The 55,598-nt window shown below is 57.3% G+C and carries 56 protein-coding genes, 1 tRNA gene and 1 pseudogene (1 of these 58 running past the window's edge); 29 read left to right on the top strand and 29 right to left on the bottom strand.

What is annotated here, in order from left to right; translation table 11 throughout:
• The 8 genes from ACIOYV_RS27600 to ACIOYV_RS27565 form a co-directional block, all read left to right on the top strand.
• Nucleotides 1–135 carry the 3' portion of an ABC transporter permease gene (locus ACIOYV_RS27600; protein WP_054054364.1) on the top strand. Its footprint begins 561 nt before the window's first position, so the window shows 135 of its 696 coding nt (coding positions 562–696); its start codon lies beyond the left edge, outside the window; it ends in the stop codon at nt 133–135.
• On the top strand, nt 132–821 hold the full coding sequence (locus tag ACIOYV_RS27595) for an ABC transporter permease (RefSeq protein WP_054054362.1): 690 nt from the start codon (nt 132–134) through the stop codon (nt 819–821). The genes ACIOYV_RS27600 and ACIOYV_RS27595 overlap by 4 nt, the downstream gene beginning before the upstream one ends.
• The gene (locus tag ACIOYV_RS27590) at nt 802–2,034 is read left to right on the top strand and encodes a methyltransferase (RefSeq protein WP_401328826.1); all 1,233 of its coding nucleotides are present in this window, start codon (nt 802–804) and stop codon (nt 2,032–2,034) included. The genes ACIOYV_RS27595 and ACIOYV_RS27590 overlap by 20 nt, the downstream gene beginning before the upstream one ends.
• Nucleotides 2,035–2,344: 310 nt before the next feature.
• Nucleotides 2,345–3,169, top strand: a complete 825-nt coding sequence (locus tag ACIOYV_RS27585; RefSeq protein WP_401328823.1) for an FkbM family methyltransferase — start codon at nt 2,345–2,347, stop codon at nt 3,167–3,169.
• 78 nt (nt 3,170–3,247) lie between these two features.
• Nucleotides 3,248–3,323, top strand: a tRNA-Thr gene (locus tag ACIOYV_RS27580).
• 164 nt (nt 3,324–3,487) lie between these two features.
• On the top strand, nt 3,488–4,816 hold the full coding sequence (locus tag ACIOYV_RS27575) for a tyrosine-type recombinase/integrase (RefSeq protein ID WP_401328821.1): 1,329 nt from the start codon (nt 3,488–3,490) through the stop codon (nt 4,814–4,816).
• A gap of 904 nt (nt 4,817–5,720) precedes the next feature.
• Nucleotides 5,721–6,701, top strand: a complete 981-nt coding sequence (locus ACIOYV_RS27570; RefSeq protein ID WP_401328818.1) for an integrase domain-containing protein — start codon at nt 5,721–5,723, stop codon at nt 6,699–6,701.
• The gene (locus ACIOYV_RS27565; RefSeq protein WP_401328815.1) at nt 6,698–6,973 is read left to right on the top strand and encodes a hypothetical protein; all 276 of its coding nucleotides are present in this window, start codon (nt 6,698–6,700) and stop codon (nt 6,971–6,973) included. Before ACIOYV_RS27570 ends, ACIOYV_RS27565 begins: the two co-directional genes overlap by 4 nt.
• Nucleotides 6,974–7,294: 321 nt before the next feature.
• Here the strand turns inward: ACIOYV_RS27565 and ACIOYV_RS27560 are convergent, their stop codons facing one another.
• The 3 genes from ACIOYV_RS27560 to ACIOYV_RS27550 form a co-directional block, all read right to left on the bottom strand.
• A complete protein-coding gene (locus ACIOYV_RS27560) occupies nt 7,295–7,810 on the bottom strand; it encodes a hypothetical protein (RefSeq protein ID WP_401328812.1) in 516 nt (171 codons plus the stop codon).
• Between the two features lie 49 nt (nt 7,811–7,859).
• A complete protein-coding gene (locus ACIOYV_RS27555; RefSeq protein WP_095155734.1) occupies nt 7,860–8,351 on the bottom strand; it encodes a helix-turn-helix domain-containing protein in 492 nt (163 codons plus the stop codon).
• Nucleotides 8,352–8,762: 411 nt separating this feature from the next.
• Nucleotides 8,763–8,951, bottom strand: coding sequence for a hypothetical protein (locus ACIOYV_RS27550; protein ID WP_401328809.1), 189 nt, complete (start codon nt 8,949–8,951; stop codon nt 8,763–8,765).
• An 882-nt stretch (nt 8,952–9,833) separates the two neighbouring features.
• Between ACIOYV_RS27550 and ACIOYV_RS27545 the strand changes: the two genes are divergently transcribed.
• Nucleotides 9,834–11,207, top strand: coding sequence for a HEPN domain-containing protein (locus ACIOYV_RS27545; RefSeq protein ID WP_401328807.1), 1,374 nt, complete (start codon nt 9,834–9,836; stop codon nt 11,205–11,207).
• Nucleotides 11,208–11,435: 228 nt separating this feature from the next.
• Here the strand turns inward: ACIOYV_RS27545 and ACIOYV_RS27540 are convergent, their stop codons facing one another.
• From ACIOYV_RS27540 to ACIOYV_RS27515, 6 genes are all read right to left on the bottom strand, one after another.
• Nucleotides 11,436–12,365 (bottom strand): ImmA/IrrE family metallo-endopeptidase, encoded by a 930-nt coding sequence (locus ACIOYV_RS27540; protein ID WP_401328804.1) that lies wholly within the window; start codon nt 12,363–12,365, stop codon nt 11,436–11,438.
• Nucleotides 12,365–12,676 carry a hypothetical protein gene (locus tag ACIOYV_RS27535; RefSeq protein ID WP_401328801.1) on the bottom strand — a complete coding sequence of 104 codons (312 nt, stop codon included), beginning with the start codon at nt 12,674–12,676 and terminating at the stop codon, nt 12,365–12,367. The genes ACIOYV_RS27540 and ACIOYV_RS27535 overlap by 1 nt, the downstream gene beginning before the upstream one ends.
• 9 nt (nt 12,677–12,685) lie before the next feature.
• A complete protein-coding gene (locus ACIOYV_RS27530; protein WP_401328798.1) occupies nt 12,686–12,922 on the bottom strand; it encodes a colicin E3/pyocin S6 family cytotoxin in 237 nt (78 codons plus the stop codon).
• A gap of 1,550 nt (nt 12,923–14,472) precedes the next feature.
• Nucleotides 14,473–15,183 (bottom strand): SDR family NAD(P)-dependent oxidoreductase, encoded by a 711-nt coding sequence (locus ACIOYV_RS27525; protein ID WP_054054354.1) that lies wholly within the window; start codon nt 15,181–15,183, stop codon nt 14,473–14,475.
• 43 nt (nt 15,184–15,226) lie between these two features.
• Nucleotides 15,227–15,883 carry a DsbA family oxidoreductase gene (locus ACIOYV_RS27520; protein ID WP_401328794.1) on the bottom strand — a complete coding sequence of 219 codons (657 nt, stop codon included), beginning with the start codon at nt 15,881–15,883 and terminating at the stop codon, nt 15,227–15,229.
• A complete protein-coding gene (locus tag ACIOYV_RS27515) occupies nt 15,880–16,101 on the bottom strand; it encodes a 4-oxalocrotonate tautomerase family protein (protein ID WP_401328792.1) in 222 nt (73 codons plus the stop codon). Before ACIOYV_RS27515 ends, ACIOYV_RS27520 begins: the two co-directional genes overlap by 4 nt.
• Before the next feature lie 225 nt (nt 16,102–16,326).
• Here ACIOYV_RS27515 and ACIOYV_RS27510 point away from each other — a divergent pair, with 225 nt between their 5' ends.
• Nucleotides 16,327–16,563 carry a transcriptional regulator gene (locus ACIOYV_RS27510; protein ID WP_401328789.1) on the top strand — a complete coding sequence of 79 codons (237 nt, stop codon included), beginning with the start codon at nt 16,327–16,329 and terminating at the stop codon, nt 16,561–16,563.
• Between the two features lie 219 nt (nt 16,564–16,782).
• Here the strand turns inward: ACIOYV_RS27510 and ACIOYV_RS27505 are convergent, their stop codons facing one another.
• Complete coding sequence (locus ACIOYV_RS27505; RefSeq protein ID WP_401328787.1) at nt 16,783–17,460, bottom strand: RES family NAD+ phosphorylase; 678 nt, start codon at nt 17,458–17,460, stop codon at nt 16,783–16,785.
• Nucleotides 17,460–17,870 carry an MbcA/ParS/Xre antitoxin family protein gene (locus ACIOYV_RS27500; RefSeq protein WP_149659072.1) on the bottom strand — a complete coding sequence of 137 codons (411 nt, stop codon included), beginning with the start codon at nt 17,868–17,870 and terminating at the stop codon, nt 17,460–17,462. The genes ACIOYV_RS27505 and ACIOYV_RS27500 overlap by 1 nt, the downstream gene beginning before the upstream one ends.
• 320 nt (nt 17,871–18,190) lie before the next feature.
• On the opposite strand from ACIOYV_RS27500, the gene ACIOYV_RS27495 reads away from it, so the two are divergent.
• Nucleotides 18,191–19,117 carry a LysR family transcriptional regulator gene (locus tag ACIOYV_RS27495; RefSeq protein WP_054054338.1) on the top strand — a complete coding sequence of 309 codons (927 nt, stop codon included), beginning with the start codon at nt 18,191–18,193 and terminating at the stop codon, nt 19,115–19,117.
• On the opposite strand, the gene ACIOYV_RS27490 is transcribed toward ACIOYV_RS27495, so the two are convergent.
• The 6 genes from ACIOYV_RS27490 to ACIOYV_RS27465 form a co-directional block, all read right to left on the bottom strand.
• Nucleotides 19,034–19,351 (bottom strand): AzlD domain-containing protein, encoded by a 318-nt coding sequence (locus tag ACIOYV_RS27490; RefSeq protein WP_054054336.1) that lies wholly within the window; start codon nt 19,349–19,351, stop codon nt 19,034–19,036. The two genes, ACIOYV_RS27495 and ACIOYV_RS27490, sit on opposite strands and share 84 nt — an antisense overlap.
• Nucleotides 19,330–20,046, bottom strand: coding sequence for an AzlC family ABC transporter permease (locus ACIOYV_RS27485; protein ID WP_054054335.1), 717 nt, complete (start codon nt 20,044–20,046; stop codon nt 19,330–19,332). The genes ACIOYV_RS27490 and ACIOYV_RS27485 overlap by 22 nt, the downstream gene beginning before the upstream one ends.
• The gene (locus tag ACIOYV_RS27480; RefSeq protein ID WP_177331470.1) at nt 20,043–20,480 is read right to left on the bottom strand and encodes a GNAT family N-acetyltransferase; all 438 of its coding nucleotides are present in this window, start codon (nt 20,478–20,480) and stop codon (nt 20,043–20,045) included. The genes ACIOYV_RS27485 and ACIOYV_RS27480 overlap by 4 nt, the downstream gene beginning before the upstream one ends.
• Before the next feature lie 13 nt (nt 20,481–20,493).
• Nucleotides 20,494–21,240, bottom strand: a complete 747-nt coding sequence (locus ACIOYV_RS27475; protein ID WP_054054332.1) for a 2OG-Fe dioxygenase family protein — start codon at nt 21,238–21,240, stop codon at nt 20,494–20,496.
• Between the two features lie 231 nt (nt 21,241–21,471).
• Nucleotides 21,472–22,758 (bottom strand): OprD family porin, encoded by a 1,287-nt coding sequence (locus ACIOYV_RS27470; protein WP_054054330.1) that lies wholly within the window; start codon nt 22,756–22,758, stop codon nt 21,472–21,474.
• A 276-nt stretch (nt 22,759–23,034) separates the two neighbouring features.
• A complete protein-coding gene (locus ACIOYV_RS27465) occupies nt 23,035–23,706 on the bottom strand; it encodes a DsbA family protein (RefSeq protein WP_401328780.1) in 672 nt (223 codons plus the stop codon).
• Between the two features lie 260 nt (nt 23,707–23,966).
• On the opposite strand from ACIOYV_RS27465, the gene ACIOYV_RS27460 reads away from it, so the two are divergent.
• On the top strand, nt 23,967–26,063 hold the full coding sequence (locus ACIOYV_RS27460) for a TonB-dependent receptor (protein ID WP_401328777.1): 2,097 nt from the start codon (nt 23,967–23,969) through the stop codon (nt 26,061–26,063).
• Nucleotides 26,064–26,247: 184 nt separating this feature from the next.
• On the opposite strand, the gene ACIOYV_RS27455 is transcribed toward ACIOYV_RS27460, so the two are convergent.
• The 4 genes from ACIOYV_RS27455 to ACIOYV_RS27440 all read right to left on the bottom strand — a co-directional run bounded on the left by ACIOYV_RS27455 (nt 26,248) and on the right by ACIOYV_RS27440 (nt 31,836).
• Nucleotides 26,248–26,460, bottom strand: coding sequence for a hypothetical protein (locus tag ACIOYV_RS27455; RefSeq protein ID WP_401328774.1), 213 nt, complete (start codon nt 26,458–26,460; stop codon nt 26,248–26,250).
• A 244-nt stretch (nt 26,461–26,704) separates the two neighbouring features.
• The gene (gene aguA, locus ACIOYV_RS27450) at nt 26,705–27,811 is read right to left on the bottom strand and encodes an agmatine deiminase (RefSeq protein WP_265042512.1); all 1,107 of its coding nucleotides are present in this window, start codon (nt 27,809–27,811) and stop codon (nt 26,705–26,707) included.
• A 4-nt stretch (nt 27,812–27,815) separates the two neighbouring features.
• The gene (gene aguB, locus ACIOYV_RS27445; protein ID WP_401328770.1) at nt 27,816–28,694 is read right to left on the bottom strand and encodes an N-carbamoylputrescine amidase; all 879 of its coding nucleotides are present in this window, start codon (nt 28,692–28,694) and stop codon (nt 27,816–27,818) included.
• 229 nt (nt 28,695–28,923) lie between these two features.
• Complete coding sequence (locus tag ACIOYV_RS27440; protein WP_401328767.1) at nt 28,924–31,836, bottom strand: aminotransferase; 2,913 nt, start codon at nt 31,834–31,836, stop codon at nt 28,924–28,926.
• Between the two features lie 167 nt (nt 31,837–32,003).
• Here ACIOYV_RS27440 and rfbC point away from each other — a divergent pair, with 167 nt between their 5' ends.
• The 4 genes from rfbC to ACIOYV_RS27420 all read left to right on the top strand — a co-directional run bounded on the left by rfbC (nt 32,004) and on the right by ACIOYV_RS27420 (nt 36,351).
• Complete coding sequence (gene rfbC, locus ACIOYV_RS27435; RefSeq protein ID WP_401328764.1) at nt 32,004–32,549, top strand: dTDP-4-dehydrorhamnose 3,5-epimerase; 546 nt, start codon at nt 32,004–32,006, stop codon at nt 32,547–32,549.
• A gap of 106 nt (nt 32,550–32,655) precedes the next feature.
• On the top strand, nt 32,656–34,464 hold the full coding sequence (locus ACIOYV_RS27430; protein ID WP_401328761.1) for an ATP-binding protein: 1,809 nt from the start codon (nt 32,656–32,658) through the stop codon (nt 34,462–34,464).
• A complete protein-coding gene (locus tag ACIOYV_RS27425; protein ID WP_401328758.1) occupies nt 34,461–35,855 on the top strand; it encodes a sigma-54-dependent transcriptional regulator in 1,395 nt (464 codons plus the stop codon). Before ACIOYV_RS27430 ends, ACIOYV_RS27425 begins: the two co-directional genes overlap by 4 nt.
• A 40-nt stretch (nt 35,856–35,895) precedes the next feature.
• Complete coding sequence (locus tag ACIOYV_RS27420; protein WP_401328755.1) at nt 35,896–36,351, top strand: YiiD C-terminal domain-containing protein; 456 nt, start codon at nt 35,896–35,898, stop codon at nt 36,349–36,351.
• A 281-nt stretch (nt 36,352–36,632) separates the two neighbouring features.
• On the opposite strand, the gene cysQ is transcribed toward ACIOYV_RS27420, so the two are convergent.
• The gene (gene cysQ / locus ACIOYV_RS27415) at nt 36,633–37,466 is read right to left on the bottom strand and encodes a 3'(2'),5'-bisphosphate nucleotidase CysQ (RefSeq protein ID WP_163907747.1); all 834 of its coding nucleotides are present in this window, start codon (nt 37,464–37,466) and stop codon (nt 36,633–36,635) included.
• Nucleotides 37,463–38,029 (bottom strand): ADP compounds hydrolase NudE, encoded by a 567-nt coding sequence (nudE, locus tag ACIOYV_RS27410; RefSeq protein WP_054047735.1) that lies wholly within the window; start codon nt 38,027–38,029, stop codon nt 37,463–37,465. Before nudE ends, cysQ begins: the two co-directional genes overlap by 4 nt.
• Nucleotides 38,030–38,262: 233 nt before the next feature.
• Between nudE and yrfG the strand changes: the two genes are divergently transcribed.
• Entirely contained in the window at nt 38,263–38,925 is a 663-nt protein-coding gene (yrfG, locus tag ACIOYV_RS27405) for a GMP/IMP nucleotidase (protein WP_401328751.1), read from the top strand.
• A gap of 127 nt (nt 38,926–39,052) precedes the next feature.
• Here yrfG and lysM read toward each other — a convergent pair whose 3' ends face one another.
• Complete coding sequence (gene lysM, locus ACIOYV_RS27400; protein ID WP_054047738.1) at nt 39,053–39,502, bottom strand: peptidoglycan-binding protein LysM; 450 nt, start codon at nt 39,500–39,502, stop codon at nt 39,053–39,055.
• Nucleotides 39,503–39,638: 136 nt separating this feature from the next.
• On the opposite strand from lysM, the gene ACIOYV_RS27395 reads away from it, so the two are divergent.
• From ACIOYV_RS27395 to ACIOYV_RS27380, 4 genes are all read left to right on the top strand, one after another.
• A complete protein-coding gene (locus ACIOYV_RS27395; protein WP_401328748.1) occupies nt 39,639–40,526 on the top strand; it encodes a LysR family transcriptional regulator in 888 nt (295 codons plus the stop codon).
• A gap of 92 nt (nt 40,527–40,618) precedes the next feature.
• A complete protein-coding gene (gene fdhD, locus ACIOYV_RS27390; RefSeq protein ID WP_401328745.1) occupies nt 40,619–41,458 on the top strand; it encodes a formate dehydrogenase accessory sulfurtransferase FdhD in 840 nt (279 codons plus the stop codon).
• Nucleotides 41,455–43,803, top strand: a complete 2,349-nt coding sequence (locus tag ACIOYV_RS27385) for an FdhF/YdeP family oxidoreductase (RefSeq protein WP_290026696.1) — start codon at nt 41,455–41,457, stop codon at nt 43,801–43,803. The genes fdhD and ACIOYV_RS27385 overlap by 4 nt, the downstream gene beginning before the upstream one ends.
• A gap of 358 nt (nt 43,804–44,161) precedes the next feature.
• Nucleotides 44,162–44,647, top strand: a complete 486-nt coding sequence (locus ACIOYV_RS27380) for a glycine zipper domain-containing protein (protein WP_054047746.1) — start codon at nt 44,162–44,164, stop codon at nt 44,645–44,647.
• A gap of 113 nt (nt 44,648–44,760) precedes the next feature.
• Here ACIOYV_RS27380 and ACIOYV_RS27375 read toward each other — a convergent pair whose 3' ends face one another.
• The 3 genes from ACIOYV_RS27375 to ACIOYV_RS27365 all read right to left on the bottom strand — a co-directional run bounded on the left by ACIOYV_RS27375 (nt 44,761) and on the right by ACIOYV_RS27365 (nt 48,733).
• Nucleotides 44,761–45,192 (bottom strand): acyl-CoA thioesterase, encoded by a 432-nt coding sequence (locus tag ACIOYV_RS27375; protein ID WP_401328740.1) that lies wholly within the window; start codon nt 45,190–45,192, stop codon nt 44,761–44,763.
• 146 nt (nt 45,193–45,338) lie between these two features.
• Nucleotides 45,339–46,565, bottom strand: coding sequence for a 3-hydroxyacyl-CoA dehydrogenase NAD-binding domain-containing protein (locus ACIOYV_RS27370; protein ID WP_401328737.1), 1,227 nt, complete (start codon nt 46,563–46,565; stop codon nt 45,339–45,341).
• A 233-nt stretch (nt 46,566–46,798) separates the two neighbouring features.
• A complete protein-coding gene (locus tag ACIOYV_RS27365) occupies nt 46,799–48,733 on the bottom strand; it encodes an ATP-dependent DNA helicase RecQ (RefSeq protein ID WP_401328734.1) in 1,935 nt (644 codons plus the stop codon).
• A gap of 266 nt (nt 48,734–48,999) precedes the next feature.
• On the opposite strand from ACIOYV_RS27365, the gene ACIOYV_RS27360 reads away from it, so the two are divergent.
• Entirely contained in the window at nt 49,000–49,125 is a 126-nt protein-coding gene (locus tag ACIOYV_RS27360; RefSeq protein ID WP_256207504.1) for a hypothetical protein, read from the top strand.
• On the opposite strand, the gene ACIOYV_RS27355 is transcribed toward ACIOYV_RS27360, so the two are convergent.
• Nucleotides 49,126–49,629, bottom strand: a complete 504-nt coding sequence (locus tag ACIOYV_RS27355; protein ID WP_401328731.1) for a polysaccharide deacetylase — start codon at nt 49,627–49,629, stop codon at nt 49,126–49,128. It lies immediately after the preceding gene.
• A 297-nt stretch (nt 49,630–49,926) separates the two neighbouring features.
• Here ACIOYV_RS27355 and ACIOYV_RS27350 point away from each other — a divergent pair, with 297 nt between their 5' ends.
• The 7 genes and pseudogenes from ACIOYV_RS27350 (at nt 49,927) to ACIOYV_RS27320 (ending at nt 54,612) form a co-directional block, all read left to right on the top strand.
• On the top strand, nt 49,927–50,232 hold the full coding sequence (locus tag ACIOYV_RS27350) for a hypothetical protein (protein WP_401328728.1): 306 nt from the start codon (nt 49,927–49,929) through the stop codon (nt 50,230–50,232).
• A 136-nt stretch (nt 50,233–50,368) separates the two neighbouring features.
• Nucleotides 50,369–50,464, top strand: a pseudogene (locus tag ACIOYV_RS27345) (hypothetical protein); the annotation flags it as partial.
• Between the two features lie 171 nt (nt 50,465–50,635).
• Complete coding sequence (locus ACIOYV_RS27340) at nt 50,636–50,932, top strand: hypothetical protein (RefSeq protein WP_401328725.1); 297 nt, start codon at nt 50,636–50,638, stop codon at nt 50,930–50,932.
• Nucleotides 50,933–51,241: 309 nt separating this feature from the next.
• Nucleotides 51,242–51,607, top strand: coding sequence for a DUF1493 family protein (locus tag ACIOYV_RS27335; RefSeq protein WP_401328887.1), 366 nt, complete (start codon nt 51,242–51,244; stop codon nt 51,605–51,607).
• Between the two features lie 180 nt (nt 51,608–51,787).
• Nucleotides 51,788–52,276 (top strand): helix-turn-helix domain-containing protein, encoded by a 489-nt coding sequence (locus ACIOYV_RS27330; RefSeq protein ID WP_401328723.1) that lies wholly within the window; start codon nt 51,788–51,790, stop codon nt 52,274–52,276.
• 2 nt (nt 52,277–52,278) lie between these two features.
• On the top strand, nt 52,279–53,550 hold the full coding sequence (locus ACIOYV_RS27325) for a type II toxin-antitoxin system HipA family toxin (protein WP_401328721.1): 1,272 nt from the start codon (nt 52,279–52,281) through the stop codon (nt 53,548–53,550).
• 207 nt (nt 53,551–53,757) lie between these two features.
• Nucleotides 53,758–54,612 (top strand): EamA family transporter, encoded by an 855-nt coding sequence (locus tag ACIOYV_RS27320; protein ID WP_401328884.1) that lies wholly within the window; start codon nt 53,758–53,760, stop codon nt 54,610–54,612.
• Nucleotides 54,613–54,805: 193 nt separating this feature from the next.
• On the opposite strand, the gene ACIOYV_RS27315 is transcribed toward ACIOYV_RS27320, so the two are convergent.
• A partial coding sequence (locus ACIOYV_RS27315; protein ID WP_401328718.1) for a phosphoenolpyruvate carboxykinase (ATP) occupies nt 54,806–55,598 on the bottom strand: 793 nt, incomplete at its 5' end.

Raw genomic sequence — 55,598 nt, 5'->3', positions numbered from 1 at the left:
ACCGTGTCCAAACAGCCGTTCACCTTCTTTATGGTGGCGGCGTTCATGTACCTGGGCCTGACCATCCTGGCCATGACCGGCATGTACTTTCTGGAACGACGCGCCGCTCGCGGCTTCGCGAGGAGCACCCAATGAACTGGGAAGTCATTATCAAGTGGCTGCCGAAACTGGCCCAAGGCGCGACGCTGACCCTGGAACTGGTGGCCATCGCCGTGATCGCCGGGTTGTTGCTGGCGATCCCGCTGGGCATCGCACGCTCATCGCGGCGCTGGTACGTGCGCTCTTTGCCCTACGCGTACATCTTCTTTTTCCGTGGCACACCGTTGCTGGTTCAGCTGTTCCTCGTCTATTACGGACTGGCCCAGTTCGACGCGGTGCGTAACAGCTCGATGTGGCCATACCTGCGCGATCCGTTCTGGTGCGCCACGGCGACCATGACACTGCACACGGCGGCCTACATCGCCGAGATCCTGCGTGGCGCGATCCAGGCGATTCCACCGGGCGAGATCGAAGCGGCGCGGGCGCTGGGCATGTCCAAGCCCAAAGCGCTGTTCTACATCATCCTGCCCCGAGCTGCGCGAATCGGCCTGCCGGCCTACAGCAACGAAGTGATCCTGATGCTCAAGGCCAGCGCCCTGGCCAGCACCGTGACCTTGCTGGAACTGACCGGCATGGCCCGTACCATCATTGCCCGCACCTACCTGCCGGTGGAGATCTTCTTCGCCGCGGGCATGTTCTACCTATTGATGGCTTACGTGCTGGTACGCGGCTTCAAGCTGCTGGAGCGCTGGTTACGCGTCGATGCCTGCCAAGGGCGTTGATCCTTCCTACGTGCTGACGGGCGAGGCCCTACTCGCCCGTTTCGCAGCGCTGGATGCTTTTCTGATTGAGCATCAGGCGCTGTGGAAGCCACGACCGTTTAATCATCTGCGGCTTCCCTGGGAAGCGTCCTACCCATCGCTGTCATCCTGGCTACGCGGACGGTCGCTGGAGGATGCGGAAAACAACCATAACCAACCTTGCTTGCTGAATGCGCCAGAGCCTTTTGCTTCCTTGGCGGCGTTGTCGCTTGAGTTGAGTTCGGTAGGCGAGTTGCCGGGGCATGAACTGGCGGTGGCCGGGCATCGGTTGAACGTCGATGTGCCGGGGCGCAAGTGGCAACAGATCGAGGCGTTTGCCAGTCGTCTGCAGTTTGCTGAAGCGCCGAAGCATTGGCTGGATTGGTGTTCGGGCAAGGGCCACCTGGGCCGACGTCTGCTGCAAACCGGGCAACAGCTGATGTGCCTGGAATATGACCCTTCTTTGGTATTGAGCGGTCAGGCACTCAGCCAACGTCATCAGATGCATGCGCTGCATGTTGAGCAAGATGTGCTCGCGGCTGACGCAGCTTCCTTATTGAATGCCGAACACACGCCAGTGGCGCTGCATGCCTGCGGTGATCTGCATATGCGATTGCTCCAGCTCGCCAGCGCCGTCGGCTGCAAACAACTGGCTGTCGCGCCTTGCTGTTACAACCGGATCAGTCTGGCCACGTATAAGGCGCTTTCCTCGGCAGGTTCGCGATCCGACCTACAGCTATCCCTCGAAGATCTCGCACTGCCGATGAGCGAAACCGTCACCGCCGGTGCTCGAGTCCGCCGCCAGCGCGACACATCGATGGCGCGACGCCTGGCCTTCGACCTGCTGCAACGGCAACTGCGTGGCGTCGACGAATACCTGCCAACGCCCTCCCTGCCCAGCACCTGGCTGGAAAAATCCTTCGCAGACTACTGCCATCATTTGGCCGCACTTAAGGAGTTATCCACAATTGGCGCGCAGGATTGGCCGGCGCTTGAGGTGGCCGGTTGGCAGCGACTGGCTGAAGTGCGCAATCTGGAGCTGCTACGGGGACTTTTCCGACGCCCGTTGGAGCTGTGGCTGGTACTGGATCGAGCACTTTTCCTCAGCGAGCAGGGTTATACCGTTCGTCTTGGCACCTTCTGCGAAACCCCGCTCACACCGCGCAATTTCCTGCTCTTGGCTGAACGCACTTAAACAGTCGCAGCCTGTGGATAACTCTGTTGATGAAATTCTCGTGGATCCAATAAATGCACTGTTTCGCGGCTGAAACATAACTGTTCATTTTTCGTACACCTGAATAAAAAACCTTAAAAACAGGGATTTGCGAACAAATGAGAACAAGTCCACAAAAACGGCGCTAACGAACCTAAACGGACGCCCCGTTGTGCATAAGCATTCAACCGAAAGGACATAACCGCCGAATTCCGGACGTGGTGGACGGAAAATTGCGCCCAGCAATCGCCCTTGTTATACAGGCAGACAAACCGACTGACAGGAAGCCACAGTGACCTTCATTTCTTACGCACAGAATTTCGAAGACATACGCCTGTGGCGCGCCCTCAAACAGTTCGAAAACGGCTTCTACATCGACGTCGGCGCCAACGACCCCGTCCACGACTCCGTCACCAAAGCCTTCCACGACCGTGGCTGGACCGGCATCAACGTCGAGCCGATGCAAACCTACTACGACGCCCTCTGCCAACAACGCCCCAACGACACCAACCTGCAATGCGTGGCCAGCGACAGCGCCGACGAACTCACCCTCTACGGCATTCCCGGCACCGGCCTCTCCACCGTCGACCCAGCCACCGGCCAGGAACGCACGGCCCTCGGCATGGACGTCCACCGTCAAACCGTCAAAGCCCGCACCCTCACCTCCATCTGCGAGCAACACGCCCAAAACCGCCCCATCCATTTCCTTAAAATCGACGTCGAAGGCCACGAAGAAACCGTCCTGCGCGGAATGGACTTCGCCACATGGCGCCCCTGGATCATCCTCATCGAAACCCCATGGGCCCGCGACCACACCTGGGAACACCTCGTCACCGACGCCGGCTACGAAGCCATCCTGTTCGACGGCATCAACACCTGGTTCCTCGCCAACGAACACCTAAACCTAAAACCCGCCTTCTACATCCCACCGTGCAACCTCGACAACTTTCAACTGTGCCACGGCCATGCGCTCAGCTACCCCGTCAGCAACGTTGAACAGCAGCTCGCCGCCGCCCTGCAACGGGCCGAACACGCCGAAGCACAGCTGCGCGCGATGCAAAATAGCCGGGGCTGGAAAGCGCTTCAGAAACTCAGAAAAGCACTGGTTCGCGGGTAACCTGAGGGTCGCGTAAAAATAGTCTGAATTCAGGGGTTTACAGAACCAATCCAATCGCTATAATCGTCGCCCTAACACGCCGGTATAGCTCAGTTGGTAGAGCAACTGACTTGTAATCAGTAGGTCCCGGGTTCGACTCCTGGTGCCGGCACCACATTAGGCTCCATTGCATTCTACTGAATGCTCTGGAAGCCCCGAAAACCCGCCCTCTGGCGGGTTTTTTCGTTCCAGGACCCTCTGTCGGGATCCAACAAAATCCCCCTTCCCCGAGGGTATGTTAGGGGTATTGCGATTTCCCGGTCAGGAGCGCGTACCCCTATGCCACGTCTAGCGATCCCCCTCAGCGACCTGCAATGCCGCACGGCCAAAACCCGCGAGCGCGCTTACAAACTGTTCGACGGTGGCGGCATGTACCTTTTCGTCAAACCCAATGGCGTGAAGACCTGGCGCTTGAAGTACACCAAGCCCAACGGCAAGGAAGGTACGCTCATCATCGGCAATTACCCCATAGTTACCCTTTCCGTCGCACGACGTAAGCGAGACGAAGCCAAGGCGTTGCTGCTCGACAACCTCGACCCAATGGAAGAAAAGAAGAAGGCCAAGATCGTAGCCCAGCGGGCGGCACTGCTTTTCGAAACCGTTGCCCTGGAGTGGCACGCTGATATGTCCCGCCGCTGGACCGAAGGACACGCGAAAACCGTAATGAGCCGACTGCGCACCCACGTCTTCCCGCTGATCGGCCAACGACCCATCGCTGAGCTCGATACCCACGACCTGCTAGAGATCACCCAGCGCATCAAGGAACGCGGCACCATGGATGTGGCGTTAAGGGTACAGAACTACTTATCCACCATCATGCGCGGGGCCAAAAGGGCTCGGCAGATCACCATGAATCCTGCACTGGATCTGGCAGGCTCGATTCACGCGCCGCGCACAGTCCATCGCCCGGCCCTCTCCCTCAACCGCATACCCGAACTGCTACACCGTATCGACAACTACAACGGCCGCGAGCTGACGCGCCTTGCCGTGCTCCTGACTCTGCATGTGTTCGTCCGCTCCAGCGAGCTGCGCTTCGCTCGATGGAGCGAGTTCGACTTCCAACGCGCCATGTGGGAAATCCCCGATACGCGCGCACCGATCGAAGGGGTACGCAACTCTACGCGCGGGACCAAGATGAACGGCGACATTCAAATGGTTCCGCTATCGCCGCAGGTCATCGAAATACTGGAGCGCCTGCGCAGCCTGAGTCGCTTTTCAGAGTTGGTGCTACCGGGCGACCACAAGTACTGGAAGCCCATGTCCGAGAACACGGTGAACACCATGCTCCGCAACGTCGGCTATGACACCAGTAAGGACGTGTGCGGCCACGGCTTCAGGACCATGGCCTGTAGCGCCCTGCTTGAGTCCGGGTTATGGACAGACGCAGCCATCGAAAGACAAATGAGCCACAAGGAACGCAACCGCGTGCGCGCCGCATATATCCACAAAGCTGAATTTCTGGAGCAGCGCCGGCTGATCATGGCGTGGTGGAGCAACTACATTGATGCCAATCGCAGCGGCCATGTAACGCCTCACGAATTCGCTCACCCAGTCGGCAACAACATCACCGCCCTACAAAATAGCCGTGGCGCATCCAAACGTGGGTAAGCCAATGAGATCACCGCAGTCCGCCCTTCCACGCGGGTCCATCCAAGCGGGGCTGCAAAGCCGCCCTGCTTGGATGGACCTCACTTAAAAAATCTAAAGCCCACGCAACTGTCTGTGGAAAACCACTGATCTCCACCGGTGGATAATTTCATCCACAGCCGCAGAGTTCCCGAAAATTCGAGTCTTGACCCAAATTATCCACAGGCGTAGAAAAGATCGGGCAAGTGCTGTCGTTGACAGCAACCCAGGTAGCCAGAACCTTTAAGGCTACGCCACACCGTGGTGGTTCTCCCAAAGTGCGATTAGCGTCCGGCGGCTCGCACGGTCACTCACGGAGTGATGGATGCCTACTTCAGATCGTTGCCATTGCGGCAAATACATCCCCCTACCCAGCTGCCCTGCAGCAACCTTTCCGCTTGGCCATTTCACTGCGCCAGCCTGCGCCCGTCTCTTTCTCCCGGAAAGAGACGGGCGCTCCTACCGCTGCTGCAGCCCATCTCGTACAAGGCTTTGCGGCATTCCCCCTCGTGACAATCGGCGTGACAAACACCGAAGTCACCAGCAACAGCGATGCAGATGATGGTGCCGCAGCCCAGGGAATGGACTGCACCTGACTGACAGTCAGGCACGCCCCGGTCATCGAATCACTGCCTTCACCCGACTCAGGATCTCGCGGCGTTGGTCTCGTCAGCCAGTGCAGCCTCCACCCGCCCACTTCCTCGGAAGTGTTCAGGAGACCAGATCATGAGATGCCCAAGCTTCCGGTCGTAAGGAGCCGCCAGTCCCGCGTTAGCGGACAACCCTCACAGGTCGCAGGGGCCTTGATCCCTGATAACACTCAACATTCTTGGCGGGATGACGTGGGGAAAGTTTTAAAAGTTTTGGCTTCGAGAGGAGTTCGATCATGGCACTGGTGGGCAGGCGAGATGGACGCAATTTTGGCTACGGTCGGCAGTTGAGCTATGCCGGGCCACAGGCATTGAAAGATCTGTTTGGCGGTGGGCATTACGGGACCGTCAAAGCACACAGTGATCGCTGGCAGGCGTTTGTGCGCTGGTGTCGCTCGGAGGATGGGCCGGGGTTTAACGATGCCCGGCTAATTGATCGGCAGACCTTGCTGGACTACGCCGGGCATCTGCGCCTGCAAGTTGACCAAGGTGAACTCGCCATCGCCACCGCGCAAAATCGGTTGTCCAGCGTGAACCGGACCCTCGTAGCGCTTCGCGGTGATCAGTATGTGAAAGTGCCGAGTCCGAGCAAGGCGCTGGGAATGCGGCGCACCAGCGTTCGTTGCTCGGTGCCGCAAGGCCAAGACCGCGAACACGTGAAGCGGATCGTAGAGGTACTTTGCAAACATCAGCAGCCGCGCGCCGCGGCCATCGCTAAGTTAACGCGAGCCACTGGCATGCGTCTGCGCGAAGCGATTCTGGCCGACCTACCGCGACTCAAGCGTGAAGCCGAACACTGCGACAAGATCAACATCCAGGACGGCACCAAAGGCGGCCGATCCGGTGCGTCAGCACCTCGCTGGATTACGGTAGATGATCATATTCGAGAAGCTCTGAGGTTTGCCGAACAGGTTTCGCCCGATGGTGGCCGCAACCTGCTGGCACCGAACGAAAGCTACCTCGATTTCTTGCAGGGGATCGTCCGCCCCGCCCGAGATATCCTCCATACACACAATCTCAAAGGTTTCCACGAATTGCGGGCAGCCTATGCTTGCGAACGCTATGAGCAAATCACCCATCATCTCGCGCCCATCAACGGTGGCAGGTGCTGGCGCCTCAATCCACGCCTTGATCGAGAGGCACGCTTACAAATCAGCTATGAGCTCGGACACGGCCGTATCGACGTGGTATCGGCGTACATCGGTGGCCGAGCATGAGCAAGCCATTCGATATGGAGCTGTTCCTGGCGGGCGTCCTGACCGGATCGCACACCACCCGCCAACGCCACCTGCGTCAGGCGAAGGCTATCCAAACAGCGATCGCTGAGCGCTGGCAACGCGACAATCCATGGACTTGGCAGAGAAAACATCTTGCTTGGTTTTTGAATCACCACTTAAACCAGCGCACTGAATCGACGCGCTATTACTATTTGCTGACCATACAATTGCTCACTCATCGCCTAGGAAAACTCTGGCAATTCAACCGCTAAGCGGAACCATGCTGAGAACCGGGTATCCGACCCAAGCATCACCTGATGTGCTTGATAGAGTCAAACCGGCGTCATCGAGCGAGCCAAATGATGACATTCTGGGGATCTAGGGGGGAGGCGTATGGGGCTGGAGGGGGAGAAATGTTTGCAATTTGCTTAGCGCTTGCTTAACATTGATCTCGACTACGCAGACAGCAGAAAATTTGTCGGCGGAGCTGCGGAGGCCTGGCTAGCCAGGGTCATATGAAGGGAAATCGCAGGCATATGGGTTGTTCTGCTTCAGTGCAGGAGACTTGCCTTCGAGGCCGTCCTTCCTCGTAGTCACCTAATGTTTCGGATCTTGGCCTCGGTTGCGTGATACGCAGTAACCGGGGCCAAGTACCTTATAGCCCCGTCCTCACATACTTTTACGACCGCCAAGGCGTAATAGCTGCCGTTACCTACGCTGACCTTTCTGCCGGTGTTAAAGAGAATACCCTGAGCATGCTTGGGCTTGTTCAAGCCTATCTGGCTGTAAGCGCAGTACGCGTTCACCAGGATCTGCAAAGCTTCTTCTGGGGTGCAGTGGTCTTTGCTCTCGCGAGAATCCAATGGATGAGCGATGGCTTGAAGGTCAATCAAAATGCCCCTCCGGTTTGGCTCCGACCAGCCCTTTTCACGGCAAATACGCTTTATCCGGTCAAACTGCTTGGGAGTCAGCAAGTAGGTGAATTCAGGCGCATGCTGCACCTGGCTCAATTCGACACCTGCCTCGCGCATGCTGATGACGACGCTCATCAACTCACGGAAGGCATCTGCCAGGCTTTCATCACCCAGTTGAGTGGCGGTTTTGTTCATCGTCGTACTTCCTTTGGGTTCGACGACGGAATCGTCCACCGCTGTCCTCTTATTTGACCAATTCCAAAGTGGCTGGCTTTTTACGTGTAGCACGGCCGTCACCGGTAGCTTTTTGCTTCTCGCGCGCGTCCACGATGGCTTTAGCGTACGGGGTAGCGGCCTCGATGATCCCATCGAAGGAATAGCGATTCGCGAGGTTACCGCCCAACTTCGACTTTCGGGCGTGTCGAGTGATGAATTTCATTTCCTCAAGCTCGGCGATTGACCGCTGGATTGTCCGGGCCGTTACCCCAATTTTCTTAGCAAGGGTCTCTTTGGTCGGATAAGGATCATTGCCCGCCTGCCACCAGTAGCCGGCCAGATGCAGAATGATCACGATATGCAGGTGTTTCAGCCCCAGTTGTTGTGAGCAGTCGAAAAGCACATTGGGAATGGCTGTCCATCCCGCCGCTACCAAATCCTTTCCCCACCGTTTCTCGATTTCCTTGCTTTCTACCGGCGCCGGCTTTTTCGCCTTCACCGTTGTCGTTAACTTAGTCATCCCCTGATCCCCCTTAATTTACCGTTGGCTGGAGTATGGTGGCTCTAAACAGGGCTGGCAACGGTGGGGGGGGAGGCGCCTGTGTCAGCCCCTTAGGTTAAGTTTACTGTGTCTCGGTTGGCTAAATGTGTTTCAAAGTTGAATGTGTTTAACGGTGAGTATGTTTTGGGAGTCGACAATGTCTCCTGGAGGGAGAAAGCTACGCCTCTAAGGAGGGAGACATCCACGCCTTCAGCGGGGGTCATAAAAGCCTCCCCCATCGTGAAAAAAAAACTGCTTTTTCTGAGTTTTTTTTCAAAAGGCGTCATAGACGCGCTTTACGACTGACTCAAGCCCTCATATTTCGCAATCATCGGCTTGTTTTTTCGGTCGTAACTGGGGTCATTGGGTGTTCGCCTGGAACTGAATGTCCTATTCGTTAGCTGCGTAGCCGGCTTCCTCACGCCATTTGCTAATGGCATTTGGTTCGGAACTTCCACGGGCAACGATCTGTTTTCCGCGGAAATCCGCATAAGCTAGGTATGAGCGTCCGTCCTTCACCACCCAGCCCTGAATCTGTTTGCCATCGATTTGGGCGTGAAACTGTTTTGCTGCGCTCATGGCCAAGGCCTCCGTCGGTTTGGACCAATATGCCGTCACGACAGACTTCGGATCAAATCTGATCAGCAGGATTTATCTTGGCGCGGCGATAGTTCAACTCCTCGTTAGCTGGGCCTGTGCACAAAGGGTAAGAAGTGGACCAGAGCCAAGCCTCCAGCAGTGGAAAGGATCGCCAGCGGCCGGCCCAGAACACCGGCGCGAAATTTTACTCAGCATCCCGCATTCCGGGTTCGATTCCACAGAAAGCCATAACTAGCTGATTTATTTATAGTTACTAGTTGGAGTACGCCAAATTTTCCACCGGGCCTTTGTTGTTACTGGCATCCAGAAATCCAACTGCTACAAGCAGCCCCTGATACCGTCTTAACCCTCACCAGTACCAAAATCTGGCTGCCCCCCTACCCCGTTACAATTTCACTTCAGCGTGACGTTGACGACCTCCTCCAGCGACCTAAAATGCACCCCAATACACCCGCCAAGCCTAGGTTGACCCAGTCAACAAGCTCAAATCGTGCGGGTTTTCTTTGTCTGGAGAAAACTACATGAGGCCCTTCAACAAACCGGCCCTCAGCGTAGAACAGCAATTGGAACTGCAGCAGCGAGGCCTGCACGTCGATCTGCCACAGATAGCCAGGCTGGCTTGAAGTTGAGAATGCCGGTACTCCAAATCGATTTGTCACCAGTGAGAGCTAGTAGGAGTCTGGATCCGGCGCAGATGGAGCCCTCGGCGCGCTCAAGCTGCTACCTCGTTGCTGCTTGGTGGCAGACTCAAACCTATTACGTTTTAGAGAATTGTTTGTTCTCGGACAGCAACCGTGCGCCCAACAAAAAGTACCTTGCTTTTTCAAAATGCCAGTACAAGATGGGTGTTCGGATTAAAGGATGGAAATCATGCAAGACAGGGTTACCGAGCTAGTACTGAATCAATCATATACTTTTAAAGTGGTCTATAGTGAAGGCGACGCTGGATTTGCAGGCGTTCTCAACTTAACGCCAGAACTGATAACTTTCAAAGTCATGACCGAGCGCTCTTGCAACCTGTCTTGGGAGACCACCGAGGCAAAGTGTTATGACTTTCGCAACAGATTCATTCTCAAGGGGTTACGTTGTACTGGGTCTAGATCGAGTTCGCTCGGTAATATTCCATCAGTAGGATTTTACGAAATAGAGTTTACTGTAGAAAGTGTCATTTTTTGTCCTGGACAGGGCCCAGCAAAAGGGAGATTTCAAGCTATTCAAATTCACTCGGAGACGGTGAATAACTGGGTGGGACATACTACGACCCAGGAGAAAATACTTGAAGTAAATCATGATGGCGGAGATGTGCGGCCATTTTTAACTGAGTTCATGGCAGAGGCTAATAGTTGTGAATACATAGGAGTTCAATACAACGCCAACTATAACCACTCCCCATTATCGTACGAGCAAAGCTTTGCTTTTCCACCTTCTTTATTTTACACGCTTGAAAGCGACGAAAACAAACGCAACCCATTGGTAATTTACTCAAAAATATACAATTTAATTGCCTTTTTAACTGGCATTGAGCCATCCGTTCAAAGCGTTAGCTTGGAATATGACCTTCAAGGCTTTACCAAGTATGCATCTCTGTACTTTGTAAACAACAGCTTAAAACCTAGACGATCTAATGGATTTATTATGCTCCCCCTTGGGAAAGATCCTAGATTTGAGAGCTGGGGATTGGCGCCGTTCCCCCTATCATCATTTGAGTTGTATTTTTCCTCCGACTCCGAATTACCTGACATCATGTCTAAGTATGTTAAATATCGAAACATGGGGAATATTGAAGATAGGCTACTCGGATATTTTCGTTTACTAGAGAAGCACTGTTACAACAAGAAAAGTTATTTATCCGATGAGTTGCTTGTTGGGCTTACCAAGTCTGCAAAGGAGTTCCTCAAGTCAAACGGTCTAGCTCGGAAAGAGATCTTGAGCTTTGAGAAGGGTCTTAAGCGATTTAACTCATCAAAATACAATACGCAAAAATGCGTCACAGATTTTTTCAATTCCTTGCCAAGCCAAATTCAGAATGGGCTGGGGCTGTCTTCTGTGTTGATAGAGTCGATATGCAAACTAAGAAACGACATCACTCATGCGAATGAATATCGCGCAGACGAAAATCAGATGTACGCCTATACAGCTTTTGTTCATCATCTATTGATTTTCGCGCTTCTACAAAAACTTGGCGTAATTCTGGTTAATGTTACGAATTTGACAAGCCGACTCAGAAATTATTGAGAGCATTTTTTAATCTATCCGATACCGAGGTCCAGGACCTCCGTGGCATCTGGATTCCCGCGTTCGCGGGAATGACGATGAAGAGCTTCTTCAGACCCTCCTCAGGAGCGGTGCGTCGTGTCGGCACCTTGTCCGGGTGAGTCTTCCAACACTGGGTCTGTGTCTGCCCCAACACATATAATTTGCGAGAGTAATTAACCTAACTCAGGTTCGACTATATCTTCGACATTACTTCGAGAGAAGTTCCTTCACACGTTTTATGACATACTGTTCAAATAGTGGGTGATTAACTGCTTCCTCAATACCTTCCCTACCATCATATGTACGCATGATCGCGCTACATATTTCTGACTCACTCAATTTCTTGCACTTCTGAAATCTAGCCGGAAGTATTGCATTGATACTTTGCTTCAAGTGCTGAGTTCCACTTTCAAGCAAAATCTGCTCTAGAATTTCGCGCCAGGGACGAGAGTCGCTTTCCTCAATATCCTTATTACTAAAACACCAAGCCACATAAGAGTATCCATTCAACTTGAATGACTCAAAACTATGCTCCGTCCTAAAAATGATATCATTCATAAGATCCCGCCCATCAAGAGACGGAGTGTTAGGTGCAGTAGTGGTTCTATAAAATCTTATAAGCGATCCATCGCTATCAATCTGACAGCAAATGATTGGAGCCTGAAGGGTTTTAAAAACCTTAATTAAAACAGCTTCACGAGAAGCATTGGACGCCTTAATTAAATACTTCAGATAACCACTAAGTTCTTCATAGCTGTCATAGTTCTCTTTTAGCCATAAACTTGGTATTAATAATTCCGCAGCAAATCTATTTGCTTCGCTTTCCATCTGTAAATAATCATAATCATCGGCGTCGGCATCTAAGTGCGAAACAATGGTTCCGGTGTGCCAAGGAATAATAATATGCCCCAGTTCGTGAGCTAGGGTAAAATTTTTCCTGGTTTCTGGTGCTAAAGAGTTAACCAAGATCTGCGGTCTTTCCGCCCCTCCGATTCCAATGGTAACTCCATCGGCAACGATAGGAAATGGAATGATTTCTACGTCACCATAAATACATGCAAGAGCCATCAAGTCATAAGGTGGTGTCAAAGAGTGACGTGCCAATACTCGGGCCGCCATCTTCTCTTCGGGAGCCATCAAATTTTCCCTATTTGCCGAAGCCATTTTTCTATCCGCTTTGCCTCTTCTGGCGTGCTGGCGCGCGCGGCAAGTGCAAATCTCTCGCGATTCAACTCCTCGTCAAAAGTACAACCTTTTCTTCGCGCTGCAATGATGTACGAAATTATCGAAGGGGTAGTGCCCCACAAGGAATACTCCTCCCAAGACATTCCGAGATACTCGTGCAACTCCTGATCAGTTCCTTCTTCCCCGTCGTGCCATTTCCCCACATACTCGTCAATTTCCTCTAAGAGGACATCACCGGCTAAACACTGCTCGATAAAATTCATAAATGCCTCTTAGTTTGGATTAACTCTACGACCGCGCACTGCTGGCTTCAGCATAGTTCCGGTAATTGGGCATGCTGCGCCAATATGGCGACCTTGATGATTGAAAACTTCAACTTCCCCGTGAAGCGAGTCCCATGTGTAATATAGTTTTTCGATAGGTTCAAAGTAAACTTTTCGACCACCCTCAATAAAGGCGACCTTGAGATTATCCAAAATTGAAGGTTTAGGTCTAGGTAGTCCGCCCATTTTGTTCTCTTTATCAGTCCCTATTAGAAACAGACAGTGCTAATTTATTTCATAACACTATTCTGGAGTAGCCAACACCTATTTCAGCTTCCTTGGTACTCAAAAATGAGCGCTAGGTCACCAGAACCGTCCCTCCACAGAAAGTAGTAGCGGAAGAGGTATTCAAGAGCTAGTGATTGTATGTCCAAAATCAATGTGCCAGCTAGCTCTCGATTGCGTACTCCAGCGTAGCTCAAGGTTAATGGGCTGAGGCGTTCGAATGATCCCGCCACGGGAAGGCACACGCAGGGTATTCGGTTAGTTCTCTCCTCCGGCTCAGCAGCACCCACTGCTCATCACAGCTGAACTGCCTACCAATTTGGAGCGAAGAAAACCGATCATGAGCAGATCCCTTTTAGTTGCCGATGGAAGCGCAGTCACCGAAATCACATTAGTAAACCTTCGGCCGGACGATCTCTGAAAGCAAAAAAAGTAGAAAAGAGGACGCCCATTAGCCGGTCAGGACGGCGCCCCATATGCCACGTCTATCCCCCTTAGCGACCTGCAATGCGCACGGCCAAATTCCGCGAACGGAGGTCGCCGAATGCTGGTAAAGCGTGCTGATACGCTATAAGTTCCGGGTTCGATTCCACTGAGCGCCATAACTAGCTGATTTATTTATAGTTACCGGTTGGGGTACGCCAAATTTTCCACCGAACTCCAGTCCCGCAGAAAACCTAGCCCCGCCCCTAGCTACCGTTCGTCTGGTGCCGGCACCATACAAAACAAAGCCCCTGCAGAAATGCAGGGGCTTTGTTGTTTCTGGACTTCGGTATAAAACGTCCACATTCAAATTTAGAAGCAGCCTTACCTGGGAGATTCCTTCGGCCCACTCCTCTACACGCTAGTCCGATATCGCATTTTCAGTACGGGTCGAATTTTCAAAGAGTCCGCTGGATCCCACTCCCACGCGCTTTCAAGCTCATCAGTCGCCTCCTTTACGACTATCCCAGGGTACAAATTCACAAATGTCTTTTTCTCAGCGTCACTCAACCTGGCGCTGGATAGCTCCTTTACCCAACCCACTTTATTTTGGACTTGCCCATAATTCACAAGGGCATCCTCCACCGTGTCGAAAGTCTTTTCGAACGTATCCACATTTTTGAAAGATAGGATGTAGGGCATCAGAAGATTCCTTTCTTATGCCTAAGGCGTAGTGCCGTAGGGAGGTATTTTTTAACAAAATACGCTCGGCCTATATGTAGGACGCGTCTTGATCGTCGTGAGTCTAAGCGACTTATAGAGAAAGAAATAACCTGAAATCTGGTGATCCCGGACTTTTCTGTAGGCAAAAACGACCGTCCTACTCGGACGTTTTTGTGTCTGTTGTCTGTATTGGAGACCGGTAAACAATGCCGCTTGTCGCGATTAGTATTCACTTGGCGACCATCATATTCCGCCTGCGCGAGAGCAAAAGAGTACGGATTTAGGTCCGGCACTGGGACCATACAAAACGAAGCCCCTGCAGAAATGCAGGGGCTCTGTTGTTTTAGGCGTTTGTAAATCAGCTCTTAGTGACCCGCGCTCTGCCCACCATCCACATGCAGAATCTCGCCAGTAACAAAGTTGGCGCCATCCAGATAAACCACAGCCTTCGCAATGTCGCTGATCTCCCCCATACGCCCAACCGGATGCAGATTCCCCAGCGCTTCATGAGTCTCCTCACCATGCATCGGCGTCTTGATAATGCCAGGGCTCACCGCATTCACCCGAATCCCACGCTTGGCGTACTCAATCGCCAGCGATTTGGTCGCCGCATTCAACCCACCCTTGGTCAACGAAGCCAGTACCGAAGGCACGCCATCAATCGCATGGTCCACCAAGCTGGTAGTGATGTTGACGACATGACCGCTGCCCTGCTTTTCCATCTCGGTGATCGCAAGTTGGGTGATGTAGAAGAACCCATTCAAGTTCACCGACAGCACAGCGGCGTAGTCTTCCTGGGTGTACGCAGTGAACGGTTTGGCGACGAAGATCCCGGCGTTGTTGACCAAAGTATCGACACGGCCAAATCGCTCAATCGCTTCACGGATAACTTGCTGCGCTACTGCCGGGTCGCCGATGTCTCCCGCCACGGTGTGGATGTCTGGATCAGTGGAAGGCTTGATCGAACGCGAAGTGGCGACGACTTTGTAATCCAGTTCACGGAACGCTTTAACCATGCCTGCGCCGAGACCTTGGGAGGCGCCAGTGATAACGATGACTTTTTTCGAATTGCTCATGATGAACCTCAACTAATAAATAATGGTTTGGATAAGTGATGAATCAGGCTTCAACAGGCGCCTGCGCCATTTGTCGCAACATTTGTTCGTAGTACTCGACCGATTGCGAACCGGACACCCGATGACGACCGTTCAGCACCATGGCCGGGACCGAGTTGATGCCGCGCTGGCGATAAAACGCCTCAAGCTCACGCACTTCCTTGGCGAACGCTCCGGACGCCAACACCTCACGGGCAGCCTCCGCATCCAGCCCCACTTCCGTCGCCAGTCGAACCAGCGTCTCGCTATCGCTCGGGTTCTGGCCGTCGGTGAAGTAAGCGCGCAGCAAGGCTTTCTTCAGTGCGACCTGCCGTCCTTCCTGCAACGCCCACATCAGCAAGCGGTGCGCATCGAAGGTGTTGTAGAAGTGGCTGCGCTTCTCCAGATCGAACGTGAAACCGAGGGTCTCACCGCGAGCGATCTGCATCGCTTTGCCGGCGGCGACTTCTTCGGCGGTACGTCCATATTTGCGCATCAGGTGTTCGACGGCTTTTTCGCCGACTGCCGGCATGTCCGGGTTTAACTCGAAGGGCTTGTAGGTCAGCTCGACCGAGATTTCACCGGCCACGTTCTCGATCGCCTGCTCCAGCGCCGTCGCGCCCAACGCGCACCACGGGCACACCACGTCGGAGATGAAATCGATGGAGACGGAAGCGGTCACGATTTGCCCTCCGCGTCAGCCAGTTGCTTGCGGTACTGGGTGGTGGTCATCCCGGCGTAACCCCAGTTATCGGTGTCGACTTCTTCGATCACGATGTGGGTCAGGTGCGGGTCCTTCTTGAGGACGCGTTCCAGGGTTTCAGTGATTTCGGCGATCACCTGAGCTTTCTGCTCCGAGGTAACGCCATCGCGGGTGATGCGAACGCTTACGAAAGGCATGAGGAAAATCTCCAGTGACCTGCCCCGTCGGGATGATGGGGAGGCGTTGGAGATAAATGTAGGGGGTTGGGTCAGGGGGATAAAGGTGGGGGCGGGAACATCATTAGTTACGTGGTGTAATGATTGCGGCGGCGATGTGCGCTAGAACTGTTTGCAGCAGAAATGTTGAATCGGCCAACCTCCATCTTTCGCAAATGTTAGATATCGCCGAAACGGAGAATGCTCATGGTAATCCAATACTTCGATAGCCCGTTCCACGTCACGCATGACGAGGAAGTCGCCAGCCAAATGGCGGAGGAAATGAAGCTTTCGATACTCATCACTGATTGCATCAAAAACCCGGACGCAAAAGAGAATGAGGTCGCTATCAGATCACCCGTGTCCCACTCGCAAGGTTCCGAGGTTATGAGCAAAGCAATCATCGATGACGTGGTAAAGGTGGCTCGACACTTCGGGGAATAATTGCCGCAGTAACGTCGCCTCAAAATCCACTCTGCATGCATGAAAAAGCCTCGAATGGCTCGAGGCTCCTTGGCTTGATGAATATCGTTAGAAATCCAGCTTCCTGCATCAAATCGATTATTGGTGCTCAAAAACGATTACAAATCAGGCCTTTTGCATAAAAACGTTTAGAAATCCGTCAAATCAGTCGTAATTCCTAACAATTTCGGGCCTCCCCGCTCAAACCTCACTCACCTCAAACACAAACGAAATCCTCCCACTACTCGCACTCCAAACATACCGAATATGCTTCCCCTGCTTCGGAATCGACACCGCTGGCGGTCGAAACGCGGCAACACATTCATGCCCCGGTAACCGAACGCTGTTGTAGAGCAATCCCCACGACAGTGTTTCGCGCAATTGCCTCGCGAACGCTTGAGACGGGCCATACGCAGTAGGGTCAGGATCATGCAGGTGCGGATAGTTCTGACGAATGTCATGCAACGGTTTGACGACCTTGTTGACGTAAGTCCGCATGGTCAACTCAAGATCCGGCTCATTGGTCGCAGCGAGAAAACGTTCTTGGTGATAGCTCGTCTCGGCAATGGCGGCAGCCTGGCTACTGGCCGCGTAATAGACGCCAAACGTGCCATCGGTGAAGCGGCTGGTTTTGCCGATGTGAGTGAACGCAGCCATCACTGGTGTAGAGCCGGGGCCTGAAATTCGGTCTTCGGGACGGACTCGGGAGAGCACACCCGCCTCTTCCATCAACCGATCATTGGTCAGCGCTTCAAGCGCATACGCAGTAGGCAAGTCTTCCGGATCGAGCACATCTTCAAACAACGAGATCGGCGGAAAGCAGCTGTTAACAATCCGATAGGCCCGCGGCCATTGCGGATCGACCAGTTCCGGCGTCATCAACCGCGCACTCCGTCGAGGTAGCGGCGCACGTCAGCGATGTCCACCACGCGCCCGACCAACATGTAATCCAAAGCAGTTTGCCCATTGAACGGCGCAGCGGTGTTCGGGCTGCTGACCCATTTGTAGGCGCGCTCGCGGCTGTTGCTGAAGATGATGCTCAGCGCCTTGTGAATGCCCATCAGGTAGGAAATGCGTTCCAGGGTGTCGTGGGGCAAACGCACATTGGGCGGTAGGTGTTTGTACTTGTAGAACGTGGTGTTGCCGACTTTGCCCAGCAGCGTGCGCTGTTGCTCGGCGCTGCAGCCCCAGCGTTCCATGAGGTTGAAGAAAAACTTGAGCGCGACCCGTCCGGCTTCGGGCGAGTCGAGTTGTTGCTGTGGGCTTAGGGCTGGTGAAGAGGTAGGCACGTGATCGCCTCCGCTGTAATGTCTTAGCCTCAGACTAGTACAGATACGGACTACTATGTGTAATTAATCCGCAAGCGTATATCCAGCGTTTAAATTGTCAGACCTAAAAACCCGCATGCCCCTCGCTTTTTTTGATCCCCATCACTCCAGAGACACCAAAAACCCCGATCCTGTGTAAGCCTCCAGCCATCGGCTGCGGAATCAATTCGCTACTAAACCCGCGACAACTATGCTCAGGTGCAGGAATATAGCCGGCATAGGCGCAGGATCGGCCGCTGAGTACACAACAATTGCCAGCCCACTTTAGAGGGCATTACCCCATGGATAGCAGAACCTTACGCAACCTCATGCGCATTGTGCAGACCGGCTCGTTGTCGGCGGCGGCAGAGCATTCCTGTTTGACGGTGCAGGCGTTGGCCGCGCAGTTGAACAAGGTCGAAGAGCAGTTTGGTTTTCGCCTGTTTCGACGTTCCAACAAAGGCTTGACCCTGACCACCCAGGGCACGGAGCTCACGCCTTATATCGACAAGGTTCTGGTTGCCACGCGGCAGATGGAAGAGAAAGTCGCAGCATTGAAAGTGCCCGGTCAGCGCACGCTGAAGGTGGCGCTGAATACCACGCTGTCGGAGGATTTCAATCGGCGAATGATCGGACGCCTGTTCGAGGTGTTTCCGGATCATCAACTGGAGTTCTCCTACGCAGAGTCGATGGAAAACCTCAGCAAGCTGAAGAATGAAGATTTCGACCTGGCCGTGTTGATTGGCCCGCAGAAGCCTGGGTTGCCGAGTATTTTGCTGCCGGACGTGCACGTTCAGGTGGTCGGTGCTCATTGCGGTCAAGAGAATGATCCGCTGGTGATGCTGGGCGACAAGCTTCAGGTTCGTCCGGCGGACGATTGTCCGTATTCCCACAGCTTCTTGCGCTTTCTCGACGCCGGCCTGGGCAACTACGAAACCGGGCAACGGACGATTTATTCCTGCAGTGAAACCCTGACCCTGTCGCTGATCCCGCAAATGGACGGCATCGGCATGGTGTCCCGCGAGGCCGCCCAGCGTAACGGCTTGACCATTTTCCCGGATTTCGAGGATTTCCTCGAAGTGCGGCTGGCGGTCAATAACCCCGAGCTGTCAGGCCAGGCGCTCAGCGATGTGGTCGACCTGCGCCTACAGGAACGAGCCGAGCGCAATGTACGCAGCCGTCCCAACCGCCACACTGAGAAAGAGGTTTTTGCTGAAATACGCACATAACAACGTCGGAATCGCGGCATAGAATTCCGGGCGATCGAGCTGCACATGCTGGTCCTTGATCAACAAGGGCGTGAGGCTGATTGCAGCCACGATCGCCACCGGCAGGTATTCCAGCGCCCGCGCAACAAAGGGTGGCCAATGATCGGTGTTGACCTGCAGCGGCAACGCGCGCGGCAGGAAGGTTACGGCCATCATCAGCACGACGACCAGGATCAGGAACGTTTGGTCAGGCATACACCCACCCCGCAACCCACGAATGTGGCGATAAATACGTTGAATGGCGAGCTGCCGACCAGGCTCAAGGCGCCCATGCAGGCGACCGCAGCCGCAGCGGCGATCAGCTTGTTACGGGTGTTGCACAGCGACACCAGCACGTAGAGCATCATCGCGGTCAGGGCGTAGTCGAGTTGATACTTGATCAAGTGCGAGGCGTACTGCGCGCAGATCGCCCCGAGCAAACCGCCGAGCACCCATGAGGTGTGGCAAAACAAGTTAAAGCCGATCAGGTAACGCACGTTGACCGGCGCGCCGCTGCCCAGTTTCACGCTGTGGAAGGCGAACGACTCATCGGTCAGCCCGCCGGCATAACACCAGCGTTCAAATCGGCTGAGGCCCAATGCGCGCAATGCCTTGGCCATGTAGACCGACATCAGCATGTGCCGCGCGTTGATCAAAAACGTGGTGAGGATAATCGTGGTCAGCGACGCACCGCTGGAGATCAGCGCCAACGCGGCGAACTGCGAAGCGCCGGCATACACGAACAGGCACATCGCGACCGGCAGCCACACGGGCAACCCGGCGTTGACGGCCATCAAACCAAACACAAACGACACCGTGAAGTAACCGGCCACGACCGGGCTGGCTTCTGCAAAGGTGCGCGAAGGCTGCGGCTCGACCATCAGCGGCTGGCTGCTGGACGTCTCATTCATAGGTCCCTCTCAAAGGTCGTTTCGCCACGCGGCTCGCAAAAACCCTGGGCAGTCCAAAATCGCTTGCCGGCAAGGTTAGCATCGTCGACAAACAGGAACATCCGCAGTACGCCCACGCGTTTCATATCCGCCGACGCCGCTTCCACCAAACGTTGGCCCACGCCCTGAGCGCGATATTGCGGGCTCACCGCCAAGTGGTTGATGGTGCCACGGCTGCCGAGCATGCCGCCCAGCACCGCGCCGACCACTTCGCCATTGAGGTCGAGCGCCAGGTACGCGGTGGTGGTCTTCTGCACCAGCACACCGCGCAGGCATTTGGCGTCCTGCCATTCGCAGAACGACACTTCGTCGAACTGCCGGAAAAAGCGCTCCAGGCGCAGCGCATCCTTGGCATTCGCCCGCCACAGCATCACTGATGCCGAGGCGCTGTCCATGAGGTCGAGCTGTTCAGCGAACAATGTCGAAAGCGGTCCCGGGCCGCGAGAAAGAAATCGCCAGGATTTGCCGGTACGCCATGTCGTGGGAATGCACATTGCGCGCCGGGGTCACGTAGTGGCGCATATCGCGATCGAGGAAGAACGTGGTGTCGAGAATTTCCTGATAGGTCGTCGACGCCAACTGCTCTTCGTGTGAACTGTAGAGACGACTCTCGGCACCCTCCACGTTGTTGCGTCCCCAGAAGTGCACGCCGCTGAACGGATAACCGTCGCAATGAATGCCTTCAGGGGTGATTTCCAGTTGCTTGCCCGGCTTGATCTCGATGCGGATCTGATGGATCTGGCATTGCCAGATTTCATCGTGCAGCTCCGGCGGCAGGACGTTTTTGTACACTTCAAAGTCGATGTCGATGAGGCTGCGCATCACTGGCGAATTAATCACTTCATCGGAGAAGTCCTGGAAGTGACGAATCATTCCGCCGACGTAGCTGTTGTTGGCCTTGGATTGAACATAGGCACGGTGTTCCAGCTGCTTCAGATCGCGGGTCACCGGGTTGTATTCAAAATCGCTGTAGCGACGGAAACGCATACCGGATTCGGCCTGGCCGTAGTAGCTGTCCGGCTCCATGTTTTCCCAACTTCTGGTCAGTCTGACGAAGTCGGCGAAATGACCGTAGAGATTGAAGTCACCACCCTGGACGTTGACAAATTTGTCGCGCCTTAGCGATTCGCCAACTTCTCTGTTTAAAACGATCATTACTAGTCTCCGCTGCGTTGAGCGGCCTAATCTATTAGGTGCAGGATTTCCGTCCCATGAGAAAGAATTTCAGGCATCTCAAGCGTTGCTTGAAGCGCGGTAAAAAGATGCTTTGAATGGACTTTTTTATGCTCAAAAAAGCGTTTTTAGAACGTTTTCACCAAAATGCCGCCAAAAAAAACCCCGAGCCAGTCGGGGTTTTTTAGTGAGTTTTATCAACTCAAGCGATCATCAGAAGATGTTGATCGGGTAATCCACGAACACGCGCACTTCATTACCGCTGACGTTGTACTCGCTGGACTTCTGCGACACGCGCAGGATCGAGCTGCGCAACTTCACGCTCAGGTCTTTGGCCGGGCCACTTTGCACGACGTACTTGAACTGGTTGAAGATCTCGCGCTCGGTGCCGCCTTCGCTGGTGGACGTGGTGATGTTGTCACCGCGCACATAGGCGAAGTTGTAGCTCAGGCCCGGAACGCCGAAAGTGCTGAAGTCCAGGCCGTAGCCCAGCTGCCAGCTGCGTTCGTCTTCGGCGTTGAAGTCGGACCAGTAGGAGTTGGCCAGGTAGATGGTGTTGCCACCATCGCCGACGCGACCTTGATCTTTCTGATAGCCGCCGTAGGCGTAGCCCAGGTTGCTGTCGCCAGTGCTGCGCTGGTGAGCGAGCGTGAACGAGTGCGGGCCGGTGGCGAAGGTCGCTGCCAGGCTCCAGATCTTGTTGTCGTCGCCGGTGATACCGTTTTCGCGGACGTAGGAATTGTCCAGCTTGGTGCGGTAGCCGTTGAAGTCCAGGGTCAGGGACTGATCCTTGTCGATCGGGAACACGTAGTTAGCGTTCACGTATTGCTTCTTCAGCACGTCTTCGACATCGGACGCGTAGACCGAAGCCTTGAACTGTTCGGTGAACTGGTAGCTACCGCCCAACACGTTGATCGACTTCAAGCCACCGCTGTCACGGCCTTCAGCGCTTTTACGCGATTCGGCGGTGAAGCGACCGGCGTTCAGGACCAGGCCTTTGATCTCCTTGGAAGTGATCAAGGTGCCAGTGTAGCTTTCTGGCAGCAGGCGCGAATTGTCGTAGTTCAGCACCGGCAATTCCGGCATCTGGTCGCCGTAGGTCAGCGTGGTGCTCGACAGACGGAATTTGACGGCTGCGCCGCCCTTGGACAGGTCGTTGGCCGGGTTGCCGCTGTCGCCCTTCTTGAAGAAGTCGATGCCCTGGGCACCGCTGCGGTCTTCACTGCGCTCCAGATTGAGGGCGTACAGACCGAAAGCATTTACGCCGACACCAACGGTGCCTTGGGTGAAACCGGACGAGAACGTACCGATGGCGGCTTGGCCCCACTCGGATCTGTCCGGGTTGCCGTCTTTGTAGTCACGATTGATGTAGGCGTTGCGCAGCAGCACTTTGAGGCTGCTGTCTTCAACAAATCCCTTGGCTTCGGCCTGGTCGTTAGCCATGGCCTGTGTAGCGCTCAACATCCCCAGAGCGATCAGGCTGATTCGCTTGTTCAACATATTATTTTCCTTATTACCGGTTGATACGCGCTGTGCCGAACGGCTGAAACGGCGCTGTTGCGCTCTTTTTTCACCCTGAAACAAAAAGGCCCGCCCACGAGCGATCGCGGCGGGCCTTTTATTGTTTTGTGAGTCGTGGCGGTTGGCCACAGGCGTTGGCGCGAATCCTATCCGCGCCCTCAAGGTTATGTCAATTTCATGAATCGTCTGAGAATAGGCAAAAATCGTCTAAGAAATCCGTGTCCGCGAGCTTCAGTTGCACGATTCGACGGGAATTCAGTGGATGCAGCCGTCCAGGCCACAGGCCTGAAACTCAGCCGCCGGAGCTTGGGCTGGAAGTGATTGACTGAGCCAAGCGGCAAACGCTTCAGGCTTACCCAGCCACGGGCCGATGTCGATCAAAGTGAATTGGCCGTTCTGTTCCAAGGCGAAAGTCGGAAAGCCTTGGCCGCCGACATTGGCCAGGAGTGCGCGGCTTTCCTTGATGTGGCGATCCGTGTCGACTTCTTTACAAGCGCTTTGGAAAATTTGCGGTTCGAGACCGATTGCGCTCGCCAGCTCCAGCAAAACCGCTTCGTCAGCGATGCGGCGCCCCTCCAGATAATGAGCACTCTGCAAACGACCCAGCAATTCAAGTCCGTGCCCGGCGATCTGCTCGGCCGCCAGTACCGCGGCAATCGGCGGTGCGGAATCGAAGACAGCGGTTTCGTCGCGCAGCAAACCTTCGAAATACGCCTCGCCAAATGGCTGGCCGGTGAACTCGGCAATGCGCCGGTCGTGGGGCATCACGTAGTTGCGCAGTTGTGGCGAAACGGTCTGGCGATTGGCGCCGGTCATCATGCCGCCGCCGTGGGCGACCACCGGCAGTACGGCTTGGGCAGCCTGCACCAGAGGTTTGGCGCCGTAGCACCAGCCGCACAACGGGTCGTAAATGTAGTGAAGGTTCATGGGAAAACTCCGGCGAAGAGGTGGAAAAAATCGATGCCGGCAGACTAGTCCCAGGACCGTTTCGGAAAAACGCTGGAATGGCTTTCAGTCTGTTTCGTGAATCGGTCGAATGCTTGCTGCGACTCACTGTAGCAATCAAGACACAATTCGAAACAATCAAACCGCCGCCGCTATCAGGAATAATTAACGGAAGTAAATAGCAAGCATTACCATTCGCGCCCTACACGATACCGCCTAAATTCCTACGGACGCGTCCTTCAATGCCTGCCCCCTTTCGTCTTACTACTTACAGTTTTGGCCTCTCTGCTCTGCTGTCTGCCGGTTTTTCCTACGCTGCGCCTACAACCTTGCCCGAAACATCCATCAGCGCCGAATCAGCTGAAGCCGACGACCCACGGGTAAAAGAAACCAGTACCGCCACGCGCACGGCAACCCCGGTGCGCTATGTGCCGCAAGCCATCGACTCGATTAAAACTGCCAACGTTGCGGATTACGGCACCAATGACCTGGGCACTGCGCTCAGCGGCATTCCCAACGTCAGCAGCGGCGCCGACACCCGCTTCGACAGCCTGCGCATCCGTGGTTTCGACGCCAGTAACGACTTCTATCTCGACGGCATCCGCGACGACAGCCAATACGTGCGCGACTTGCACAACATCGAACGCATCGAAGTACTCAAGGGCCCCGCCGCCGTGTTGTACGGCCGTGGCAGCCAGGGCGGGATCGTCAATCGCGTCAGCAAGCTGCCGGAATTCGGTCGCCGCTCGACCATCGAAGCCCAGGGCGGCAGCGAAGATTTGCGCAGCCTTTATGCCGACCTCAGCACCGACCCAAGCGAGAACATCAGCCTGCGCCTGAACATGGGCAACATGGACGAGAACAGCTTCCGCGATGGCGTCAGCGGCAATCGCCAACTGTTCGCGCCGTCCATGAGTTGGCAACTGACGCCGGACTTGAACTGGCTGGTGCAGTACGAATACAGCCGCTACAACCGTACGCCGGATCGCGGTGTTCCCGGTGTCAACGGACGCCCAGCGGATGTAGGACGGGATACGACCTACGGCAACGATCACGATTTCATCGACGACAAGTCGCAATCCCTGCGCTCGAAACTCAGTTATGAGCTCAGCGATAACTGGCAGCTGCGCCATACCCTGGGCGTATTCAAGCTCGACAGTGATTTCGACAACACCTACCAGACGGGTTACGACCCGAAGACCAACAAAGTCACCCGCCAACACTGGCAGCAGGACTTGACCACGCGCAACGTGTTCAACAACGTCGAGCTGGAAGGTGGCTTCGACACCTTCGGCCTTGAACATCGCCTACTCACCGGTATCGAGATCGGCAGCCAGCGTCGCGATCCGAAGTTGTACAACGCCGCCACATCCGGGGCGGGCAGCTCTCCGGTGCCCGCGCTGGATCTGTACAACCCGAACCGCGACTTGCGCCATACCGGACGCATGCAGGTCTCCAGCGACAACCACACCGAAGTCGAAAGCCGCGCGGTGTACGTGCAGGACCAACTGCGCCTGAACGATCAATGGCAACTGCTGGCCGGTTTGCGTTACGACACCTTCGACATCGAGTCGACCAACAAGCTGCGGAACATTTCCGAAGATCGTGACAGCCACAGCACCAGCCCCCGTGTAGGAATTGTCTGGACGCCGCTGCAGAATCATTCCTTCTATGCCTCCTGGACCAAGACGTTCTCGCCTGTGGGCGGCGGCCTGATCGGCATCACCCCGGGCGTGGCCGGCAACAGTAACGACCTGAGCCCGGAGCTGACCAAGCAAAAGGAAATCGGCGTGAAGAGCGACTGGCTCGACGATCGCCTGAGCACCACCCTGGCGATCTACGAACTGGAACTCTACAACCGCCGCACCAGCGATCCGCTCAACCCGACCGTCACCTTGCTCACCGGCAAGCAACGCTCCCGTGGTATCGAGCTGACCGGTACCGGCAAACTCGGTGGCAACTGGTATGTGCGCGGTGGCGTGGGCGTGCAGGACGCGACCGTCGTAAAAGACAACAATGGCTTCGAAGGCAAGCGCGTCAGCAACGTGGCCAAACACAACGGCAGCCTGTTCCTGACCTGGAAACCGGAGATGGGCTGGTACGCCGAGACCGGCCTGACGTTCGTCGGCGAGCGCTATGCTGACAACCTCAACACCACGGTTCTGCCAGGTTATGGACGTTGGGATGCACTGGCCGGGTTCCGGCAGAAGGACTGGGACTTGCGCGCAGCGTTGAACAACATCAGCGACAAGACCTATTACTCGTCGGCCACCAGCCAGTATCAGATTCAGCCAGGCGCGCCGCGTAGCCTGGTGGTGACCGGGACTTACAGCTTCTAATCGATACCCTGTGGGAGCGGGCTTGCTCGCGAAGGCGGTGTGCCAGTCAGAGAATTGTTTACTGACACTCCGCCTTCGCGAGCAAGCCCGCTCCCACATTTGATCTCCGGTGTTCATAAAACCTTCGCCCATAAAAAAGCGCCGCCCTCCCGGCAGCGCTTTCGGCAATCCTTTGTTGTTCTTTTTATCCTTCCATCACATCCCACAACGCTTCCAGTTCCGCTTCGCTGAATAAACCAGCGGGGTAGCGCTCGATCATCATCCGGCGCGGATCAGGTTCCCTGATCTGACGCGTTCCATTGGATTTCAACCAGTGCGCAAGGATCTGCAGCGATTCGCTATTGACTGCCAGGGGATGCAATGCCCGCTCGCTCACTACGTTCACTTCGGCGTTCATTTCGGCGCTCTCTCCCGGTTTGTGAGCGGCTAACTTATCCAAGGTTTATGACAGAACATCGCAGTTCTCCCCTCCCTGTATTGCGCCATGACAGATACAAGAGCTGTGCCAATGTTTCCGACCTGTCGATGAGCGGATACAAAAAAGCCCGCGGTCCTCACGGGCTGCGGGCTTCCTGTCAAACAGAGCGGGGAAACGTTTGCGAGAGCGAATAGGCAATCAACTCAAGCTGTTACAACCCCACTCACTCGTTGTGCGGCGCGGGCTGTTGTTGAGTAAGGCAGTGGATGTTACCGCCGCCCAGTAACAGTTCGCGGCCCGGCACCATCACCACTTCGTGCTGTGGGAACAAGCTCTGCAGAATCTCCTTGGCCGGACCGTCCAGCGGATCGTCGAAGCTCGGCGCAATGATGCCGCCGTTCACGATCAGGAAGTTCACGTAGGAACCAGCCAGACGCACGGTAGGATTACGTTCCTGGGTGCCGTCCACCGGATCGACACCGGCGCACTCTTCTTCGGTCGCATACAACGGCCCCGGAATCGGCATCTTGTGCACCGTGAATGGGCGCCCCTTGGCGTCAGTGCTGCTTTCCAGCACTTTCATCGCCGCCTGGCAGCGCGGGTAGTTCGGATCCTGCGGATCATCGGTCCAGGCCAGCAATACTTCACCCGGACGCACGTAGCAGCAGAAGTTATCCACATGCCCGTCGGTTTCGTCGTTGAACAAACCGTCCGGCAGCCAGATGATTTTATCCACAGCCAGATTAGCGCTGAGCACCGCTTCAATGTCCGCCCGGTTCAGGTGCGGATTGCGATTGCGGTTGAGCAGGCATTCTTCGGTGGTGATCAGCGTGCCTTCGCCGTCGACGTGAATCGACCCGCCTTCGAGCACGAAGCCTTCGGTGCGGTAGCGTTGGTTGCGCTCGATCTCGAGGATCTTGCCGCCGACCTGAGAATCTCGGTTCCACGGCGAATACAAACCGCCGTCAAAACCGCCCCAGGAGTTGAAGTCCCAGTTCACACCACGGACTTCGCCGCTGTTGTTGATGACGAAAGTCGGGCCGGTGTCGCGCACCCAGGCGTCATCGCTGGACATCTCGACCACGCGGATATTCGGCACGTCGAGACGGGCGCGGGCGTTTTCGTATTGGCCGGCGGATACCGCCACGGTCACCGGTTCAAAACGCGCGATGGCCTTGGCCACCGCAACGTGTGCGGCTTGCGCCGGTTTGCCGCCCAGGCGCCAGTTGTCCGGACGCTCGGGCCAGATCATCCAGGTTTGGGTTTGTGGCGCCCACTCGGCGGGCATGTAGAAGCCGTCGGCGCGCGGGGTGCTGTTTAAAGTGGTCATGCGGTCAGGACTCCAGGGAACCGTCGAGGGTTTTCAGCGCATTGTATAGGTTCGGGCGACGATCACGGAACGAGCCCCATGCGCTGCGGATGTGCTCGAGTTCATCGAGGTCGAAGCTGTGAACCAGCACACCCTCTTCGGTCTGGTCGAGTTCCTGGACCTTTTCGCCGAACTGGTTGGCGATAAACGACGAGCCGTAGAAGGTAATGTCGTAGCCGTCCTGCTCTTCGTTACCGATACGGTTGCTGGCGATCAGCGGCATCAAGTTGGCGCCGGCATGGCCCTGTTGCACGCGCTGCCAGTGGTCGCGGGACGAGATGGTCTTGTCGTGGGGCTCGCTGCCGATGGCGGTCGGATAGAACAGGATTTCCGCGCCGAGCAGCGCCATGCTGCGCGCGCATTCCGGGAACCACTGGTCCCAGCAAATGCCCACGCCGATTTTTGCGTAACGGGTGTTCCAGACTTTGAAGCCGGTATCGCCCGGGTTGAAGTAATACTTTTCGTGATAGCCAGGGCCGTCTGGAATGTGGCTTTTCCGATAAATCCCGAGGTTGGAGCCGTCGGCATCGATAATCCCGATGCTGTTGAACCGCGCGCGGCCCGCCAGTTCGTAGAAGCTGATTGGCAGCACCACTTGCAGTTCCTTGGCGACTTTCTGGAAATGCTTGATGGCGACGTTGTCTTCAACGGTCGTGGCCAGTTGCAGGTATTCCGGGTTCGGCTTCTGGCAGAAGTACGGCGCCTCGAACAATTCCTGGATCAGGATGATCTGCGCACCTTTGGCCGCGGCCTCACGGACCAACTTCTCGGCGGTCTCGATATTCGCTTCGAGATCCCACGAACAAGCCATCTGGGTGGCGGCGACGGTAACGATACGGCTCATGAATCATCTCCTGGGTCATTTTTATAGGAAGGCAATGGCGACTTTATAGCCGATAAATATCGGCTTTAGAAGCTTACTATATGCCTTCCGTCTAAATATCGTCAGAAAATGCCGATAATAATCTGGATTACAATTTTTTGAGGACGCCTTCGCGGGCAAGCCTCGCTCCTACAGGGGAATGCGATCAACCTGTAGGAGCGAGGCTTGCCCGCGAAAGCGATATCAAGCCTTACAACCCTTCGCCCAATACCTTGGAGAGCATATCGACAAAGAAATCCACACTCTGCCGCGAGGTCACCATCGGCGGTTTGATCTTGAGGACGTTGAGGAAATCACCCGTCGGCTGCATGAAAATCCCCAGCTCACGCAGACGATCACACAGCGCCGTGGTTTCTTCGGTTGCCGGCTCCAGGGTTTCGCGGTTGCGGATCAGCTCGACGCCTAGGTAGAAACCGGAACCATGCACCGCGCCCACCAGCGGGTGAATATCGATCAGCGCTTCAAGCCGCTGCTTGAAATAGGCGCCGACGATCTGCGCGTTTTCCCAGAGCTTTTCCTCTTCCATCACATCCAGCACTGCCATGCCGATCTGGCAACTGACCGGACTGCCGCCCGCCGACGAGAAGAAATACCCCTCGGCCTCCAGCGCTTCGGCGATTTCCCGGCGAGTGATCACCGCGCCCAATGGCTGGCCGTTGCCCATGCCCTTGGCCATGGTGATGATGTCCGGCACCACGCCTTGCTCTTCGAAACCCCAGAAGAAGTGGCCCATACGGCCATAACCGACCTGCACTTCGTCTGCGATGCACACGCCGCCCTGGGCGCGAACCAACGCATACACCTGCTGCAAATAGCCCGGCGGCAACGAGATCCCGCCCGCATTGCCATACACCGGCTCACAGATAAAACCGGCCAACTGGCGTTTCTGTTCGGCGATTTTCGCCAGGTTGTGCTCGACGCTGCGCACGTAGTCCGGCGCGCTGTCCGGGCCACGGAATTCGCCGCGATAGGTGTTCGGCGCAATGACCGGATGCACCCAGTCCGGGCGGCTGCTCAAGGCCTTGGGGTTGTCGGCAATCGACGTCGAGACTGCGTCCGCGCCCACCGTCCAGCCGTGATAGGCCTCAAGCACGCTGAGCATGTCGCGCCCGCCGCTGTAGGCCCACGCCAGGCGAATCGCCAAGTCGTTGGCCTCGCTGCCGCTGTTGACCAGGAACACGCGGTCCATGGAATCCGGCGCCAACTTCAACAAGCGCTCGGAGAACTCGGCAACTGCCGCGTAGTTGAACCGAGAGTTGGTATTAAGCAGGGACCACTGACGACTGGCGACAGCAGCCATGCGTGGATGACCGTGACCAAGCACCGCAACGTTGTTGAGCATGTCGAGGTAGGAGCGGCCCTGCATGTCGATCAGGTGATTGCGCCAGCCGCGCTCAATGCGCGGCGGATCGACGTAATAATGTTTTTGAGTGCGGGCGAAACTCGCATCGCGACGGGCCAGCAAGGTCTTCGAATCGAGTTCTTCTTCAGCGTCACACGCCAGCCCCAACAGCACCGCTGGCGACGGACACAACGCTTGCCAGGCCAACGCGCGGGACGGCGAGCAAAATAGCGGCGCATCGAACGAAGCCCCTCGGCACAACTGCACGACCAGCGGCCCGCTGACAGAACCCAGTACCTGGCCTTTGACCAGCGCCGCACCGACATGCAGCGACGGGGTCACGCCCCACAGGCGCACGCTCAGTTGCGGGCCATCGAGTTGCAACACGCCCGCTGCCGGTTGGTGGACAACGCCGGCAAACGGTGATTCGACGGCGGTGCCATGAGGCACGCGCAACTCGACGTGCAACGGGCAGGTGTCTGGCTCAGTAGCGCTGTCCGGCCGGGTGCGGGACAAACGATATTGGCCGTAACGACTGGCCGCTAGACCGTGGGTCGCAGCGGCTTCGGTCAGCAGACGCTGATCAATGCCTTGTTGCTCCCAGTTGCCGGCCTCGAAATGCGGACTGAGAACGCCCAAGTCGATCAGGGCAAATTCACGACCGACCAGGCTCGGCAGTAACGGCGCGAAACCTTCACTGCCAATTGTCGGCAGGTGCTGGCCGACGGCGGTCAGAATCGCCGTTTCCATCAACTCCAATGGCACCGACGTCGCAACGCGGAAAATTTCCCACTCGTGGGTCAGATTGTCGCGACTGTACTGATTGCCCGGATCAACGCTGACCTGCTGCTCGCCACTGAGCACCAGCACTGCCGCGCGAGCCACGATCAACGGCCACAGCGCTTGCAGCTCTTCATGTTGCAACGGGTTGATCGCGTGATAAGCCTGGACCGCCGGCAGGATATAGAACGGATCGCCATCGGCGTGGTGCAACAACGCCGCGCAGGTCACCGACAGATCGGTAATGCGCCAGGTGCGGATCAGATCGCCGAAATCGATCACGCCCTGCAACTGCCACTGGCGTTGCGAATCCCGGCGCCAGACCACGTTATCGTCAGTGATGTCCATGTGAATCGCCTGCACCGGCAGCTTCGCCACCAACGGCAGCAAGCGGCGTTCAGCGTGTGCCGCGGCGTCGGCAATCAACCCGCGTTGCTGATCATTCTCGATGATCGGCAGCAGATGGGTGATCAAGGCGTTGGCGTGGCGAGCGTCCCATTGCAACGTGCGCTCCAGCCCGGCGTGGTCGAAACCGGCCAGGGCCAGGTCCATTTCACCGCAGAGCCGACCGAAACCGGCGACCACTGCACCCGGCAAATGATCGAGATGCGTCAGCGACTGGCCTTCGATGTACTCCAGCAGGCGCACATGCACGGCCTGCCCGCCGACTTCCAGCGACAGCAGGTCTTCACCATTAAGTGCAGAAATCACTTTCGGCACTGGCACGCCGGAATGTTCGGCCAAATGCTTGAGCCCTGCGTGCTGTGCCTGCAGTTCCAGCGCCGAGTAATCACCCCGGCAGATTTTCAGGACGAAACGGCCGCGCTCAGCGTCGACGCGAAAGTTGAGGTCCTGCTGGCTGCCCAGGGACTGCAATGAGCCGCTCAACCCGTAATGTGCCTGCAACAGCTCTAGCGCTTGATCCGCAGACACTTGCGGGCTGGGCAAACTGGCGCGGTGAATCAACGTGGCGAGCGGCATACAACGACCCCTGAGATTTTATTAGGCGCTTATATCGCCACCGCTTGCAGCGATACGCAACCCCCCGAGTTGCGGCTGCAAACATCAAAAGACAATCGCAGCCCTCGCGCCAGACGGCACTTTGCGTAAGAATGTCGGCCATCAACGCCTATTGCTGGAGAAACCCCATGAATGTAGTCACCACCGACCTGCCAGGTGTTCTGATCATCGAGCCCAAGGTATTTGGTGACGAGCGCGGCTTCTTTTATGAAAGCTTTAACGCCAAGGCTTTCGAAGAAGCGACTGGCCTGAATACGCAGTTTGTTCAGGACAATCATTCCCGCTCGCAAAAAGGCGTGCTGCGCGGTCTGCATTACCAACTGGAAAACACCCAGGGCAAACTGGTGCGCGTCACCGCCGGTGAAGTGCTCGACGTGGCGGTGGACATTCGCCGCAGCTCGCCGCACTTCGGCAAATGGGTGGCGGTACGTCTGTCGGCCGACAACCATCGGCAACTGTGGGTCCCGGAAGGTTTCGCCCACGGCTTCGTGGTGCTGAGCGAGTTCGCCGAATTCCTCTACAAGACCACCGACTACTACACTCCGTCGGCCGAGCGCGCCATTCGTTGGGATGACCCGGACCTGGCCATCGACTGGCAGCTGGACGAAGCGCCACAGTTGTCCGGCAAGGATCAAGCCGCCGCGTTCTTCAAGGACGCTGACGTCTTTTCCTGAAACGCTGCCTGAATCTTCACCACAACAGCGCGCCTGGCCCCAGGTGCGCAGACTGCGCCCGCAACCCTAGGCATAATGCGCCTGTACCCCCAGGCGCTCGATGCTCATGACTCCGACCCTCCCCCGCAGACCCCGCTGGCGCAGCCTGGCCCTGCTTGCCTTGTGCCTGGCGCCGTTGTTGTGGCCGTTGGAGCATCTGGCCGAGCGCTATTACCGCAGCGAACTGGCCGGGCAGAACCGTCAGACCCTCGACCTCTACGTCGCCAACCTGCTGGGCACCCTGCACCGTTATGAAGTATTGCCGCAGATCCTCGGCGATCTGCCCGCCCTGCGCGCCGTACTCGGTGCGCCTGACGATGGCGTCACCCAGGGCAATGCAAACCGTCTGCTGAAAAACATCAGCGCCCAGACCGGCGCTGAAGTCATGTACCTGATGGACACCAGCGGCAAGACCCTGGCGGCGTCCAATTGGGATAAACACGACAGTTTTGTCGGGCGAAATTTTTCCTTCCGCCCTTACTTCAGCGAAGCCATGGCCGGGCGGCTCGGGCGCTTTTTCGGACTGGGCACCACGTCGGCCAAGCGCGGGTACTTCTTCGCCGCCGCCGTGCGTGAAGGTGAGAAAGTCATCGGCGTATTGGTGGTCAAAGTCGATCTCGACCACACCGAAAGCCTCTGGGGCAAAACCCCGGAGCAACTGCTGCTCACCGACCATAACGGCGTGGTCATTCTTACCTCGCGGCCAGAATGGCGCTTTCGCTCGACTCGCACCTTGAGTGACGACGAGAACAAAGCGATCAGTGCGATCCAGCCCTACCCGACCCGCAATCCCAAGCCGTTGAAGCTCAATCCCAACGCTTGGTTGACCCAGACCCAATCAATCGCGGAAACCGGCTGGAACGTCAGCATCCTCGCGCCCCGCACGCTGATTGATCGCCCGGTGCGCACGGTCGTGGCCATCGGTGGCGCGACGCTGCTGGTGTTGATGCTGTTGCTCGGCCTGATGATGCAGCGCCGCCGCCATTACCTCGAACGAATCGCCTTCGAAGCCAAGGCACGTCGCGAACTGGAAGGCCGGGTGGCCGAGCGTACCAGCGACCTCGAAGGCCTCAACCGACGCCTGAAGCAGGAAGTGCTGGAGCGTGAACAGGCCCAGCAAGAACTTGTTCGCGCCCAGGATGACCTGGTGCAGGCCGGCAAGCTCTCGGCGCTGGGGACGATGTCGGCGAGCATCAGCCACGAACTGAATCAGCCGCTGGCGGCGATCCGCAGCTATGCGGAAAACGCCGAAGTGCTGCTCGATCATCAACGCACCGACGATGCCCGGGGCAACCTCAAGCTGATCAGCGAACTGACCGGGCGCATGGCCTCGATCATTGCGCACCTGCGCGCCTTCGCCCGCCGCGATCGCCACGCCCCGGAAAGCGTCGCGCTGCAACCGGCGCTGGACGATGCCTTGGCGTTGCTGGCCAAACGTCGCCGGAGCATGGAAGTCGAGCTGATCCGCGATCTACCGGCCGCCACCTTGTGGGTCGAGGCCGGGGAAACGCGTTTGCGCCAAGTGCTCGGCAATCTGCTGGCCAACGCCCTCGACGCCCTCACCGAAAAAGGCCCGCCGCGTAAACTCTGGTTGAGTGCCCAATCCACCACCGACGGCGTCAACCTGTACATTCGCGACAACGGCCCCGGGTTTTGCCTGGAAGCGCTGGGTCGCGCTGGCGAGCCCTTCTACACCACCAAGACCCGCACGCAGGGCCTTGGGCTGGGGCTGGCGATCTGCGACACGTTGATGCGCGCCTTCGGCGGTGAACTGTCGTTCGCCAACCACAAGGAGGGCGGCGCCCTGATTACCCTGAAGCTACGCGCCGGCGCGCCGGGTGTGAGCCTGCAACCGTCCGAGGACCGAAGTGCATGACCATCGATAACCGCATCCAGGTCGTGTTGATCGACGACGATCCCCATCTGCGTCAGGCCCTGAGCCAGACCCTGGACCTGGCCGGCCTGAAAATCCTGCCGCTGTCCGAAGCCAAAGGCGTGGTCGGGCAACTGGAGCGCGACTGGCCGGGCGTGGTGGTCAGTGACATCCGCATGCCGGGCATGGACGGCCTCGAACTGCTGACCGAACTGCACGCCCAGGACCCGGAACTGCCGGTGCTGCTGATCACCGGCCACGGCGATGTGCCGCTGGCGGTGCAAGCGATGCGTGCCGGGGCCTATGACTTTCTGGAAAAACCCTTCGCCAGCGACGCCCTGCTCGACAGCGTGCGCCGCGCCTTGGCCTTGCGCCGACTGGTGCTGGACAACCGCAGCCTGCGTCTGGCCCTGAGCGATCGCAATGAATTGAGCACCCGACTGGTCGGGCAGTCAGCGCCGATGTTGCGCCTGCGCGAGCAGATTGGTGCATTGGCAGCGACCAAGGCCGATGTGCTGATCCTTGGCGAAACCGGTGCCGGTAAAGAAGTGGTGGCGCGGGCGCTGCACGATCTGTCGAGCCGTCGTAACGGTCCGTTCGTGGCGATCAACGCCGGGGCCTTGGCCGAATCGGTGGTGGAAAGCGAGCTGTTCGGTCACGAACCCGGCGCCTTTACCGGCGCGCAAAAACGCCGCATCGGCAAGTTCGAATTCGCCAACGGCGGCACGCTGTTTCTCGATGAAATCGAAAGCATGAGCCTGGATGTACAGGTCAAATTGCTGCGCATGTTGCAGGAGCGTGTGGTCGAGCGCCTTGGCGGTAATCAGCTCATTCCGCTGGATATCCGCGTTATCGCCGCGACCAAGGAAGACCTGCGCCAGTCCGCCGATCAGGGCCGCTTCCGTGCCGACTTGTATTACCGGCTGAACGTCGCGCCACTGCGCATTCCACCACTGCGCGAACGCGGCGAAGATGCGTTGATGCTGTTCCAGCATTTCGCCGACGAAGCCAGCGCCCGCCACGGTTTGCCGCCCCACGAACTGCAACCGGGGCAACGGGCCCTGCTGCTGCGGCACTCCTGGCCGGGCAACGTGCGCGAGTTGCAAAATGCTGCCGAGCGCTTCGCCTTGGGCCTGGAACTGGCGCTGGATAACAGTGCGCCGGACGGCGGCGTCAGCACCACGGTGGAAGTGGTCAGCGGTGGGCTGAGCGAGCAGGTGGAAAACTTCGAAAAATCCCTGATTGCCGCCGAACTGGCTCGCCCCCACAGCTCGGTGCGCAGCCTCGCCGAGGCCTTGGGCATTCCGCGCAAGACCTTGCACGACAAGCTGCGCAAGCATGGGCTGAACTTCGCCGACAGCGGCGCCCACAGCCACACTGACGAGCTCGATTGAGCTACCGTCAAATCATCACTTCCCAACAAGAGACCCGTGAATGAGCCGCGACAGTCGTCACCTGGAATCCGTTCTCCATCGCGACATTCCCCTGACACGGGAGATGGGCGTGAAAGTGCTCGACTGGCACGATCAGCAACTGCGCCTGCACTTGCCGCTGGACCCCAACGTCAATCATAAAAGCACCATGTTCGGCGGCAGCCTGTACTGCGGCGCGGTGCTGGCGGGCTGGGGCTGGCTGCATTTGCGTTTACGGGAAGAGGGCATTGAAGACGGGCACATCGTGATTCACGAAGGACAAATCAACTATCCGCTGCCGGTGACCAGCGATGCTGTCGCGATTTGCCAAGCGCCGAGTGCGGTGGTCTGGAAGAAATTTCTGGCGATGTACAAGCGCTATGGCCGAGCGCGGCTGGCGCTGCATTCGCGGGTTGTGAATGTGGGGACGGAGGAAGATGCGGTGACGTTTACCGGGCAATATGTTTTGCATCGGTGAAGCAAAGATCGCAGCCTCGTTTCACTCGACAGCTCCTACAGGATGCGCGTTTCTCTGTAGGATCTGTCGAGTGAAGCGAGGCTGCGATCTTTTGATCTTTCAGCCCCAAACCAACCCCAACAACGCCTACAGGATGCGTGTTTCTCTGTAGGAGCTGTCGAGTGAAACGAGGCTGCGATCTTTTGATCTCTCAGCCCCGAGCCAACTCCAACAACTCCTACAGGATGCGCGTTTCTCTGTAGGAGCTGTCGAGTGAAACGAGGCTGCGATCTTTTGATCTTTCAGCCGCGAGCCAACTCCAACAACTTCTCACGCCACGCAGCCTTCGCCGGCAACGCCAAAAAGAATTCATTCAGCAGCGATTCCCGCGCCGGATAACAAAACGGCGCACCGCTCAAATCCAGCACTTCACCGCCCGCCCCTTCCAGCACACCTTGTGCCGCAGCGGTGTCCCACTGGGAGGTCGGTGCCAGGCGCGGATAACAATCTGCCGCCCCTTCCGCCAACATGCAGAATTTCAGCGAACTGCCGAAATTCGCCAGTTGCAGCTCACCCAGACTGGCACTCAACCCAGCCAGCAAGCGCTCCTGCTCAGGGCTGGAATGCCGACGACTGGCGACCACGGTAAACGCCTCGCCCGCCGCCGGCACTTCGCGCACCTGAATCGGCAACGGCGTTGCGCCTTGATCGCCACGCCACGCACCCAACCCGGCGCCACCGACATAGAAGCGGCCATTGGTCGGCATCGAAACCACACCAAACACCACGCGGCCCTGCTCGATCAGCGCGATGTTGACGGTAAATTCTTCACTGCCGGAGATGAATTCCTTGGTCCCGTCCAACGGGTCCACCAGCCACCAGCGCTGCCACCCGGCGCGCACGCTCTGGGGGATGTTGGCGTCTTCTTCGGACAGTATCGGGATGCTCGGGTCCAGCGCAGTAAGCCCGTCGACGATCACATGGTGAGCCGCCAAATCAGCGGCCGTGACCGGTGAATCATCGGACTTGGCGGTCACCGCCGTGCCGGTGCGCCAGAACGGCAGGATCGCTTCACCCGCCTTCAATGCCAGTTCAACCACCGGCGCCATCAACGGATGGGGGAAATTCAAACTCATGGCAAAAACACCCCACGCTGGGTCAGTAAGTCTCGGGCCAGATACAGCGCCGCCAAGGCACGGCCCTCGGTGAATTGCGGGTTCTGGGCCAGGGCCGACAGTTCGCGCAGGTTGACCTTGTCCACCCGCATTGGCTCGGGCTCATCACCTTCAAGGCTTTCTTCGTACAAGTCTGTGGCCAATACCACCTGAATCTTCTGGCTCATGTAACCGGGCGACAACGACAACTCGGTCAGATGCTCCAACTGCCGCGCGCCATACCCGGCCTCTTCCTTGAGCTCCCGCTCGGCCGCCGCCAGCACGTCTTCGCCAGGCTCGATCAAGCCTTTGGGCAAGGACAATTCATATTCATCGGTGCCGCCGCAATATTCTTCGACCAGTACCGCGTGGTCGGCATCGAGCATCGCCACAATCATCACCGCGCCATACCCGGCGCCTTTGCCGACCAAACGCTCGTACGTACGCTCCACGCCATTGGAAAAGCGCAGCTTCAGCTCTTCGACGCAGAATAAACGGCTGGTGGCGACAATCTCGCGGGCGAGTACGGTGGGTTTCTGGCGCATATAAGGCTCCTTGGCGTAAGCGCGTTACTATACAGGCTGTTTGAAAGCTGCTGCGCTCGGGATTGCTGCGTCAAAAACAGGCTCGGACGAGTCATTTACAGCTGTAAACTCCCCGTCCGAACCTGTTTTTTCCTTGCACTCCCTTCGCTCGCGACGCTTTCAAATCAGCCTGTGCCCCGGCCTATCCTGATTGTTTACCTCGGATATCTTTTTTACCGCTGGAGAAGTTTTTTATGTCCCTGCTGCCCTGGCGCGACATCGACACCGTTTTGCTGGATATGGACGGCACGCTGCTGGACCTGCACTACGACAACCATTTCTGGATGGAACACCTGCCCCAGCGTTATGCCGAGTTGCACGGGGTGAGCCGGGCCATGGCCGAGATGGAATTGCAGCCACTGTTCGAACGTAACGCCGGCCAGTTGCAGTGGTACTGCCTGGACTTCTGGAGCGCCGAGCTGAAGATCCCGGTGCGCGAGCTGAAACTGGAAACCGCGCACCTGATCGCCCTGCGACCGGATGCGGACACCTTCCTGGCGGCGATCAAACAGGCCGGCAAGCGGGTGGTGATGATCACCAATGCTCATCGTGATTCGCTGTCATTGAAGCTGGAGCGGATTGAACTGGCGCCGTATTTCGAGCGTTTGATCAGCTCCCACGACTACGGGTTTGCCAAAGAGAATCCGCAATTTTGGGATGCGTTGCAGGCGGACATCGGCTTCGATCCGGCGCGTAGCCTGTTTATCGATGACACCTTGCCGATCCTGCGCAGTGCGCGGAATTTTGGCGTGGCGCATCTGTTGGCCGTGAGCGAGCCGGACAGTCGCAAAGGACCGAAGGACACGGCGGAATTTGCGGCGGTGGGGGATTATCGGGAGTTGATTGCAGGGCTCTAGACCGCGCCGCCTGCTTCGCGGGCAAGCCTCGCTCCTACAGGATTTGTGTCGTACGCACATTACGACACCGACACAAAACCTGTAGGAGCAAGGCTTGCCCGCGAAGGCCATCACACCGTCTTAAGTCTTATTCGGGAATCCGCAACGACTGCCCCGGATAGATCTTGTTCGGATCCTTGAGCATCGGTTTGTTGGCCTCGAAGATTTTGTTGTACTTGTTGGCATCGCCATACACACGCTTGGAAATGGCGCTGAGCGTGTCGCCCTTCTCCACCGTGACAAACTTCGCTGGTGTGGCCACCGGCCCAGTCACGGTGATCTGGTCATCCACGCCGCTGATGCCGGCAACGTTACCGAGGGCCAGCAGGATTTTTTCTTTCTCTTCCTGACTGGCGGCTTCGCCCGTGGCAATGATTTTCTCGCCTTCGACCTTCACTTGAATTTTGGAAGTGTCGATACCCGTCAGTGCATCCTTCACATGCTTGGTCAGCGCCTCGCTATTGGCTTCGGCCTTGTCCGGCGTCAGCGCATCAAGGATTTTTTCTCCGGCATCTTTTAAAAAGCTGAAAAGGCTCATCGTTTTCTCTCCATGGGATAAGGGTCCAGACGCAAAAGACTAGACCAGACTCCTGAAGCCCGGTTCCCAGCCGACCAATGACCCCATCCCGCGCAAGCGCTAGAATCGCAAACCCTGCCCGCGCCCTGGAGCGAAGATGGACATCAAGCAGCTCAAATTCCTCATCGCCCTCGACGAAACCCGACACTTCGGCCAAGCCGCCGCGCGCTGCCACATCACCCAGCCGACCCTGTCCATGCGCCTGCGCAGCCTCGAAGAAGAACTCGAGTTGCCGCTGGTCAATCGCGGCCAGCGCTTCGAAGGCTTCACCGCGCCGGGCGAGCGGGTGCTGGCCTGGGCACGCACGGTGCTGGCGGCTTACGACGGTTTGCAGGCCGAAGCCGCTGCGTGTCGCGGCAATTTGGTAGGTACGCTGCGCCTGGGCGTGGTGCCGCTGTCGAGTTTCGATCCGCTGCCCTTGATGCAGCGCTTGCACACCGAGCACCCGAACTTGCGCTTCGAACTCTCGGCCCTGAGTTCCGAGCAGATCCTCGAACAACTGGCAAACAATCGCCTGGACCTCGGCGTTTCCTACCTGGAACGTCTGGATGGTGAGCGCTTCGATTCCCTGGCCTTCAGCGAAACCCGCATGGGCCTGCTCTACGATCAGCGTTTTTACAACTTTGGAGAGGCGCCGCTCAGTTGGGAATCACTGATCGAACTGCCCCTGGGCATGCTCACCAGCGGCATGCACTTTCGTCAGTCCATCGACCACAATTTCCACAGTCGCGGGCTGACTCCCCAGCCGTTGCTGCAAACGGATGCGGTCCATCAATTGTTACAAGCGGTTCACGGTGGGTTCTGTTGCGCGGTGATGCCGCTGGACAGCGGTCTGGAAAACCTCACCGACCATCTGCGCCTGCACCCCATCGAAAACGCGCAAACCCTTAGCCGGCTGGGGCTGATCATGCGTCGCAGCGCCCCACGCTCAGCATTGGCGGAGGCCTGTTTCGCGATCTATCAGAAATCGCAGAGCGAGTCTTGATCGACGGCATCTATCGGTAGATCAGTAATAGCGATTAGACGCGACAAGTTGACGCGCATAGGCTTAGAGCTGATCAAACCGTCGGTGAAGTCATGAACGCCAAGCGCCCTGCAAGCGCGGCGCCCGCACTCGAAACGCCCGCGCCCGCCGCCAGCCAGACCTACAGTTACAGCGACCTTCAATACACCGAATCGGCCAGCACCGCGCTTGCCGAGGAAGTGGCGTTGGCGATCGCGTACAACGGCATCAGCCAGGCCGTGATGCTGGTCACCCCGACGGACCTTGAAGACTTCATCGTCGGTTTCAGCCTCGGCAGCGGCATCATCGAAGACGCTACCGACATCTATGACCTGCAATTGACCGGCGAAGGTTCGGCGCAATATGCGCAAGTGACCATCGCCAATCGCGCCTTCTGGAACCTCAAGCAGCAACGTCGGCAACTGGCCGGCACCAGCGGTTGTGGACTCTGTGGCGTGGAAGCGGTCGAGCAGGCCTTGCCCGATCTCAAAGTATTGCCCGGCGCCCCGCTACCACCCGCTGAATGGCTCGACGGTTTGCGCCAGCGCATCGGCGCATTCCAGCCGCTGGGCCAACATTGCGGCGCAGTGCATGCGGCGGTTTTCATGAGCGGCCAGGGCGAGTTGCTGCTGGGTCGCGAAGACATTGGCCGGCACAACGCCCTCGACAAGCTGATCGGCGGCTTGATCCGCCAGAACATCCCGACTGCTGGCGGACTGGCGATTGTCACCAGCCGTTGCAGCCTCGAATTGATCCAGAAAGTGCTGCGCGCAGGCATTCAGACCCTCGTCAGCCTGTCGTCGCCCACGGGCCTTGCCGTGCAATGGGCCCGTCGTCACAACCTCAATCTCATCCACCTGCCGCAAAAAAGTGCGCCGCGGGTCTACAGCCCTGCGTTGGAGAATCAAGCGTGAGTCAACACAATCAAGCCGACCAGAAACCCGTTCCGCGTTACAAGCCTTACAAAGGTCCGGCCGGTGGTTGGGGCGCGCTGGCCAGCGTTGCCCGGGCCTGGTTGACCAGCGACAACGCGCTGAAAAACCTGCGCATGATGCTCAAGACCAACAAGAACGGCGGGTTCGACTGCCCCGGTTGCGCTTGGGGCGATTCCAATGAGGCCGGCATGGTGGCGTTCTGCGAGAACGGCGCCAAAGCGGTGAACTGGGAAGCGACCAAACGGCGCGTCGATGGTGCGTTCTTCGCCAAGCACAGCGTCACGGCGTTGCTGGAGCAAAGTGATTACTGGCTCGAGTACCAGGGCCGTTTGACCGAGCCATTGAGCTACGACGCTGAAACCGATCGCTACAAGCCGATCAGTTGGGAAGCGGCGTTCGCCTTGATCGCCAAACATTTGCAGGGCCTGTCGAGCCCTAACCAGGCCGAGTTCTACACCTCGGGCCGCGCCAGCAACGAAGCCGCGTACCTGTATCAATTGTTCGTGCGCGCCTTTGGCACCAACAACTTCCCCGACTGCTCGAACATGTGCCACGAGGCCAGCGGTGTGGCATTGGCGCAAAGTGTTGGCGTCGGCAAAGGCACCGTGACCTTCGACGACTTCGAACACGCGGATGCGATTTTCGTCTGGGGCCAGAACCCCGGCACCAACCACCCACGGATGCTTGAACCGCTGCGCGAAGCAGTGAAACGCGGTGCTCAGGTGGTGTGCATCAATCCGCTCAAAGAGCGCGGCCTGGAACGTTTCCAGCACCCGCAACACCCGATCGAAATGCTCACCAACGGCGACAAGCCGACCAACACCGCGTACTTCCGTCCGGCATTGGGCGGCGACATGGCGATCATGCGTGGCATGGCGAAATTCCTGCTGCAATGGGAACGCGATGCGCAGAAGGCCGGTGAACCTGCGGTGTTCGACCACGACTTCCTGAATGAACACAGTGCCAACGTGCTGGAGTACCTCGGCATCGTCGACGACACCTCGTGGGAGCAGATCGTCGAGCAATCCGGCCTGCCTCTGGTGGAAATCGAGCGAGCGGCGCGGATGTACGTCAAAGGCAAGAACGTGATCATGTGCTGGGCGATGGGCATCACCCAGCATCGCCATTCGGTGGCGACCATCCAGGAAATCGCCAACCTGATGCTGCTGCGCGGCAACATTGGCCGGCCGGGCGCCGGTCTGTGCCCGGTGCGTGGCCACAGTAACGTGCAGGGCGACCGCACGATGGGCATCAACGAGCGTCCGCCGGTGGCGTTCCTCGATTCACTGGAACGCCGCTTCCAGTTCAAGGTGCCGCGTGAAAACGGCCATAACGTGGTCGAGGCGATTCACGCCATGGCCGAGGGTCGCGCCAAAGTCTTTATCGGCCTGGGCGGCAACTTCGCACAAGCCACCCCGGACAGCCCGCGCACTTTCCAGGCCCTGAGCAATTGCGACCTGACCGTGCAGATCAGCACCAAGCTCAACCGTAGCCATCTGGCCCACGGTAAAGAAGCGCTGATCCTGCCGTGCCTGGGCCGTACCGACATCGATATCCAGACCGAAGGCCCGCAAGCGGTGACGGTCGAAGACTCGTTCAGCATGGTTCACGCCTCCAACGGCCAGTTGCAGGCACTGTCAAACCAGATGCGTTCGGAGCCGGCCATCATCGCCGGCATCGCCGCCGCGACCCTGGGCAGCAAACCGGTGGACTGGAACTGGCTGGTGGCCGATTACGACCGCATCCGCGACCTGATCGCCGACACCATTCCGGGCTTCCGCGACTTCAACGAGCGGGTCAAACACCCGGGCGGTTTCTACCTCGGCAACAGCGCCGGCGCGCGCAAGTGGAACACGCCGTCGGGCCGGGCCAATTTCCGGCCGAACGCCCTGCCGAAAGATCTGGTGCACGAACGCACCCGCGCTACGGGCGTGTTGCCAGACCTGATCATGCAATCGTTGCGCTCCCACGATCAGTACAACACCACGATTTATGGTCTGGACGACCGTTATCGCGGGGTCAAGGGTCAGCGGGATGTGTTGTTCGTCAACGAGGCGGACATCATTCGCCTGGGCTTTAAGCCAGGTCAGAAGGCGGACATCGTTTCGATCTGGGATGATGGCCGTGTGCGTCGGGTCAAGGGTTTTACGTTGCTGGCGTTTGATATTCCTGCCGGGCAGGCTGCGGCGTATTACCCGGAAGTGAACCCGCTGGTGCCGCTGGAAAGCACCGGGGATGGCAGCCATACGCCGACGTCGAAGTTTGTGGCGATCCGGTTGGAAATGGCCAGCGAGACAGGTTTGATTTTGGCCAAGTCGGCGTAACACGACAGCAGGTCCGGCCTCTTCGCGGGCAAGCCTCGCTCCTACAGGTTTAGAGTCGTTCACGAGTGATGTGAACGACGTTACCCTGTAGGAGCGAGGCTTGCCCGCGAAGGCGCCCGAACTTTGAAATGCAGATATCAGCACCCTTCGAACACTTTCCAATCGCCCACAAAAAAGGCCGTTTCTGTATAGAAACGGCCTGTCTGAAGTAGCTAAAGACCGGCAAAAAAGCCTTAAGTTCCGCCCAAAAAACAGTAACTTATAGAATTGTGTACAAGTCGTGTTACTCGTCGGATTTCGATTGTCACAATCAGGACACAGCCTCAGGATCGCGCCGTCATCCCCTTGAGGTTCCTCTATGAAGTTCTCCTCGATTCTCTTGTTGTCCCTTAGCCTGGCCAGTGGCTTTGCTTCTGCCGGAGGCACCACCGAAGCAGGTGTGGGCGGCGCATTGGGCGGGGTTTTGGGCTCGGTCGTCGGTCAGTCACTTGGCGGCAATACAGGTTCCACCATCGGCGCGGCCCTGGGCGGCGCGGGTGGTAGCGCAGTTGGCGCAGACAAACGCAGCCGTGGCGAAGCCGCCATTGGCGGTGCGCTGGGCGCGGCAGGCGGTAACGTAGTCGGTCGCAGCCTGGGCGGCAGCACCGGCAGCCTGATCGGCTCGGCAGCCGGCGGCGGCGCCGGTGGCGCACTGGGCAACTACATGGGCAACAAGAGCGATGAGGATGACGATCGTCGTTCCTATCGCGGCGGCCGTGATGATCGTCGCTACTACCGCGATGATCGCCGTCACCGCGGCCATGCCTACGGTCACCGCAAGCATCACAACTATCGTCATCGTTGATTGCTGATTGCTGATTAACTCAGCAAGCAGTTCAAAAGATCGCAGCCTTCGACAGTTCCTACGGGTGTATATAAATCCCTGCAGGAGCTGCCGGAGGCTGCGATTTTTTCGTTTCAGAGCACCAGCCGCTCCAGTGCCGCGCGCAACCCGGCAGGTATCGACACCGGTTCATTGGACGCCCGATCCACAAACACATGCACGAAGCGCCCAGCCGCACAGGCTTCATCGTCGCCGTGCTTGAACACCGCCAGTTCGTATTGCACCGAACTATTGCCCAACTTGCCGACCCGCAGGCCAATCTCGATGCGATCCGGGAAAGCGATCGACGCAAAGTAGTCACACGCCGAACTCACCACAAAACCCACGACTTCACCGTCATGAATATCCAGCCCGCCGACTTCGATCAGGTAGGTATTCACCGCCGTGTCGAAAAAGCTGTAGTAGGTGACGTTGTTGACGTGACCGTAGGCATCGTTGTCGTGCCAGCGCGTGGTGATGGGTTGGAAGTGCGGGTAATCGGTGCGTTGGGGCATCGGGTTGGACATTGGTCTGGGTTCCTGGGTTGGGTGGCCAGTCTAAAGCGAAAACCGCGTTATCGTTTTTCGCGAGCAGGCTCGCTCCCACAGGGAATCGCATTCCTCCTGTGGGAGCGAGCCTGCTCGCGAAGGCGTCCTCACAGGCGCCGCATCACTCACTTGTCAGCAAACCCCTTCCCAACCGCCGCCAACTCCCCGATCAACCGCGCCGGCTTCCACTGATCCCCTTGCCGGGTCTCCAGCGCCAGCAACCGCTGATGAATATCCGCCAATCCCTGCTGATCCGCCCAGGCCATCGGCCCGCCCTTGTCCGCCGGGAAGCCATAGCCGTTGAGGTAAACCAGATCAATGTCATGGGCCGACCCGGCAATGCCCTCCTCAAGGATCTTCGCCCCTTCGTTGACCAATGCCAGCAAACAGCGCTCCAGAATCTCCTCAGGGCTGATCTCGCGCCGCTGGAAGCCCAAACCTTCGCTGACCTCCAGCACTAGCGCATCGACCTCTACATCGTGCTCAGCCTGCCGACTGCCCGGCTCATAGTGGTAGTAACCGTCGCCACTCTTCTGACCGAACCGCCCGAGTTCGCACAGCCGATTGTCGACCTGGACTTCCGGCGCATCCTGGCCTGAGCCAGCCAGTTCGCGAGCACGCCATCCCAGGTCGATGCCGACCACGTCATACATGCGAAACGGCCCCATGGCGAAACCGAACCCTTGCAGCGCGGCATCCACCTGATACGGGAAAGCCCCTTCAAGCAGCATCTTGCGCGCCTCAAGCACGTAGGTATTGAGCATGCGATTACCGATAAAACCGTGGCAGTTGCCCGCCACCACGCTGACCTTGCCCATGCGTTTGCCCAGATCCATCGCTGCATCAAGGACTGCCGGAGCGGTTTGCGCGCCACGGACGATTTCCAGCAGTTTCATGATGTGCGCCGGGCTGAAGAAGTGCAGGCCCAGGACCTGTTTTGGGCGGCGAGTGGCGGCGGCAATCGCGTCGATATCCAGCGCCGAAGTGTTGCTGGCCAGAATCGCTTCGGGTTTGAGCAAGCCGTCGAGCTCGCGGAAGATTTTCTGCTTCAGTTCGAGGTTTTCGTAAACCGCTTCGATCACCAGATCAACTTCGCGGATCGCCGCGTAATCGGCTGCGCTGGTCACGCGCGCCAGGCGAGCGTCTGCCTCGGCCCGATCGATCCGGCCCTGGCGCACGTTGTGGGCGTAAGTTTCGGCGACTGCGGCCAATGCCTGTTCAAGCATCTGCGGATTGTTATCGACCCATTGCACCGGCACCCCGGCGTTGGCCAGGCACATGACAATCCCACGACCCATGGTGCCCGCCCCGATTACGGCGGCGCGCTGAATATTGAACGGCGTCTGGCTCATTGTTGTTCTCTTGTTGGCGATCCAAAGACAGCCTTCACCATAGTCAGCCGCCACAGGTTTTTGAAATTTATTCCTGTGATGGGGGACATTCAGGGGATGGATGCAGCCCGCAAGATCACCGCGAATTCCCTTGTGGGAGCGGGCTTGCTCGCGAAAGCGGTCGATCAGCCAACATCCATATCGAATGACACTACGCCTTCGCGAGCAGGCTCGCTCCCACAGGGGACAACCATTCAACCTGTGAGATGGTCTTCAGCCCACGTCCGCACTTCGGCATACGGATAATCCTCCAGCCCCCCAAACCCCTGAATCGCCCGCGCCTTGAGCTTGGTAAACAACGGCACACTGATCCCGCACAAAAACCGCGTCACTCGCTCCGCCGACGGGACATGCCCGGTGTACTGTTCATGCCTGTGGATAAAATCACCGCACATCGCTTCGAAGTTTTTATCCACAAGCGCCGGCAACTCTGGCGGCGCAGGCAGTCGCGCCACATCTCCGTGACAGACTGAACAATGCCCGCATTGCCGAGGCGCGTTTTCGTCGCCGAAATATTCGGCCAGGCGATAACCCAGGCAATGATCCGTGGCGAACAGATCGAGCATGGCGTGAATCCGCGCGATCTCGGTTTGTTCATGGCGAGTGAAATAGGCGTGCAATTCTTCGCTCAAAGCCTGGGCATCAAAACCGGTTTGCAGCAGGCTATAGACCTCGGTCATCTGCTTGCTTTCAAGCTCCACCCAGCCCTTCTCCTGGAAGTAATCCAGCGCCTTGACCACCCGATTACGCTCGGCCGAATGCTGCTCGTACAGTGCATCGAAATTCACCGTAGCCCAAGTGCGTGCGCGGCTGGAGGTCTGGATGATCGCCGCGACGAAGTCCTTGCGCTCACCCTCGAAACGGGCGAGCAACGCTTCGGGCTCCTGCAAGTATTTGAAGCGGTATTCGGCGTAATAGGCATAACGCGGCGCGATGATCCCGCGCAGTTCCAATTGCACCAGCAAGGTCTTGAGCGGCAGCTGACGAATATTGCTCTGATCCGCCAACGGTCCCAGCAGAAACTCCCACTGCCCTTCTGGTGCGGCGGCTTGCAGTTCGTCGAGCACACAGCGGATGCCGTCCAGTTCCGGCGTGTCGCCGTAAACGAAGTTTTCCAGCACGTTGAGGCTGTCGCGGTTCGCCAATACCAGGCAGTCGGAAGGCTCCCCGTCACGCCCGGCGCGGCCGATTTCCTGGCTGTAGTTTTCGATGGATTTGGGCAGGTCGAAATGCACAACGTTACGGATGTCGCTTTTATCGATGCCCATGCCGAAAGCGATGGTCGCGACGATGCAATTGGACTGGCCGCCCATGAAGCGCTTCTGAATCGCCTCACGTTGTTCGTGGGGCAAACCGGCGTGATAAGCCTCGGCCTGGATGCCGTTACGGCCAAGATGCTCAGCGATGTGCTCGGCGGTTTTCTGCAGGGTGACGTAGACGATGCTCGGCTGGTTCGGGCGCTGGCTCATCCACTCGACAAGGCGTCGGCGCTTGTCCTGACCGCGCACCGGCTCCACCAGCAGATTGAGGTTGGGCCGATAGAAACCGGTGGTCACCACGTCTTCTGGGGCGATGGCGAATTTCGCTTCCATGTCCGCGATCACTTTCGGCGTCGCCGTGGCGGTCAGCAGCAGCGCTTGAGGGATGTTGAACTGGCGCTGGTAATCCGGGAGCTTGAGGTAATCGGGGCGGAAGTTGTGGCCCCACTCCGAGATGCAGTGCGCCTCGTCCACCACCAGCAGCGAGATCGGCACTTGCTGCAAGAAATTGCGAAAGCGCTCGTTCTTCAGGCGCTCCACGGAAATCATCAAGATCTTCAATTCGCCGGATTTGGCGCGGGCCATCACGTCACTCGCGTCATCGCGGCTCTGTGCCGAATCGATACTGCCCGCCGAAATGCCGTGCCGTTGCAGGAACGCCAACTGATCCTGCATCAGCGCCAGCAGTGGCGACACCACCAACGTCAGGTGCGGCAGCAACAGCGCCGGCAATTGATAACACAGGGACTTGCCCGAGCCGGTGGGGAAAATCGCCGCCGCCGAACGCCCGGCCAACACCGCGCTGACCGCCGCCTCCTGGCCGGGCCGAAACTGTGGATAACCGAAAACCTGTTCCAGGGTGTTGTGCATAAGCTGTCACTCCGTTGACTGCTGCGATGCCAAAAGCCTAGCCGGCGATTGCAGCGAGTCGAGAAAAGGTCGGGACCAAAACGATACGGGATGATACAGCCTTGCCACCCAGCTTCTTTGCCACAGGATGAAACAAACGAAACACATTCTTGCTCACCGAGCCGCTCGATCAGGAGGTAAGGTTCACCTCCTCAAAACCACTATTCGCGTATTTCACATCACGGCAGGACGCCTGATGGGCGCGGATTTCTCACGAAGGAACGAGCATGCCCCACACTTCGATTTTCGCCCTGGTTCTTGCATCGCTGCTGCTGAGCGGATGCGGCAAATTCCCTGACGAACCGCCGCTGCTTGCGGCGCATTCCACTGCCCAGCCAGACATCGCCAGCTGACTACGGCACCAGCACCGCCACCCGAAGTTGCTCATTCAATGCCTGCTCATGAAACACCCGGCTCTTGCTGGCCCACGCAGCATAGGCCGGGCTGATTTCGCCCGTGAACGCCGCCGCCAACTGACGTAAATCAGCGACGCTGCGCACACGCGGGCAGAAGGGTTGGCCATCACAGTTCTGGCTGGCATTGCGGTAGGTGGTCAGCAACCGATCCCACAACCCGTCACGCACTTGTCGTACCGACTTGAGCTTCACCGCGTGCACGCCCAAGCGTTGTTTCAGGCCGGGTTCATCCAGCGCTTCGCTGTCCAGCAACGCCTTGCCGACCATCAGCACTTCGGCACGGGACGCAGTATCGACGTCAGCCTGGCTGGTAAGCGCATCCGGCCAACCGGTGCGATCCATATTGTCCTGAACCATCGAACCGGCCACGTCGGTGGCGCCAGACAAACGACAAACACCTGCCCACAACAACAAAATCGAGGCCATACGTAGCCATTGCATACCTAATTCCTTTTAAGCGTTGGTCAGACGTTTGGAAACGCCCTACAGATTCTGGCGCGCACCTTACAGAGGTTCACCGCGTAATGCCTGACAAACCCGTGGGAAATTTTACTGGTAAGGGTTTTACGGTCAAAAACCTCGGGGAATGCGTAGGCCGGGTCCGAAAACACGGGTAAAACCCCTACGAATCCTGTCCATCGTGGCCATATTGCCGCGCCGTTCCAGGCCCTTCTATAGTCTGCGGCGCGGCTGAAACGGTGTCTCGGCCTGCCGTGATTTCACACAGGAGAAACCTCGATGGACACACCTTGCACGCTGACAAATCGCTTTCACCCACTCAAGTCCAGTTACAGCGACACCCCCGTGCTGGTCATCGACACCGAAGCCGATCCATACGAAATCCTCGACGCCGCCCGCCAACGCATCCGGGCCGCCAGCGATTTGCTTGAGACGCTTTATTGCCAGAGCTTCAAAGAGGCCGACCCGAGCGACATCCCAAACATAATCAACGCCCTGTACTTGCTTACACAGGACGGCAACGAACTCCTGGAAGTTGCCCGGCAGCGCTTGCCGAAAACCACTACAGAATCCGGCCCCGTGTAGGAGCGAGGCTTGCCCGCGAAGAACGAAAACCCGGTGTACCTGATGAAAACAAAAATGCCCGATGCCCAACATCATCAACATCAACGGCTCGAAAAAATAAGCCTACGACGCTTGGTTCAGAGCTCAGGTACAAGCCAGCATTGACGACCCGCGCCAGAGCATTCCAGATGAAGAAGTCAGGCGCATGATTGCAATCAAACGGGAGAAATTGCGACAGGGGAAAAAGCTGTAGGCAACGCCCTATCCAAGCTTCATCCCGTTCCTACAAATGAGGACTCCTTATCGCCTATCGCCGCCCCGCGGCTCAAACCTATAGTCGGAGTGTCGCTGCCAAATCAGCGACTCGGGCTTGGTCACCCGAAAGAGAGGACGCATATTTCCCACTCAATAGAGGTGTTCCTCAGTGACATCATTAAATTCGTTGTTTGATCGCTACCGCCCACTACAAACCAACCTCACCGATTCCCCGCCACTGATCATCGACACAGAAGCCAACCCCCAGGACATCCTCGAAGCCGCCCTCCAGCGAATCCGAGCCTCCAGCGACCTCCTCAAAACCCTGCACTGCACCTGCTTCAAACACGGCGACGTAGAAGACATCCCGCACATCACTCACGCGCTCTACCTGCTAAACCAGGACGGCTGCGACCTATTGAAAGTCGCCCAGCAACGCATGATGGGTTGGAAAGCACCCACCTGACATCGAGCGAAGATTGTTCCCACGCTCCGCGTGGGAATGCCTCAACGGACGCTCCGCGTTCGGCTCTTGGGACGCAGAGCGTCCCGGCTGCATTCCCACACAGAGCGTAGAAACGATCAAAACCTGAGCATAACCATGAGCCAGTTTTTTGATGACCTAATGGAAAGCGTGCAACAAATGAACGAAATCCTACGCAGTGCGCGCCAGCCTTCCCGCGAATATCAGGTTCGCTGTGTTGATCAACATCCAACACGCCGCGAAATCAGGCTTAATCCACCTCATCGAACTGCCCCTGACGGAACACGCACCATGAACCTCGCCCCCAACTTCCCCGACGACCACGCCATGCATCTGCTCATGCAGCTGCTGCACGAAGAGCTCGGCCTGCCCGAACGCAAAACCATCAGCCTCGCAACCTCAATCAACTTCGACCTCGGCTGCGACGGCGCCGATGCGCGACAACTGATGGAGGCGCTGGAAGAACAGTTTGGAATCGACTTCATCGACTACGACGCCTACCGCTACTTCCAGCCCGAAGGGTTCGATGTGCATCTCAAGCGCCGGGCGAAGGGTCGAGGTGACAAAGTCCCGCTGACCATCGGCATGCTTTACCAAGCGGTCAAGGTGCAACAGTGGGATACGCAAGCTCTGGAATCTCTCCAGCGAAATACATAAATGGCATTATTCTGGCTGTTTAGCAGCTATTCGGCTGGAATAATGGCAGTTATAAAAATTAATTCCGGCCTAGACCGTTTGCGGCGGTACCGAAGGCCGTGCCTTGCAACACCCTGCAAATCACTACATAAGTGCTATTATTCTGGCAGTTAAAGCCAAATAATGAAGGAATAATGGCACATGGCTAAGAAAACAGCGCCTCTCATGCCATCCGCATCCAGACTGCTCGCGGAGTTTGGTGAACGCCTGAAACTCGCTCGACTGCGTCGCAGGCTGACCGCGAAGCAAGTCGCTGAAAGGGCTGGCATGTCGCTGACAACGCTTCGCTCTCTGGAGTCCGGCGCTTCAGGCGTGACGATGGGCGCCTATATGTCTGTGATGCAGGTTCTGGGCCTGGAGAAAGACTTGAGTAAGCTCGCAGCAACCGATGAGTTGGGACGCCAGCTGCAAGACGCGCGCTTAACTCCACAAGCGAACGCAGCAGCCAGTAAACGCCAGCGAGTACGCAAAGCGACCGCCGCGAAGGCGTCGTCACCGATTCGAGACAGGACGGAGGAAGCATCGGAAAGCCCCATTTCCGATTCGGATATTGAGGTTGATTTCCCGTTGAACACTCACTCGTTTTCCAAGTTGTTCACCACGAAGAAAACCAAACCCGGGACGGATTGAAAATGACACTGATCGCGGTGTATGCCGATTGGGAAACCCTGAACGGACCAAGGCGGCTTGGGTTTCTCCATGCCCGAAAAGCTCGCTCCAACAACGTGTTCGAATTTGAATACGACCCTACCGCTTTGGCCGATCCCGAATTGAACTTCACGACGCTGGATCCCCGCATCGGGCTCTTCGAAGGACGGCAATTCCCTGGCCAGCACCAGACTCGCTTCGGCGCTTTTGCCGACTCAAGCCCGGATCGCTGGGGCCAGTTACTAATGAAACGCCGCTTGGAACGGGACATCCGCGAAGGACTTGTCCCGAAGGGCACAAATCTCTACGAGTCGGATTACCTTCTAGGCGTTCACGACCTCTATCGAGTCGGTGCTATCCGCTACAAGTTGAATGATGAAGGTAGTTTTCTGGACGATCGAGATGGGTTGGCAGCGCCGCCCTTTATCAAGTTACGGGAGCTGGAACAGGCAAGTCTCGCGCTGGAAAACGATCCAGACAACACCTCGCTCGATGGGCGCGAGTGGTTGAGAATGTTGATTGCACCCGGTGGCTCACTGGGCGGCGCCAGACCCAAGGCCAGCGTTGCTGACAAGAAAGGTCATCTGTGGATCGCCAAGTTCCCGAGCACTCGCGACGACTACGACGTCGGCGGATGGGAATTCGTGGTGAACGCCATGGCGAAGCAATGTGGTCTGCGCGTGGCTACGGGGATGGCGCAGCGCTATGCGAGTGACCATTACTGCTTCATGGTCAAACGCTTCGACCGCACTGCAACGGGAGGGCGACTGCATTTCGCCTCAGCCATGACCATGACCGACCGCGTAGACGGTGATGATGCGTCAGTAGGCGCCAGCTACCTTGAGTTGGCAGAAGTACTCGTGCAGCACGGTTCAGAGCCCGACGAAGATCTCCGCGAATTGTGGTCACGGATTGTGTTCAACATCTTGGTTTCAAATACCGACGATCACATGCGCAACCATGGCTTTCTTCTTGATCCGGGTCGTGGGTGGCGCCTGTCTGATGCCTACGACATGAATCCGGTTGCACATGCCGATGGATTGAAGCTCAACATTACCGATGCCGACAATGCGCTGGATCTCGAACTCGCTCGCGAAGTCGCCGAAATCTTCCGTGTTAGCAGGGATGATGCAGAAGAGATTATTGAGCGTTTCCAAGAGGTGGTGAACCAGTGGCCAAAAGTGGCCAGTGCTGCGGGGCTGTCGAAACGGGAGCAAGACAACATGGCTTCAGCGTTTCGGCTATCAGGAAAATAGCTGAGAGCCCTCCTCTTATCATCGAACAAGATACCTATCGCTACTTCCAACCCGAAGGCTACGATGTGTTCCTCAAACGCAGGGCCAAGGGTCGCGGCGACAAAGTCCCGTTGACTATCGCATGCTCTACCGCTGGAACACTCAGGAGCTGGAAAGCCTCTGAACGTGCGCAGCGAACACCTATAAGGACATAGCGTGGACGTACTGATGGGTTTACTCGCCGCCCTGCTCTGGGGTGGTACGGATTTTCTCGTGGGCCTGAATGCCCGCGCAGTCGGCGTCAAACGGGCTGTTTATTTTGGCCAGGCACTGGGCTTCACGATCATGAGCCTGTTGCTGATCGCCGTTCCCAGTTTCATCTTCAAATCCATGGCTGCACCACTCAACGTCTGGCTGATCGGCATCGCCGCCGCCATCCTGACCGTGTCCGGTGCCCTGGCCCTGTCCAAAGCCTTCGCCCTCGGCAAAGCCTCCATAGTCGCGCCGCTGGTGACGTCCTACGGCGTGGTGACGACGTTACTGTCCTGGGCTGGCGGTGAGCAGATCAGCTTGATTCAGCTGCTATGCATTGGCCTGTGCGTGCTCGGGGTGATTCTTTCCAGCATTCACTCTGACCCGAAGATCCCACACACCACACAAGCCAGCAGTTCGATTGTCTATGCCTTGTTGGCGGCAGTGTTCTATGGCACCAGTTTTTGGTTGCAAGGACACTTCGTCCTTCCTGTTCTTGGGCCGGTGACGATGCTCTGGCTCGCTTATCTGGTTGGGCTGATCGTGCTGGTGCTCATCGTGATCAAAATAAAGGACGGCTTGAAAATCCCGCCCCTGAAAAACTGCATGACGCTGACGGGTGCGAGCCTGATGAACCTGGGTGGCTTTTCGTCATTCGCCTGGGGTGCGGTAGCCGGATCAGTTTCGGTTGTGACCGTGATCAGCACATTGTCGGGTGGTATTGCGGCGATTTTTGGCTATGTGTTTTTCAAGGAGCGATTGGCCAAGGTACAAGTGCTGGGCGTTGTTTTGGTCTTGGTTGGCGCATTAGTTCTGCATCTGAAAACCTGAAATGCACGCCAATTCCTGTGGGAGCGGGCTTGCTCGCGAAAGCGGTGGAGCCGTCAGCATCAATGTTGAATGAATGACCGCTTTCGCGAGCAAGCCCGCTCCCACAAGGGAACTTCATAACTTTCAGGACCAAACAGCGCCCACAAAAAAGCCGCCCCTAAGGGCGGCTCTTTAACTGCGTCAGACCAAGCCTTTACAGCTTAGGCCCAGCAGCCTTGATCGCGTCGCTCACTTCAAACTTCTTGAAGTTCTCAACAAACAACCCGGCCAACGCCTTGGCAGCTTCGTCGTAGGCAGCCTTGTCAGCCCAGGTATTACGCGGGTTCAACAGGCCAGTCTCGACACCAGGAACAGCCAACGGCACGTCCAGGTTGATGGTGTCCAGGTGCTCGGTTTCAACACCAATCAACGCACCGCTCTGGATCGCTGCAATCACGCCACGAGTGGTCGGGATGTTGAAGCGTTTGCCGACGCCGTAGCCGCCGCCGGTCCAACCGGTGTTAACCAGGTAAACCTTGGAGCCGAAGCCGCGGATGCGCTTGATCAGCAGTTCTGCGTATTCGCCAGCCGGGCGCGGGAAAAACGGTGCGCCGAAGCAGGTGGAGAAGGTCGATTTGATGCCGCTGCCGGAACCCATTTCGGTCGAGCCCACCAGTGCGGTGTAGCCGGACAGGAAGTGGTAAGCCGCTTGTTCTTCGCTGAGGATCGAGACTGGCGGCAGGACGCCGGTCAGGTCGCAGGTCAGGAAGATCACAGCGTTTGGCTCGCCACCGAGGTTCTTCTCGGAGCGCTTGGCAACGTGCTCCAGCGGGTAGGCGGCGCGGCTGTTCTGGGTCAGGCTGACATCGGCGTAGTCGGCGTGCTTGGCGTCGTCGATGACGACGTTTTCCAGCACAGCGCCGTGCTTGATGGCTTTCCAGATGACCTGCTCGTTCTTCTCGGACAGGTCGATGCACTTGGCGTAGCATCCGACTTCGATGTTGAAG

This window comes from Pseudomonas sp. NPDC087342 (assembly GCF_044744265.1).
GTDB classification, from domain to species: domain Bacteria; phylum Pseudomonadota; class Gammaproteobacteria; order Pseudomonadales; family Pseudomonadaceae; genus Aquipseudomonas; species Aquipseudomonas nunensis.
This window is presented reverse-complemented; position numbering and strand designations above follow the sequence as displayed.

What these genes read in the sequence shown, in the direction of transcription:
- ACIOYV_RS27595 (WP_054054362.1), top strand. Translation starts at nt 132, where the DNA reads ATGAACTGGGAAGTCATTATCAAGTGGCTGCCGAAACTGGCCCAAGGC.
- ACIOYV_RS27590 (WP_401328826.1), top strand. Translation starts at nt 802, where the DNA reads ATGCCTGCCAAGGGCGTTGATCCTTCCTACGTGCTGACGGGCGAGGCC.
- ACIOYV_RS27575 (WP_401328821.1), top strand. Translation starts at nt 3,488, where the DNA reads ATGCCACGTCTAGCGATCCCCCTCAGCGACCTGCAATGCCGCACGGCC.
- ACIOYV_RS27570 (WP_401328818.1), top strand. Translation starts at nt 5,721, where the DNA reads ATGGCACTGGTGGGCAGGCGAGATGGACGCAATTTTGGCTACGGTCGG.
- ACIOYV_RS27565 (WP_401328815.1), top strand. Translation starts at nt 6,698, where the DNA reads ATGAGCAAGCCATTCGATATGGAGCTGTTCCTGGCGGGCGTCCTGACC.
- ACIOYV_RS27560 (WP_401328812.1), bottom strand. Translation starts at nt 7,810, where the DNA reads ATGAACAAAACCGCCACTCAACTGGGTGATGAAAGCCTGGCAGATGCC.
- ACIOYV_RS27555 (WP_095155734.1), bottom strand. Translation starts at nt 8,351, where the DNA reads ATGACTAAGTTAACGACAACGGTGAAGGCGAAAAAGCCGGCGCCGGTA.
- ACIOYV_RS27550 (WP_401328809.1), bottom strand. Translation starts at nt 8,951, where the DNA reads ATGAGCGCAGCAAAACAGTTTCACGCCCAAATCGATGGCAAACAGATT.
- ACIOYV_RS27545 (WP_401328807.1), top strand. Translation starts at nt 9,834, where the DNA reads ATGGAAATCATGCAAGACAGGGTTACCGAGCTAGTACTGAATCAATCA.
- ACIOYV_RS27540 (WP_401328804.1), bottom strand. Translation starts at nt 12,365, where the DNA reads ATGGCTCCCGAAGAGAAGATGGCGGCCCGAGTATTGGCACGTCACTCT.
- ACIOYV_RS27535 (WP_401328801.1), bottom strand. Translation starts at nt 12,676, where the DNA reads ATGAATTTTATCGAGCAGTGTTTAGCCGGTGATGTCCTCTTAGAGGAA.
- ACIOYV_RS27530 (WP_401328798.1), bottom strand. Translation starts at nt 12,922, where the DNA reads ATGGGCGGACTACCTAGACCTAAACCTTCAATTTTGGATAATCTCAAG.
- ACIOYV_RS27525 (WP_054054354.1), bottom strand. Translation starts at nt 15,183, where the DNA reads ATGAGCAATTCGAAAAAAGTCATCGTTATCACTGGCGCCTCCCAAGGT.
- ACIOYV_RS27515 (WP_401328792.1), bottom strand. Translation starts at nt 16,101, where the DNA reads ATGCCTTTCGTAAGCGTTCGCATCACCCGCGATGGCGTTACCTCGGAG.
- ACIOYV_RS27510 (WP_401328789.1), top strand. Translation starts at nt 16,327, where the DNA reads ATGGTAATCCAATACTTCGATAGCCCGTTCCACGTCACGCATGACGAG.
- ACIOYV_RS27505 (WP_401328787.1), bottom strand. Translation starts at nt 17,460, where the DNA reads ATGACGCCGGAACTGGTCGATCCGCAATGGCCGCGGGCCTATCGGATT.
- ACIOYV_RS27495 (WP_054054338.1), top strand. Translation starts at nt 18,191, where the DNA reads ATGGATAGCAGAACCTTACGCAACCTCATGCGCATTGTGCAGACCGGC.
- ACIOYV_RS27490 (WP_054054336.1), bottom strand. Translation starts at nt 19,351, where the DNA reads ATGCCTGACCAAACGTTCCTGATCCTGGTCGTCGTGCTGATGATGGCC.
- ACIOYV_RS27485 (WP_054054335.1), bottom strand. Translation starts at nt 20,046, where the DNA reads ATGAATGAGACGTCCAGCAGCCAGCCGCTGATGGTCGAGCCGCAGCCT.
- ACIOYV_RS27480 (WP_177331470.1), bottom strand. Translation starts at nt 20,480, where the DNA reads ATGGACAGCGCCTCGGCATCAGTGATGCTGTGGCGGGCGAATGCCAAG.
- ACIOYV_RS27475 (WP_054054332.1), bottom strand. Translation starts at nt 21,240, where the DNA reads ATGATCGTTTTAAACAGAGAAGTTGGCGAATCGCTAAGGCGCGACAAA.
- ACIOYV_RS27470 (WP_054054330.1), bottom strand. Translation starts at nt 22,758, where the DNA reads ATGTTGAACAAGCGAATCAGCCTGATCGCTCTGGGGATGTTGAGCGCT.
- ACIOYV_RS27465 (WP_401328780.1), bottom strand. Translation starts at nt 23,706, where the DNA reads ATGAACCTTCACTACATTTACGACCCGTTGTGCGGCTGGTGCTACGGC.
- ACIOYV_RS27460 (WP_401328777.1), top strand. Translation starts at nt 23,967, where the DNA reads ATGCCTGCCCCCTTTCGTCTTACTACTTACAGTTTTGGCCTCTCTGCT.
- ACIOYV_RS27455 (WP_401328774.1), bottom strand. Translation starts at nt 26,460, where the DNA reads ATGAACGCCGAAGTGAACGTAGTGAGCGAGCGGGCATTGCATCCCCTG.
- aguA (WP_265042512.1), bottom strand. Translation starts at nt 27,811, where the DNA reads ATGACCACTTTAAACAGCACCCCGCGCGCCGACGGCTTCTACATGCCC.
- aguB (WP_401328770.1), bottom strand. Translation starts at nt 28,694, where the DNA reads ATGAGCCGTATCGTTACCGTCGCCGCCACCCAGATGGCTTGTTCGTGG.
- ACIOYV_RS27440 (WP_401328767.1), bottom strand. Translation starts at nt 31,836, where the DNA reads ATGCCGCTCGCCACGTTGATTCACCGCGCCAGTTTGCCCAGCCCGCAA.
- rfbC (WP_401328764.1), top strand. Translation starts at nt 32,004, where the DNA reads ATGAATGTAGTCACCACCGACCTGCCAGGTGTTCTGATCATCGAGCCC.
- ACIOYV_RS27430 (WP_401328761.1), top strand. Translation starts at nt 32,656, where the DNA reads ATGACTCCGACCCTCCCCCGCAGACCCCGCTGGCGCAGCCTGGCCCTG.
- ACIOYV_RS27425 (WP_401328758.1), top strand. Translation starts at nt 34,461, where the DNA reads ATGACCATCGATAACCGCATCCAGGTCGTGTTGATCGACGACGATCCC.
- ACIOYV_RS27420 (WP_401328755.1), top strand. Translation starts at nt 35,896, where the DNA reads ATGAGCCGCGACAGTCGTCACCTGGAATCCGTTCTCCATCGCGACATT.
- cysQ (WP_163907747.1), bottom strand. Translation starts at nt 37,466, where the DNA reads ATGAGTTTGAATTTCCCCCATCCGTTGATGGCGCCGGTGGTTGAACTG.
- nudE (WP_054047735.1), bottom strand. Translation starts at nt 38,029, where the DNA reads ATGCGCCAGAAACCCACCGTACTCGCCCGCGAGATTGTCGCCACCAGC.
- yrfG (WP_401328751.1), top strand. Translation starts at nt 38,263, where the DNA reads ATGTCCCTGCTGCCCTGGCGCGACATCGACACCGTTTTGCTGGATATG.
- lysM (WP_054047738.1), bottom strand. Translation starts at nt 39,502, where the DNA reads ATGAGCCTTTTCAGCTTTTTAAAAGATGCCGGAGAAAAAATCCTTGAT.
- ACIOYV_RS27395 (WP_401328748.1), top strand. Translation starts at nt 39,639, where the DNA reads ATGGACATCAAGCAGCTCAAATTCCTCATCGCCCTCGACGAAACCCGA.
- fdhD (WP_401328745.1), top strand. Translation starts at nt 40,619, where the DNA reads ATGAACGCCAAGCGCCCTGCAAGCGCGGCGCCCGCACTCGAAACGCCC.
- ACIOYV_RS27380 (WP_054047746.1), top strand. Translation starts at nt 44,162, where the DNA reads ATGAAGTTCTCCTCGATTCTCTTGTTGTCCCTTAGCCTGGCCAGTGGC.
- ACIOYV_RS27375 (WP_401328740.1), bottom strand. Translation starts at nt 45,192, where the DNA reads ATGTCCAACCCGATGCCCCAACGCACCGATTACCCGCACTTCCAACCC.
- ACIOYV_RS27370 (WP_401328737.1), bottom strand. Translation starts at nt 46,565, where the DNA reads ATGAGCCAGACGCCGTTCAATATTCAGCGCGCCGCCGTAATCGGGGCG.
- ACIOYV_RS27365 (WP_401328734.1), bottom strand. Translation starts at nt 48,733, where the DNA reads ATGCACAACACCCTGGAACAGGTTTTCGGTTATCCACAGTTTCGGCCC.
- ACIOYV_RS27360 (WP_256207504.1), top strand. Translation starts at nt 49,000, where the DNA reads ATGCCCCACACTTCGATTTTCGCCCTGGTTCTTGCATCGCTGCTGCTG.
- ACIOYV_RS27355 (WP_401328731.1), bottom strand. Translation starts at nt 49,629, where the DNA reads ATGCAATGGCTACGTATGGCCTCGATTTTGTTGTTGTGGGCAGGTGTT.
- ACIOYV_RS27350 (WP_401328728.1), top strand. Translation starts at nt 49,927, where the DNA reads ATGGACACACCTTGCACGCTGACAAATCGCTTTCACCCACTCAAGTCC.
- ACIOYV_RS27335 (WP_401328887.1), top strand. Translation starts at nt 51,242, where the DNA reads ATGAACCTCGCCCCCAACTTCCCCGACGACCACGCCATGCATCTGCTC.
- ACIOYV_RS27330 (WP_401328723.1), top strand. Translation starts at nt 51,788, where the DNA reads ATGGCTAAGAAAACAGCGCCTCTCATGCCATCCGCATCCAGACTGCTC.
- ACIOYV_RS27325 (WP_401328721.1), top strand. Translation starts at nt 52,279, where the DNA reads ATGACACTGATCGCGGTGTATGCCGATTGGGAAACCCTGAACGGACCA.
- ACIOYV_RS27320 (WP_401328884.1), top strand. Translation starts at nt 53,758, where the DNA reads ATGGGTTTACTCGCCGCCCTGCTCTGGGGTGGTACGGATTTTCTCGTG.